This is a genomic window from Streptomyces sp. NPDC003691 (assembly GCF_053981115.1).
On the sequence record NZ_JBSFNQ010000020.1, the window covers coordinates 1 to 57,050 of the forward strand.

General features: G+C 73.7%; 47 protein-coding genes and 1 pseudogene (1 of these 48 running past the window's edge). 23 read left to right on the plus strand and 25 right to left on the minus strand.

Annotated features, from left to right (window positions below; genetic code table 11):
• Positions 1–241: 241 nt before the first annotated feature.
• Positions 242–913 carry a snapalysin gene (snpA, locus tag ACWDR0_RS12600; protein WP_456351647.1) on the minus strand — a complete coding sequence of 224 codons (672 nt, stop codon included), beginning with the start codon at positions 911–913 and terminating at the stop codon, positions 242–244.
• A 414-nt stretch (positions 914–1,327) separates the two neighbouring features.
• On the opposite strand from snpA, the gene ACWDR0_RS12605 reads away from it, so the two are divergent.
• A complete protein-coding gene (locus ACWDR0_RS12605) occupies positions 1,328–2,287 on the plus strand; it encodes a LysR family transcriptional regulator (RefSeq protein ID WP_456351648.1) in 960 nt (319 codons plus the stop codon).
• 143 nt (positions 2,288–2,430) lie between these two features.
• Here ACWDR0_RS12605 and ACWDR0_RS12610 read toward each other — a convergent pair whose 3' ends face one another.
• From ACWDR0_RS12610 to sodN, 3 genes are all read right to left on the minus strand, one after another.
• Positions 2,431–4,686, minus strand: a complete 2,256-nt coding sequence (locus tag ACWDR0_RS12610; RefSeq protein ID WP_456351649.1) for a peptidoglycan recognition protein family protein — start codon at positions 4,684–4,686, stop codon at positions 2,431–2,433.
• Positions 4,687–4,854: 168 nt separating this feature from the next.
• Positions 4,855–5,460 carry an NUDIX hydrolase gene (locus tag ACWDR0_RS12615; protein ID WP_456351650.1) on the minus strand — a complete coding sequence of 202 codons (606 nt, stop codon included), beginning with the start codon at positions 5,458–5,460 and terminating at the stop codon, positions 4,855–4,857.
• A 273-nt stretch (positions 5,461–5,733) separates the two neighbouring features.
• Positions 5,734–6,129 carry a superoxide dismutase, Ni gene (gene sodN, locus ACWDR0_RS12620; RefSeq protein ID WP_456351651.1) on the minus strand — a complete coding sequence of 132 codons (396 nt, stop codon included), beginning with the start codon at positions 6,127–6,129 and terminating at the stop codon, positions 5,734–5,736.
• A gap of 166 nt (positions 6,130–6,295) precedes the next feature.
• Here sodN and sodX point away from each other — a divergent pair.
• Positions 6,296–6,577: pseudogene (sodX, locus tag ACWDR0_RS12625) on the plus strand (nickel-type superoxide dismutase maturation protease); the annotation flags it as partial.
• Positions 6,578–6,594: 17 nt separating this feature from the next.
• On the opposite strand, the gene ACWDR0_RS12630 reads toward sodX, so the two are convergent.
• On the minus strand, positions 6,595–7,254 hold the full coding sequence (locus tag ACWDR0_RS12630; RefSeq protein WP_456351652.1) for a CGNR zinc finger domain-containing protein: 660 nt from the start codon (positions 7,252–7,254) through the stop codon (positions 6,595–6,597).
• Positions 7,255–7,622: 368 nt separating this feature from the next.
• Here ACWDR0_RS12630 and ACWDR0_RS12635 point away from each other — a divergent pair, with 368 nt between their 5' ends.
• Both ACWDR0_RS12635 and ACWDR0_RS12640 read left to right on the plus strand, forming a co-directional pair.
• Complete coding sequence (locus tag ACWDR0_RS12635) at positions 7,623–8,114, plus strand: SigE family RNA polymerase sigma factor (RefSeq protein WP_456351653.1); 492 nt, start codon at positions 7,623–7,625, stop codon at positions 8,112–8,114.
• On the plus strand, positions 8,111–8,980 hold the full coding sequence (locus ACWDR0_RS12640; protein ID WP_456351654.1) for a hypothetical protein: 870 nt from the start codon (positions 8,111–8,113) through the stop codon (positions 8,978–8,980). The genes ACWDR0_RS12635 and ACWDR0_RS12640 overlap by 4 nt, the downstream gene beginning before the upstream one ends.
• A gap of 121 nt (positions 8,981–9,101) precedes the next feature.
• Here ACWDR0_RS12640 and ACWDR0_RS12645 read toward each other — a convergent pair whose 3' ends face one another.
• From ACWDR0_RS12645 to ACWDR0_RS12655, 3 genes are all read right to left on the minus strand, one after another.
• Positions 9,102–9,854, minus strand: coding sequence for an amino acid ABC transporter ATP-binding protein (locus ACWDR0_RS12645; RefSeq protein WP_456351720.1), 753 nt, complete (start codon positions 9,852–9,854; stop codon positions 9,102–9,104).
• Positions 9,855–9,859: 5 nt separating this feature from the next.
• A complete protein-coding gene (locus ACWDR0_RS12650) occupies positions 9,860–10,870 on the minus strand; it encodes an amino acid ABC transporter permease (protein WP_456351721.1) in 1,011 nt (336 codons plus the stop codon).
• 97 nt (positions 10,871–10,967) lie between these two features.
• Positions 10,968–11,951: an ABC transporter substrate-binding protein gene (locus ACWDR0_RS12655; RefSeq protein WP_456351655.1), complete on the minus strand. Its 984-nt coding sequence runs from the start codon at positions 11,949–11,951 to the stop codon at positions 10,968–10,970.
• 632 nt (positions 11,952–12,583) lie between these two features.
• On the opposite strand from ACWDR0_RS12655, the gene ACWDR0_RS12660 reads away from it, so the two are divergent.
• The 4 genes from ACWDR0_RS12660 to ACWDR0_RS12675 all read left to right on the plus strand — a co-directional run bounded on the left by ACWDR0_RS12660 (position 12,584) and on the right by ACWDR0_RS12675 (position 16,063).
• Positions 12,584–13,828, plus strand: a complete 1,245-nt coding sequence (locus ACWDR0_RS12660) for an NAD(P)-dependent malic enzyme (protein WP_456351656.1) — start codon at positions 12,584–12,586, stop codon at positions 13,826–13,828.
• Between the two features lie 243 nt (positions 13,829–14,071).
• Positions 14,072–15,034, plus strand: a complete 963-nt coding sequence (locus ACWDR0_RS12665; protein WP_456351657.1) for a zinc-binding dehydrogenase — start codon at positions 14,072–14,074, stop codon at positions 15,032–15,034.
• Between the two features lie 178 nt (positions 15,035–15,212).
• Positions 15,213–15,422, plus strand: coding sequence for an HTH domain-containing protein (locus ACWDR0_RS12670; RefSeq protein WP_456351658.1), 210 nt, complete (start codon positions 15,213–15,215; stop codon positions 15,420–15,422).
• The gene (locus tag ACWDR0_RS12675) at positions 15,422–16,063 is read left to right on the plus strand and encodes a Clp protease N-terminal domain-containing protein (protein WP_456351722.1); all 642 of its coding nucleotides are present in this window, start codon (positions 15,422–15,424) and stop codon (positions 16,061–16,063) included. The genes ACWDR0_RS12670 and ACWDR0_RS12675 overlap by 1 nt, the downstream gene beginning before the upstream one ends.
• A gap of 262 nt (positions 16,064–16,325) precedes the next feature.
• Here ACWDR0_RS12675 and ACWDR0_RS12680 read toward each other — a convergent pair whose 3' ends face one another.
• Entirely contained in the window at positions 16,326–17,054 is a 729-nt protein-coding gene (locus tag ACWDR0_RS12680) for a helix-turn-helix transcriptional regulator (protein WP_456351659.1), read from the minus strand.
• A gap of 200 nt (positions 17,055–17,254) precedes the next feature.
• Between ACWDR0_RS12680 and ACWDR0_RS12685 the strand changes: the two genes are divergently transcribed.
• Positions 17,255–18,100: a hypothetical protein gene (locus ACWDR0_RS12685; protein WP_456351660.1), complete on the plus strand. Its 846-nt coding sequence runs from the start codon at positions 17,255–17,257 to the stop codon at positions 18,098–18,100.
• A gap of 286 nt (positions 18,101–18,386) precedes the next feature.
• On the opposite strand, the gene ACWDR0_RS12690 is transcribed toward ACWDR0_RS12685, so the two are convergent.
• Positions 18,387–18,569 (minus strand): DUF6104 family protein, encoded by a 183-nt coding sequence (locus ACWDR0_RS12690; RefSeq protein WP_031091411.1) that lies wholly within the window; start codon positions 18,567–18,569, stop codon positions 18,387–18,389.
• A 150-nt stretch (positions 18,570–18,719) separates the two neighbouring features.
• Here ACWDR0_RS12690 and ACWDR0_RS12695 point away from each other — a divergent pair, with 150 nt between their 5' ends.
• The 4 genes from ACWDR0_RS12695 (at position 18,720) to ACWDR0_RS12710 (ending at position 27,093) form a co-directional block, all read left to right on the plus strand.
• Positions 18,720–19,607, plus strand: coding sequence for a CU044_2847 family protein (locus ACWDR0_RS12695; RefSeq protein ID WP_456351661.1), 888 nt, complete (start codon positions 18,720–18,722; stop codon positions 19,605–19,607).
• Positions 19,604–21,601 (plus strand): VMAP-C domain-containing protein, encoded by a 1,998-nt coding sequence (locus ACWDR0_RS12700; protein ID WP_456351662.1) that lies wholly within the window; start codon positions 19,604–19,606, stop codon positions 21,599–21,601. Before ACWDR0_RS12695 ends, ACWDR0_RS12700 begins: the two co-directional genes overlap by 4 nt.
• A gap of 574 nt (positions 21,602–22,175) precedes the next feature.
• A complete protein-coding gene (locus ACWDR0_RS12705; protein WP_456351663.1) occupies positions 22,176–23,189 on the plus strand; it encodes an AAA family ATPase in 1,014 nt (337 codons plus the stop codon).
• 457 nt (positions 23,190–23,646) lie between these two features.
• The gene (locus ACWDR0_RS12710) at positions 23,647–27,093 is read left to right on the plus strand and encodes an SAV_2336 N-terminal domain-related protein (protein WP_456351664.1); all 3,447 of its coding nucleotides are present in this window, start codon (positions 23,647–23,649) and stop codon (positions 27,091–27,093) included.
• A 647-nt stretch (positions 27,094–27,740) separates the two neighbouring features.
• Here ACWDR0_RS12710 and ACWDR0_RS12715 read toward each other — a convergent pair.
• The 10 genes from ACWDR0_RS12715 to ACWDR0_RS12760 all read right to left on the minus strand — a co-directional run bounded on the left by ACWDR0_RS12715 (position 27,741) and on the right by ACWDR0_RS12760 (position 40,138).
• Positions 27,741–31,526 carry a multifunctional oxoglutarate decarboxylase/oxoglutarate dehydrogenase thiamine pyrophosphate-binding subunit/dihydrolipoyllysine-residue succinyltransferase subunit gene (locus ACWDR0_RS12715; protein ID WP_456351665.1) on the minus strand — a complete coding sequence of 1,262 codons (3,786 nt, stop codon included), beginning with the start codon at positions 31,524–31,526 and terminating at the stop codon, positions 27,741–27,743.
• A 333-nt stretch (positions 31,527–31,859) separates the two neighbouring features.
• On the minus strand, positions 31,860–32,936 hold the full coding sequence (locus ACWDR0_RS12720; RefSeq protein WP_456351666.1) for a HAMP domain-containing sensor histidine kinase: 1,077 nt from the start codon (positions 32,934–32,936) through the stop codon (positions 31,860–31,862).
• Between the two features lie 218 nt (positions 32,937–33,154).
• The gene (locus ACWDR0_RS12725; RefSeq protein ID WP_366255095.1) at positions 33,155–33,895 is read right to left on the minus strand and encodes a response regulator transcription factor; all 741 of its coding nucleotides are present in this window, start codon (positions 33,893–33,895) and stop codon (positions 33,155–33,157) included.
• Positions 33,896–33,986: 91 nt separating this feature from the next.
• Positions 33,987–34,691, minus strand: a complete 705-nt coding sequence (locus tag ACWDR0_RS12730) for a spermidine synthase (protein ID WP_456351667.1) — start codon at positions 34,689–34,691, stop codon at positions 33,987–33,989.
• 169 nt (positions 34,692–34,860) lie between these two features.
• Complete coding sequence (locus tag ACWDR0_RS12735) at positions 34,861–35,532, minus strand: hypothetical protein (RefSeq protein ID WP_456351668.1); 672 nt, start codon at positions 35,530–35,532, stop codon at positions 34,861–34,863.
• A complete protein-coding gene (locus tag ACWDR0_RS12740) occupies positions 35,529–36,869 on the minus strand; it encodes a hypothetical protein (protein WP_456351669.1) in 1,341 nt (446 codons plus the stop codon). Before ACWDR0_RS12740 ends, ACWDR0_RS12735 begins: the two co-directional genes overlap by 4 nt.
• 63 nt (positions 36,870–36,932) lie before the next feature.
• Positions 36,933–37,769: an ABC transporter ATP-binding protein gene (locus ACWDR0_RS12745; protein WP_456351670.1), complete on the minus strand. Its 837-nt coding sequence runs from the start codon at positions 37,767–37,769 to the stop codon at positions 36,933–36,935.
• The gene (locus ACWDR0_RS12750) at positions 37,766–38,971 is read right to left on the minus strand and encodes a zf-HC2 domain-containing protein (RefSeq protein ID WP_456351671.1); all 1,206 of its coding nucleotides are present in this window, start codon (positions 38,969–38,971) and stop codon (positions 37,766–37,768) included. Before ACWDR0_RS12750 ends, ACWDR0_RS12745 begins: the two co-directional genes overlap by 4 nt.
• The gene (locus ACWDR0_RS12755; protein WP_456351672.1) at positions 38,968–39,576 is read right to left on the minus strand and encodes an RNA polymerase sigma factor; all 609 of its coding nucleotides are present in this window, start codon (positions 39,574–39,576) and stop codon (positions 38,968–38,970) included. The genes ACWDR0_RS12750 and ACWDR0_RS12755 overlap by 4 nt, the downstream gene beginning before the upstream one ends.
• A gap of 58 nt (positions 39,577–39,634) precedes the next feature.
• Positions 39,635–40,138: a YfbM family protein gene (locus ACWDR0_RS12760; protein WP_456351673.1), complete on the minus strand. Its 504-nt coding sequence runs from the start codon at positions 40,136–40,138 to the stop codon at positions 39,635–39,637.
• 274 nt (positions 40,139–40,412) lie between these two features.
• On the opposite strand from ACWDR0_RS12760, the gene ACWDR0_RS12765 reads away from it, so the two are divergent.
• From ACWDR0_RS12765 to ACWDR0_RS12775, 3 genes are all read left to right on the plus strand, one after another.
• Positions 40,413–40,949 carry a GNAT family N-acetyltransferase gene (locus ACWDR0_RS12765; protein WP_456351674.1) on the plus strand — a complete coding sequence of 179 codons (537 nt, stop codon included), beginning with the start codon at positions 40,413–40,415 and terminating at the stop codon, positions 40,947–40,949.
• Between the two features lie 129 nt (positions 40,950–41,078).
• Positions 41,079–43,493, plus strand: a complete 2,415-nt coding sequence (gene lon / locus ACWDR0_RS12770) for an endopeptidase La (protein WP_456351675.1) — start codon at positions 41,079–41,081, stop codon at positions 43,491–43,493.
• A 223-nt stretch (positions 43,494–43,716) separates the two neighbouring features.
• The gene (locus tag ACWDR0_RS12775) at positions 43,717–44,580 is read left to right on the plus strand and encodes a pentapeptide repeat-containing protein (protein ID WP_456351676.1); all 864 of its coding nucleotides are present in this window, start codon (positions 43,717–43,719) and stop codon (positions 44,578–44,580) included.
• A gap of 116 nt (positions 44,581–44,696) precedes the next feature.
• On the opposite strand, the gene ACWDR0_RS12780 is transcribed toward ACWDR0_RS12775, so the two are convergent.
• Entirely contained in the window at positions 44,697–45,563 is an 867-nt protein-coding gene (locus tag ACWDR0_RS12780) for a lysozyme (protein WP_456351677.1), read from the minus strand.
• A gap of 234 nt (positions 45,564–45,797) precedes the next feature.
• Here ACWDR0_RS12780 and ACWDR0_RS12785 point away from each other — a divergent pair, with 234 nt between their 5' ends.
• Entirely contained in the window at positions 45,798–46,280 is a 483-nt protein-coding gene (locus ACWDR0_RS12785) for a MarR family winged helix-turn-helix transcriptional regulator (protein ID WP_456351678.1), read from the plus strand.
• A gap of 80 nt (positions 46,281–46,360) precedes the next feature.
• Here ACWDR0_RS12785 and ACWDR0_RS12790 read toward each other — a convergent pair whose 3' ends face one another.
• Positions 46,361–47,152: a hypothetical protein gene (locus ACWDR0_RS12790; protein ID WP_456351679.1), complete on the minus strand. Its 792-nt coding sequence runs from the start codon at positions 47,150–47,152 to the stop codon at positions 46,361–46,363.
• 378 nt (positions 47,153–47,530) lie between these two features.
• Between ACWDR0_RS12790 and ACWDR0_RS12795 the strand changes: the two genes are divergently transcribed.
• From ACWDR0_RS12795 to ACWDR0_RS12815, 5 genes are all read left to right on the plus strand, one after another.
• Positions 47,531–50,968 (plus strand): nitrate- and nitrite sensing domain-containing protein, encoded by a 3,438-nt coding sequence (locus ACWDR0_RS12795; protein WP_456351680.1) that lies wholly within the window; start codon positions 47,531–47,533, stop codon positions 50,966–50,968.
• Entirely contained in the window at positions 50,965–51,447 is a 483-nt protein-coding gene (locus ACWDR0_RS12800) for a roadblock/LC7 domain-containing protein (RefSeq protein ID WP_456351681.1), read from the plus strand. The genes ACWDR0_RS12795 and ACWDR0_RS12800 overlap by 4 nt, the downstream gene beginning before the upstream one ends.
• The gene (locus ACWDR0_RS12805; RefSeq protein ID WP_456351682.1) at positions 51,444–51,872 is read left to right on the plus strand and encodes a DUF742 domain-containing protein; all 429 of its coding nucleotides are present in this window, start codon (positions 51,444–51,446) and stop codon (positions 51,870–51,872) included. The genes ACWDR0_RS12800 and ACWDR0_RS12805 overlap by 4 nt, the downstream gene beginning before the upstream one ends.
• Entirely contained in the window at positions 51,853–52,566 is a 714-nt protein-coding gene (locus tag ACWDR0_RS12810; RefSeq protein WP_456351683.1) for a GTP-binding protein, read from the plus strand. Before ACWDR0_RS12805 ends, ACWDR0_RS12810 begins: the two co-directional genes overlap by 20 nt.
• Before the next feature lie 138 nt (positions 52,567–52,704).
• Positions 52,705–53,961, plus strand: coding sequence for a styrene monooxygenase/indole monooxygenase family protein (locus tag ACWDR0_RS12815; protein ID WP_456351684.1), 1,257 nt, complete (start codon positions 52,705–52,707; stop codon positions 53,959–53,961).
• Positions 53,962–54,170: 209 nt separating this feature from the next.
• On the opposite strand, the gene ACWDR0_RS12820 is transcribed toward ACWDR0_RS12815, so the two are convergent.
• The 3 genes from ACWDR0_RS12820 to ACWDR0_RS12830 form a co-directional block, all read right to left on the minus strand.
• Positions 54,171–55,415: an NlpC/P60 family protein gene (locus tag ACWDR0_RS12820; protein ID WP_456351685.1), complete on the minus strand. Its 1,245-nt coding sequence runs from the start codon at positions 55,413–55,415 to the stop codon at positions 54,171–54,173.
• Positions 55,416–55,547: 132 nt separating this feature from the next.
• On the minus strand, positions 55,548–55,832 hold the full coding sequence (locus ACWDR0_RS12825) for a hypothetical protein (protein ID WP_456351686.1): 285 nt from the start codon (positions 55,830–55,832) through the stop codon (positions 55,548–55,550).
• Positions 55,833–55,899: 67 nt separating this feature from the next.
• On the minus strand, positions 55,900–56,628 hold the full coding sequence (locus ACWDR0_RS12830; RefSeq protein ID WP_456351687.1) for a TetR/AcrR family transcriptional regulator: 729 nt from the start codon (positions 56,626–56,628) through the stop codon (positions 55,900–55,902).
• 172 nt (positions 56,629–56,800) lie between these two features.
• Between ACWDR0_RS12830 and ACWDR0_RS12835 the strand changes: the two genes are divergently transcribed.
• Positions 56,801–57,050, plus strand: the 5' end (the start) of a protein-coding gene (locus ACWDR0_RS12835) for a Uma2 family endonuclease (RefSeq protein ID WP_456351688.1). It continues 350 nt past the right edge of the window; the window shows 250 of its 600 coding nt (coding positions 1–250); it begins with the start codon at positions 56,801–56,803; its stop codon lies off the right edge, out of view.

Sequence of the window (57,050 nt, forward strand, 5' to 3'; positions counted from 1 at the left end):
AGAGTAAGAAGGTCTGGACCAATCGTCAATAGGTCCAGACCATAGTGAGGTCCCCCGGAACAGAGCGCTCCAACCGCCTTGTTCCGGCCACAGTGCCGGGCCGGGTACCGGTGAAACCCGGCCCGGGCGCGGGCCTGAGGAAAGCTCCGGACCGCGGCGGAACCGCCGCCCGTCCGGGGCCGGAGTGCCGGGCCGGCCGTGGACCCCGGCCGGCCCGTACGGGTCAGGAGATGCGGACGGGTCAGGAGGTGCGGACGAGGCCCGCCCAGATCTGGTTCACCCGGCTGCGCTCGGCGGAGTTGGGCACATCGTTCTGACAGGACGGGCCGGGGCCGCCGCCGGACATCAGCTCGCTGCACGGACCGCGGTAGTTGTCCCGCAGACCGAGCACATGGCCGGTCTCGTGGGTCGTGACGCGGTTGGAGTTGTAGATCTGGTTCTGCCGGTAGTCCAGGAAGATGAAGCCCCGGCCGCGGCCGTCGGTGGAGGCGTACGAGCCGCGCGCGTCGTTGCCCTCGCGGTAGGTGAAGCTGGGGTTGGGGCCTTCCTGGAGGCGGACGTTGGTGACGGTGCTGTTCCAGACCTGGGTGCTTCTGGCTATCTGGCTGCGGAAGGACGGCGCCCCGGAGGTGCCGTAGTTCACGGTGACGACCCGGGCGCCGGGGTTGGCGGCCCGCTTCTCGGCGACCGACTTCACCACGGACCGGAAGAACGCCTCGGTGGCCTTGGCGTCCGCGTTCGAGCCTTCGTAGGCGGCCCAGGCGGCGGCCGCCGCCTGGGTGTTGAGGGAGGTGCTCGCGGCTCCGCCGGCCGTGGGGGCACCGGCGGGGGCGGCGGAGGCCGGGGTGGCGGAGAGCGCCGCGGCGAGGCCGATGCCGATGGCCGCGGCGAGGACGGATCGGGGGTGACGCATGGGGGGACTCCTACTCGTCCGTTGAACGGGTTCGGTAGGGAGTTTCGGGGAACCACCCCAGCTTGGGATGATGCCAACCCCCGATAACACCGGAGCATCACCCTCCCGCGGCGGGCCGTGCGAGGGCCCTTCCGGGGGCCTCCCATTCTGCCGTCCACCGTGGTCCGGCCCGCTGTCCGCCCCCGGTTCACGCGCCGTTCGCACCGGGGCCCGGCGACCCGTCCGCGGGGCCGTTCACCTCGGGTTGGGCCCCTGCCCGCCCGTCGTTCACCGGGGCCGCCGGGGACGGTTACCGTCACTGTCCGCTATCCGGTCCAGGAGATTCCGTTTGTTGTTTTCTTTGCCGCTCTTTGTGGCGGTGCGCCGGGACTGTGCGTCTGGTGTGGCCGGGCGGCACGGTCCTACTCTCCAGTCATGGAGCTCGAGGTGAGACACCTCCGCGCGCTGTGCGCCATCGCGGACACGGGCAGTCTGCACAAGGCGGCCCGCCGGCTGGGCGTCAGCCAGCCTTCCCTGACCACGCAGTTGCGCCGGATCGAGAACTCCCTGGGCGCCGAGCTGTTCTTACGGGAGCGCTCGGGCTGCCGGCCGACCCCGGTGGGGCGGGCGGTGCTGAGCCGGGCCCGCCCGCTGCTGGCCGAGATGGGCGCCCTGGTGGCCGAGGCCAAGGCCGCCGCGGCCCGCGCCGACGGGCCCCGGCTGCGCATCGGGTCCACCGCGAGCCGCGCCCTGCCGGGCTGGCTCGGGAAGCTGCGGCGCAGGCTCCCCGGTACCGATATCTCCCTCCATATGGACGTCTCGCCCAACGCGCTGCTGCGCAAGGTCGCGGGCGGCGGGCTCGACGTCGCCTTCGTCCACGAGGTGGAGGGGTGCCCGCTGAGCGTTCCGGACGGGCTCGCGGTACGGGTGCTGGTCGAGCGGGAACCCCAGTTCGTGTCGATGGCCCGGGACCATCCGGCGGCCGCCTCGGCCGTCGTCGAACTGACCGATCTGGCCGCGGACCGGTGGATCGTGGACCCCACCGTCGACGGCGAGTGGGAGGGCGTACGCCGGGTGCTCTCCGCCGCCGGGATCGAGCCGCAGCTGCTGCACGGCGACTACCACACCGCCGCCGCGCTGATCGCCGTCGGCGAGGCGGTGGCCCCCTGCCAGCCGACCTCCGACCCGCGCGGCGACATGGCCATCCGGCCGCTGCGGGGCGATCCGCTGGCGGTCCGGCTGCTGCTGGTCTCACGGCCGGGGGAGCCCGAGCTGTACGCGTCGGTCTACGCCGACCTGGAGGCGGCGTACCGGGATGTGGCGGCGGGCTCCGTGGCGTACCGCCAGTGGCTGCGGCGGCACAAGAGCCCGCTGCTGGCGGTCCCGGCGGCCTGAGCGGACGGCTTGGCGGTACGCCCTGGCACCGGCACCGACCTCGCTCCCGGGACCGGCCACCGCCCGCGGGCGGCACCCGGCGGAAACGGAACCGCGCCCGGCCCCGGGGAAGCCGGGGCCGGGCGCGGTCGTCTCCGCGGGGGCTACTTCACGTACACCAGGCCGTCCGTGGTGACGGTCGGCCGCTTGGCGGTGCCGACGACCACGATCTTCACGGTGTGTTTGGCGCTGGTGGCCCAGGTCTGGGTCCAGATCGCGTCGCGGTACTTGGTGGTGGCCGACTTCAGGTCGACCGTCCGGACCAGCTTTCCGTCGACATAGACATGGGCCTGGCCCGAGGTCGCGGCCCGCGACACCACCCAGGCGGCCGAGCGCCCGGTGAAGGTCCAGGTCAGCGACGCGTTCTTGGTGCCGCTGGTGTACGACTTCCCGCCGAGGTAGCTGCTCGCGGACTTGGTGGTCCAGGTGCCCGACTTGACCGCGTTGGTCTCCTGGAGGATCACCGGGGTCGCGGCGACGGACGCCGTGGCGGCGTTGCCCGCCTGGTCGTAGGCGGTCAGCGACCAGGTGGTCGCGGCGGCCTTGGAGGCGTGCGGCGCGCTGGTCACGGTCGGGCCGTAGACCTTGGCGAGCGGCGCGGTCAGCCGGACGTCCCGCAGGGCGCGGGCGTCGCCGGCCTTCCAGCCCAGGGTGACCGGGACCGCGGTGGCGGCGACCGTACCCGGGCGCAGGGAGACCGTCGGCCTGGTGGAGAAGACCGGCGCGGTGGTCTCGGCGACGACGGTGCGGGCGGCCGAGTTCACCGTCTTGCGGGAGTTGTGCGTGGCCCGGACCAGGACCTGGTGGGTGCCCGGGGCGAGGGTGATCTTCGCGGAGGTCGCGGTGCCCGCGGCCGTCGCGGCGACCTGTCCGTTGACCAGTACCTCGAACTTGCCGATCAGCGCGGCCGGGGTGGTGGCCTTCCAGTTCACGGTGGCGGTGTTCTTGACATAGGCCGTGGTGCCGACCGTGCCGCCGCCGGTGACGGAGGTGACGGCGAGCCCGGTGACCGAGCCGCCCGCCAGTTCACGGATGCTGTCGATCAGCGGGTACATCTTGGTGCCGGGGCATTCGGTGGCGACCACGTGCCCGTGTCCGTGAATGGTGTTACGGGTGACCTTGTCGCCCTTCTGCCACTTGAGACCACCGAGGGCCTTGATGGTGCCGCCCGCCGCACCGGCCGTGAGTACGGTGGTGCCCTTCGGGTCCACTCCATACTGGCCGAGCTTCCAGGCGGCGATCCGTGCGGCCGAGTTGAGCGCGGCCTGCGTCGGGGCGACCTCCATGAAGTTGCCCATCAAGGCGATACCGCTGGTCTCGTTGTTGAAGCCGAAGGCGTGGGCGCCGACCACCGGCCGGTCCACGCCGCCCTTGCGGCCCTCGTAGATCGTGCCGCACTTGTCGACCAGGAAGTGGTAGCCGATGTCCTTCCACTTCGTGTCCGCGCCCAGGACGTGGTACGCGTACACGCCGCGGACCACGGCGGGCGCCTCGGCACAGGTGTAGTTGTTGCTCAGTGAAGTGTGGTGGATGGTCACCGCCTTCACCTTGTTGCCCGGGAGGTAGGTCGGGGCCTCCGGGCTGATCGACTCGTCGGCCTTCCACTCCGCGCGGGTGACGATCGGCGGCCGCGGGGCCGTCGACGGCGGACCCGGTGTCGGTGCCGTGGTCGGCGCGGTGGTCGGCGGCTTGGTGGACTGGGTGGGGCTCGGAGTGGACGAGGGCGCCGAGGAGGTCGGCGCGGTCGCCGGAGGCGTGACCGGCGGCTGGGCGGACGCGGTCTCGGACGGGGTCGTGACGGGCGGCTCCACGGTGGCCGCGGGGTCCGCCGCGGGCGTCTCGGTGGCCGGGGCGTTCTGCCCGGTTCCGTCGAGGTTCTCCGTATCGGTGGCCGGGAGCGCGAAGGCGGCGGGCTCCATGGCCGTGACGCCTCCGGTGCCCGGGTCGACCATGTCGACCCGGATCCCGGCGGGCAGCTTGGCGACTTCGCCGCCCGCCTTCACCCGTACCTCCACACCGTCGGACGGACCGACCCACATCGGGTCGGTAGCGCCGCGGCCGGTGCCGTCGCCGTGCCCGGTGTGGTCACCGTCGAGGCTCTGCCACCCGGTCCACTTCCCGGACCGCATCGACTTGGTACGGAGCTCGATGGTCCCGGTGATCCGGGCCGCCGGGTCGGTCCAGGTGACACCGAGGAGGCTGAACGGCTTGGTGTCCCGCTTGGGCAGCTCGGCCGAGGTGCCGTCCGCGGCGACCTTCAGCGCGCTGGCCCGGGCCTCGGTCCGGGGGGATCCGGCCTTCGCCCCGTCCTCCCCGCTGCCGCCGGTCGGCCCGCCGGCCACCGACTGGATGACGAGCACTCCGGCTATACCGGCCGCGACCGCCGCCCCGCCTCCCCACCAACGCCGAGATCTGCTACCGCCCCGCACGAAAACCCCCTCCGGGTGAACCTGGCGCGCTGAAACTGCTGAAACATCTGTCGCGCAAGTTACCTGAGGGGTTTAGGGGTTAAGTCCACCGGGGCATTATCACCGGGTGGCAGGTGCCTCCTCCTGCCCTGCCCCGCGCTCCGCCGCGCGCTTCTCCGCCGACCCGGAGGGCGGTGGCGAAAGCTCGTCCAGCAGGAGTTTCAGCAGGCCGTTGAGGGTGGCGCCGCTGACGATCTCGCGCCGGTCGATCATTCCCCGGATCTCGTCGAGCGGAATCCACTCGATCCGGTCGGTCTCGTTCTTCTCCACCGGCGGCCCGGTCCAGACGGCGCCGTCGGCGCGGAAGAGGAAGTGCTCGGAGTCGGTGATCCCGTTCGCGGGCTGGGCGTACAGCAGCGGCCTGACGGACTCCACCCGCCAGCCGGTCTCCTCCTCCACCTCCCGGACCGCGGTCTGCTCCGGGGTCTCGCCGGCTTCGATCAGCCCCATCGGCAGCTCCCACCCCCAGGTGTCGGTGACGAAGCGGTGCCGCCACATCATCAGCACCCGCTGCCGGTCGTCGACGACGGCGGCGACCGCGAGATGCCGTATCCGGACGACATGGTGCTCGAACCGGTGGCCGTCCGGCTGTTCGACGTCCGCCAGCCAGAGGTTGACCCAGGGGTTGGTGTAGATCTGCCGCTCGCCGTGCACGGTCCAGCGCATGGTCCGACTTCCCTTCCGGTGCCCGTTGACGGCCGTTCCCCCGGCCGCGCCCCGATCTTCGCATCGGCCCCGGCCGGGCCCGGGACCTTCGCCGGGGCTTCACCCGGAGGGGACGGCGGTACGTTCCCGGGGGTCCGGCCCCGGGTTCCCCGCTCGCCCCCGCCCGCCCCGCACGGTCCGCCGCGCGCCGGGGCGTCCCGGACACGACCGCGCCCGGCCGCGGTACGTCCTCGGGGACGTCACGCGGCCGGGCGCGGGAGACGGGGCCGGGCGTCAGGCCTGCTTCGTCTCCCAGAAGATCTTGTCCACCTGGGCGATGTAGTCCAGCGCCTTCTGGCCCGTCGCCGGGTCCGTGGACGCCTTGGCCGCCGAGAGCGCCTTCAGGGTGTCGTTCACCAGCTGGTGCAGCTCGGGGTACTTCTCGAAGTGCGGCGGCTTGAAGTAGTCGCTCCACAGCACCGAGATGTGGTGCTTCGCCAGCTCGGCGCGCTGCTCCTTGATGACGGTGGCCCGGGCCCGGAAGTGCGGGTCCTCGTTGGCCTGGTACTTCTCCTGGACGGCCTTGACCGACTCGGCCTCGACGCGGGCCTGGGACGGGTCGTAGACACCGCAGGGGAGGTCGCAGTGGGCGCTGACCTTCACCGTGGGTGCGAACAGGCGGGAGAGCATGTTCTGTCCTTCCTCGTGATCGTCTTCTCAAGAGGGGACATTACTCCGTGGGGGACCGGTTTTCGCGGCTGCCCCCGGGGCTTACGACAAAAGTCCGGGGTGGGTCCGGGACCCCCGGCGGACCGTACCGTAGAGGTGCCAGGCAGGACGGAAGCGGAGGTGCCGGATGAGTGAGCCGGAGCAGGCGGCGGTGCCGTTCGGACTGGCCGACGTGGTCGGTCCTTCGATGTATCCGACGCTCCGGCACGGGGACAGACTGCTGGTGCAGTACGGCGCCGCGGTACGGCCGGGATGCGTCGCCGTGCTGCGCCATCCGCTCCAGCAGGACCTGCTCATCGTCAAACGGCTGGTGGAGCGGCGGGACGGCGGCTGGTGGGTGCTCGGGGACAATCCGGGCGCGGAGGGCGACAGCCGGGTGTTCGGCGCCGTACCGCCCGAACTGCTGCTCGGGCGGGTGCGGCTGCGCTACCGGCCGCCGGAGCCCGGGCCCAGGTCGCCGTGGGCCACGCTCTCCTGGGCGCTGTCCGCGGTGCGTCCGGTGTCCGTGGTCTCCTCCGCCTCCTCGGTCTCCCGGCGTTTGCGGGCCCGGTAGGCGGCCACGTTGGCGCGGGTCGCGCAGCGGTCCGAGCAGTAGCGGCGGGAGCGGTTGGTCGAGGTGTCCAGATAGGCGTTGCGGCAGGGCGCGGCCCGGCAGATGCCGAGGCGGTCCACGCCGTACTCGGTGAGGTGGATCGCCAGGCCCATCGCGGCGATGGCCGCGTATCCGGTGGTGGCGTTCGACGGATGCTCGGCCAGATGCATATGCCAGTCGGGGCGCCCGTCCGTGTCCCGCTGTTCGTGGCCGGAGATCTGCGGGCTGACCGGGAACTCCAGCAGCAGCGAGTTGAGCAGGTCGACCGCCCGGGTCTCGTCGCCCTCGTCGGCCGCGGTGAAGACCGCCCGCAGTTTGGTCCGTACGGCACGGAACCGCGGCACATCGGCCTCGCTCGCCCGCCGCGCCGCCTGGGACGACGGGCCGAACAGCTCGCGGATGGTGTCGACCGAGGCGAGGGTGTCCTTGTTACGGGCCGGCTCCTCGGTGTTGACCAGTCGCACGGCGAATGCCGAGTAAGATGCCAGTTCCACTAGTAGTCCTTACCGTCACGGTCTGGGGGCGGGGTCGGTCAGGGTCGGGGCCACCGTCGGCCGCGCGCCGCGCGCACGGGATCCCGCATCCGGTACGGGAAGTATTACGGACCGGCCGCCGCGACGGTTCCCGGACGCCACGAGAGCGGGTGCCGATCCGGCCGCCGGTTCCGGCGAGGTCCGCGCCGTCCAGCCGTCCGGCCGTCCGCCCCGGACGCCCCGGCTGTCGGCCGTGAGCCGGCCCACGGCGAGAAAACTTCCGGAAAATCTCCGGCCCACCGCAACCCCGGCGGCGGGCCGGCGCACTGACACAACAGGGGAACGGATTTACCCATGACCGGAACGCAGGACCAAGGAGGAGCCGGGGGATGACGCGGACGGATACGGACGCCGCGCTGCGGGATTTCGTCGAGGGGCGGCGGACCGCGTTGCTGCGCAGCGCGTTCCTGCTCTGCGGCGACCGCGACGAGGCGGATGATCTCGTCCAGACGACGCTGGTGAAAGTGGTGCTCGGCGGCCGCCGACTCGGCCGCATCGACAATCTCGAAGCCTATGCGCGCAAGACGATGGTCAATTCCTTCATCGCCTCACGACGGCGCTTCTGGCGGCGCGAACACGCCTACGAGACCCTGCCCGAGCACCCGGAACCGGCGACCGACCCCGACAGCGGCCTGGTCGTCCGGGCGGCCCTCGCCCGGCTCACGGCCAAGCAGCGGGCCGTGGTGGTGCTGCGGTACTGGGAGGACCTGAGCGTCGCGGAGACCGCGCGTCTGCTCGACATGCGGGAGAACACCGTCAAGAGTCACGCGGCCCGGGGGCTGGCCGCACTCCGCGCCGAGGTGCACGAGGAGTACGTATGACAGAGGACGTCAGAGCCCTGCTGGAGCGCGCCGAGAGCACCGCGGAAGGGCGCGGCCGCTCGGCGGTGACGACGGAGTCGGTCTATGCGCAGGTCGCCGGGGTACGGCGGAGACGGCGAACACTGCTGGCCGGGGCGGTGGCCGCGGTGATCGTGGCGGGGGCGGCGGCAGTGCCCCTGTCCGACCGGTTCTCCGCCCGGCCGGACGCCCCGGAGATCCTCGCCAAGGGGCAGAGCCCCGGCGATTCCGCGGGAGCCGCCCGGGCCCAGCGGATCGGCGCACTGCTGGACAAGGACCTGGACGGGCTCCGCAGTGTGACCCGGGTCCGCGACGCGCCGTTCCCGACGAGCCACCGCAAGACGCCGGATTCCCCGCCCGACTGGGGGGACGCCAGCACCGGGCCGCTGGACGGCCACTATCTGATCACCCGGGAAGTGGACGGGAAGACGGTGACGACGGGGCTGAGCGTGGCGTACGCGCCTCCCGCGACGACCGGGAAGGCGACCATGAAGGACCGGATCACCGAGGTGAAGGACTGTGTCACAACGGACTCTGCTCTGAAGTTCGGCTGCCGCAGCGCACCCGGTCCCGGCGGCACCACCGTCTACACCTGGCAGGGCGGGTACTTCTTCGGTCTCGGCGGCGCGCTGTGGACGAAGTTCGAAGACCAGCGCCTCCGTATCTTCCCGGACGGGGGAGCGCTGCTGGTCGCCGACGGAGCGGATCTGGCGTGGGGGGAACGGCACCGGCTGGGCGGCACCATGCAGGACATGGGGTCCGACAAGCTGCTGGCCCCCCTCGGCGCGGAGGCGCTGACGGCGCTGGTGGAGAGCCCGGAGACGGTGCCCCGCAAGGCTGTCCCCTGACCGTTCCCGGCCGCCGCGCCCGGAGGGGGTGCGCGGCGGCCGGGAACGGCGGCGGGGGCGGTACGGAAAGCATCCGTACCGCCCCCGCACGCCTACCGCCCCCGGCTCACTCCGCCCGGGGTCAGAGCACCTTCGACAGGAAGGACTTGGTCCGCTCGTGCCGCGGGTTGCCCAGGACGTCCCGCGGGTGGCCGGACTCGACCACCTTGCCGTCGTCCATGAAGACCAGCGCGTCGCCGACCTCCCGGGCGAAGCCCATCTCGTGGGTGACCACGATCATGGTCATACCGTCCTCGGCGAGTCCGCGCATGACGTCCAGCACATCGCCCACCAGCTCCGGGTCGAGCGCCGACGTCGGCTCGTCGAAGAGCATCAGCTTGGGCTCCATGGCGAGCGCCCGGGCGATCGCCACCCGCTGCTGCTGGCCGCCGGAGAGCTGCGAGGGGTAGTGCTCGGCGCGGTCCGCCAGGCCGACCCGGTCCAGCAGCTTCAGCGCCCGCTCCCGGGCCACCGCCCTGGACTCGCCCCTGACCTGGACCGGGGCCTCCATGACGTTCTCCACCGCCCGCATATGCGGGAAGAGGTTGAACCGCTGGAAGACCATGCCGATGTCCCGGCGCTTCAGGGCGACCTCGCGCTCCTTCAGCTCGTAGAGCTTGTCGCCCTTCTGCCGGTAGCCGACCAGCTCCCCGTCGACCGAGAGCCGGCCCGCGCTGATCTTCTCCAGATGGTTGATGCACCGCAGGAAGGTCGACTTGCCGGAACCGGAGGGTCCGATCAGACAGAAGACCTCCCGGGGCGCGACCTCCAGGTCGATGCCCTTGAGGATATGGGCGCTGCCGAAGGACTTGTGGACGCCCTCGGCCTTCACCATGGCGTTCATCGGGTGCCTCCCGCGGTGGTCGTGCGCCGGCCGGGGCCGGAGGAGAGGTTGGCCCTGACGCGCTGCCAGGGGGTGGCCGGCAGATCGCGCTGGGAGCCGCGGGCGTACCGCCGCTCCAGGTAGTACTGGCCGACGCTGAAGACGCTGGTCATCACGATGTACCAGAGCGAGGCGACGAAGAGCATCTCCATCACCGCATAGGAGGTGGAGCCGATCTGCGAGGTCGTCCTCATCAGCTCGCCGTAGGTGACCACATAGACCAGGGACGAGGTCTTCAGCAGGTTGATGAACTCGTTGCCGGTCGGCGGGATGATCACCCGCAGTGCCTGCGGCAGCACCACCCGGCGCATCGTCTTCGCCTGGGTCATACCGAGCGCCTGGGACGCCTCGGTCTGGCCCTGGTCGACGGAGAGGATGCCCGCCCGGCAGATCTCCGCCATGTACGCGGCCTCGTTGAGGGCGAGGCCCAGCAGCGCGCACATGAACGGGGTCATCACATCGGTCATCTCGTCCTTGTAGATGCCCGGGATGTTCAGGTACTCGAAGATGAGCGCCAGATTGAACCAGAGCAGCAGCTGGACATAGACCGGGGTGCCGCGGAAGAACCAGATGTACAGCCAGGCGACCGAGCTGGTCACCGGGTTCTTCGAGAGCCGCATCACGGCGAGCAGTACACCGAGGACCACACCCAGGGCCATCGCCAGGACGCTGATCCACAGGGTCTTCCCCGCGCTCTCGATCACCTGGTCGTCGAAGGCCATATCGCCGACGGTGCCCCACTTGATGTCGCCCTGGGCGAAGGCATAGACCAGGGCGGCCAGCAGGCCGGTCACGATCACACCGCTCACCCAGCGGCCGGGATGCCGTACGGGTATCGCCTTGATCACTTCGGGCGGTATCGCGGACGCCTCGGCGGCGGGCCGCGCGGAACCGTCCTCGGCGACCGGAACCGCGTCGGCGGGTCCGGTGTCCGGTGCGCTGTCCCTCGGTGCCGTCTTGTCGAACATGCCGGGGCGCGAGCTGTCGGTACTGTCAGTCACGGTGACTGCCCTTCGGGGGAGTCTTCTTCGGGGAGATACGAAATACGGGCGCCGGCCGCGGGCGTCACTTGCCGCCGTTGATGGCGGCCTTGTCGATCGCCCCGCTCTCGGCGCCCCACTTCTTCAGCACGTTCAGGTACGAACCGTCCGCGATGATCGCGTCGACGGCCTCCTTGAGGGCGTCCCGCAGCGCCGTGTTGTCCTTGTTGACGGCGATACCGAACGGGCCCGCGTCGATCTGCTCGCCCACGACCTCGAAGGCATTGCCGCCGTCGGCCTTGCGCGACAGGTCGAGGGCGACCGGGTAGTCGTTGACCCCGGCGACCGCGCCGCCGGACTTCACCCGGGTCTGGGCCTCGGTGTCGTTCTCGAAGGGCTCGATCTTCACGGCCGCCTTTCCGGCGTCCTTGCAGGCCTTCGACTGGGTCTGGAGGGCCTTCTCGTACGTCGTGCCGCGCTGCACCGCCGCGGTCTTGCCGCAGAGGTCGGCGATGGACTTGATGCCCTCCGGGTTGCCCTTCTTGGTGTAGACGGCGGTACCGGCGAGGAAGTAGTCGACGAAGTCGACGCCCTTGCCGAGCTTCTTGCCGTTCTCGTCCAGGCCCTCCTGGCGCTGCTTGTTGTCCGTGATGGACGACATGGCTATGTCGTGGCGGCCGGTGTTCAGGGCGGTGATCAGGCCGTCGAAGGAGCCGGAGGTGAACTCGAACTTCACTCCGAGCTTCTTGCCCAGCTCGGCGGCGATATCGGGGTCGACACCCACGATCTTGCCGTTCTCGACCGACTCCATCGGTGCGTACTCGGCATTCGTGCCGACCTTGATGACACCGGACTTCTGGTACTTCTCGGGCAGCTTGTCGAAGAGCGGGGCGCTGTTGGTCTTCTTGTCGCCGCTGCCCTTCTCCTTGGAGCCGCTGTCGGTCTGGTCGCCGCAGGCGGTCAGCAGCAGGGAACCGGCGACCGCGAGGGCGCCGACCGCGGCGAACCGGGAGGAGCGGGACTTCCGGAACTTCGGGGCGGTCGAGGTGCGCATCGAGCGTGCGGTCATGTCGGGGATCCTCCGGCGTGTCAGTGGGCAGCCATTTCTGGTCGCGTCCGATCGCGTTCCGGCCGCGTCCACGGTCCCGCCCGGAGCCCCACGCCAACCGTCTCCGCAGGTCGCGGACGTGTCGCCGAGCGGGCCATCGAGCGGTTCTCCGACCGCCGCGACCTTGTGCGTTTTCGGCATCTTGCCATTCGGACCGGCTTCTTCAGGGGGCTGCGCATGTCAAAATCGGATAACGGGACACCCCCGGACCCCGCAGGCCGGTACCGAGCGACCGGACCATTCGCGGGAAACGCTCCTTCGGGCCGGAAGATCTGCGGCTGCCATCCAGTCGTGGCCGGTATTCAGCACGTGAAACCGGCGTGTCATGATTTTTCGGTGTGAGGGACGATGTGTCGTATCGATTCGGGTCGCCTGGCGCGATATGGACTCGTCGTCCACGGTCACGTTCCGGTAAGAAGGACTCTTACACCCCTCATCCGGGGCTCAGGGCGCGTGTGCGGCGCGCCCGCGCGTACGCAACGGCCCGGCCGGGCGGTCAGACCGCCGGGGCCGGGAGCGGACGCGGTGCCCGCTCACCCCTCCTCACCAGGAGCGGAAACCCTCAACCGATGAAGATTTAAGGGGTCAACCCAATGGCAGCGGAGATTGTCAATCCTCGCAGCGACAGCGAAATCCCGGCCGCGGACGGCACGGGTACGGAGGCCGGTGCGGCGGCCGCCGAGGAGCCCTTCGATCCGGTGTTCGCCCTGCACCGTGGCGGAAAGCTGGCGGTCGCGGCCACGGTGCCGCTGCGGGACAAGGACGACCTGTCCCTCGCGTACACGCCCGGAGTCGCCAAGGTCTGCACCGCCATCGCCGAGCGGCCCGAGCTGGTCGACGACTACACCTGGAAGTCCGGCGTGGTCGCCGTCGTCACCGACGGCACCGCGGTCCTCGGACTCGGTGACATCGGCCCGGAGGCCTCGCTGCCGGTGATGGAGGGCAAGGCGATCCTCTTCAAGCAGTTCGGCGGGGTCGACTCGGTGCCGATCGCGCTCGCCACCAAGGACACCGACGAGATCGTCGAGACCATCGTCCGGATGGCGCCCTCCTTCGGCGGGATCAACCTGGAGGACATCTCCGCGCCCCGCTGCTTCGAGATCGAGCGCCGGCTCCAGGAGCGCCTCGACATCCCGGTCTTCCACGACGACCAGCACGGCACGGCGATCGTGACCCTCGCCGCCCTGCGCAACGCGGCCCGGCTGACCGGGCGGGAGCTGGGCGAGCTGCGCGCGGTGATCTCCGGAGCGGGCGCGGCGGGCGTCGCCATTGCGAAGTTCCTGCTGGAGGCCGGTCTCGGGGACGTCGCCGTCGCCGACCGCAAGGGCATCGTCAGCTCCGACCGCGACGATCTGACGCCGGTGAAGCGAGAGCTGGCCGGGCTGACCAACAAGGCCGGGCTGTCCGGCTCGCTGGAGAGCGCGCTGGCCGGCGCGGACGTCTTCATCGGAGTCTCCGGCGGTACGGTCTCCGAGGCCGCCGTCGCCTCCATGGCCCCGGGCGCGTTCGTGTTCGCGATGGCCAACCCGAACCCCGAGGTCCACCCGGACGTCGCGCACAAGTACGCGGCAGTCGTCGCCACGGGCCGCAGCGACTTCCCGAACCAGATCAACAACGTGCTGGCGTTCCCCGGCATCTTCGCCGGAGCGCTCCAGGTGCGGGCCTCCCGCATCACGGAGGGCATGAAGATCGCGGCGGCCAACGCGCTGGCGGACGTCGTCGGCGACGCGCTGGCGCCCGACTGCGTGATCCCCTCCCCGTTCGACGAGCGCGTGGCGCCCGCGGTGACCGCGGCGGTGGCGGCGGCCGCCCGCGCCGAGGGCGTGGCCCGGGCGTAACCCGGGAGTGTGGCCGGGCACCGGCCCGCAACTGCGATACGAGGGCCCCGGGCCCCGGCACCCCGACCGGGGGCCGGGCCCGGGGCCCTCGTTTGTTTCCGGGGCCCTCGTTTGTTTCCGGGGCCCTCGTTTGTTTCCGGGGTGCAGGGGTGCGGGGTGCGGGGGTTCCAGGGTTCCCGGGGAGGGGGGTGTCACACTCCGGGGTGGTTTCCCGGGGTGCGGGGTGAGCCTAGGGTCGGGCGCATGTTCGCAGCCTATGCCGCACGTATCGACCGCGACCGGCCGCTCGACGGGCTCGTCCTGGGGGAGCGCCCCGCGCCCGCCGCCCGGGACGGATGGACCACCGTCACCGTCAAGGCCGCCTCCCTCAACCACCACGACCTCTGGTCCCTGCGGGGCGTCGGGCTGCCCGCGGAGAAGCTGCCGATGATCCTCGGCTGCGACGCCGCCGGGATCGACCCCGACGGCAACGAGGTCGTCCTGCACTCCGTCATCGGCCAGAGCGGCCACGGTGTCGGCCCCGACGAGCCCCGGTCCATGCTGACCGAGCACTACCAGGGCACCTTCGCGGAGCAGGTCTCCGTACCCACCTGGAACGTCCTGCCCAAGCCGAAGGAGCTGAGCTTCGAGGAGGCCACCTGTCTGCCGACCGCCTGGCTCACCGCGTACCGGATGCTCTTCACCAACGCGGGCGTACGGCCGGGTGACTCCGTCCTCGTCCAGGGGGCAGGTGGCGGTGTGGCCACCGCGGCGATCGTCCTCGGGAAGGCCGCCGGTCTGCGGATGTACGCCACCAGCCGCGACGCCGCCAAGCGCGCCCGGGCCGTCGAGCTGGGTGCCGAGGAGGCGTACGAGCCGGGGGCGCGGCTGCCGCGGCGGGTGGACGCCGTCATCGAGACGGTGGGCGCGGCCACCTGGTCCCACTCCGTCAAATGCCTGCGGCCCGGCGGCACTCTGGTGATTTCCGGGGCGACCAGCGGCGACCGGCCGTCCCATGCGGAGCTGACCCGGATCTTCTTCCTGGAGCTGAAGGTCGTGGGCTCCACGATGGGCTCCAAGGACGAACTGGAGGACCTGCTCTCCTTCTGTGCCGCCACCGGTGTCCGGCCGGTCATCGACCGGGTGCTGCCGCTCGACCGGGCCCGGGAGGGCTTCGAGCGGATGGCGGACGGCGACCTCTTCGGGAAGATCGTGCTCACTCCCTGAGGAACCGGCCGCCGCAGTACGCCTCCCGCTGGGGGAACCGGCGGCCGCGTGTTCCCCGGGGGTGACCGCCGGTGCGTCGCCTGCCCGACCGGCACCGCCGCGTTTCCCCCGGGGGCCGGCCGCCGCAGTTTGTCAACAAGGGTTGACGGGGTTGAGCTGTCAATCTAGATTGACAGTTATGACTGAGGCAACCGATCTCGCCGAACGCGCGGGCGACCGCGACCCCCGGGTCGGACTGCGGGCGGTCGCCGCGCTGCGGAGGCTGCTGGAGCAGCTCGAAGCCGTCCAGGTGCGCAGCGCCCGCAATCAGGGCTGGTCATGGCAGGAGATCGCCGAGGAACTCGGGGTCAGCCGGCAGGCCGTGCACAAGAAACACGGGAGGCGATGATGTTCGAACGGTTCACCGAGGACGCCCGCGGTGTGGTGACGAAGTCCTGCGCCCATTCCCAGCGCGCGGGGGCGGGCACGGTCACGGAGGAACACCTGCTGCTGGCGCTCCTCGACCAGCGGGGCACCCGTACCGCCTTCGCCTTCGCGGCGCTCGGGGTCACCGACCGGCGGGCGTCCGTCGAGGAGGCGCTCCGCACCGCCCGGCGCCGGGGCGGGCTCTCCCCCTCCGACGCCCGGGCCCTGGCGGGGCTCGGGATAGACGTCGACGAGGTCGTCGCACAGGCCGAAGCCGCCCATGGCAGAGGGGTGCTCGACCCTGGAGTCCGCGGCCGGTTCCGGGCCGCCCGCCGCCGGTGGACGTCCCACCAGCCGTTCTCCCCGGCCGCCAAATCGGCCCTGGTGAAGTCGCTCCGGATCGCCTCCGGCCGTGGCGACCGCCGGATCGGGGGCGAGCACGTCCTGCTGGCGCTGACGGCCGGGCCCGGGGTGGTCGCGGAGGTCCTCGCCGACCACGGTGCCACCTACACCTCGCTGGAGCGGGTCATGTTCGCCGGTGGCGGCGGTGGCGGCGGTGGCGGCGGTGGCTGCGAAGCCCGCCGGGACGGAGACGGTACGGCGGGGGCGGGCGGTACCGGCTGATCCGGGAGCGCGACGGGGAGGGTTTCGCGGTTTGCGGTTCCGGCGGCCGGGCACGCGCCGCCGTCGGACCGTCGGACCGTCGGACCGTCGGACCGTCGGACCGTACGGCTCCGGCCCCGCGGCCGCTGTGGCCGGAGCCCTGCCCGGGGTCCGGCCGGCGGGCGGGGCGTGCCCGCACCCCGGCGGTCCCGTACCGGGCTCCCGGCAGGCCGCGCCCGGTCCGGTCGGGGGCTCTGTCGGCGAGGGTGTGAGCGCCCGGGTGTTACGGCCCGGTCCGGTCCGGGGTCATGGGGTTCTCGCCCAGCAGGGCCGTGAGCCGTGCCGCCGTCGCGGTGAGCCGGTGGCGGGCCTCGCCGAGCTGGGACTCCGTGACACCGTGGTCGCGGGCAGCATGCCGTACGTCGTCGCGGAAACGGTCCAGCAGCCGGTCCAGCTCCCGGGCCTCCCGCGTCTCCTGTGACGCCTGCGCTTCCCGGTCCTCCTGTGTCGGCGGTGTCTCCCGGTTCTCGCGGGTGCTTCGAGCCTTCCGGGCCTCCCGGGCCTGCTGCGCCTCCCGGGCCCGTTCCGTACGGTCCCCCCGGTCATCGGCGTCCGGCGGCACGGGCCGGGCCCGGACGGACGCCGCGCGGATCCCGCCCCGGAGCCTGCCCGCGGCGACCCGGACGCCGTCCCGGATCTCCGCCGCCAGCTCCGCGACCGCCTCCCGGATCTCCTGCTCCAGACCGGCCAGCTCGCCGCCGCGCCCGGCCAGCTCGGCCCGGCCCGCCTCGGTGATCGAATACACCTTGCGGCCGCCCTCGGTGACCCGGGTGACCAGACCCTCCGCCGCCAGCTTCGCCAGCCGCGGGTAGACCGTGCCCGCCGAGGGCGCGTACAGGCCGTGGAACCGCTCCTCCAGCAGCCTGATCACCTCGTAGCCGTGCCGCGGCGCCTCGTCGAGCAGGGTGAGCAGATACAGGCGCAGCCTGCCGTGGGCGAAGACGGGGGGCATTGCGGAGCACCTCTTCCTGGCCGGGCCCGCCGGACGGCCGGTCGTACCGCGACGCAATGTACCGCGCCTCCCGAAGGAGGCGATATATCGCGAGTTCCGGTCGCCGGGTCCGGTGATCCGGCCGTCCGGCGGCGGCTCCGCTCGCCCAACTGCCGGTCAAAACCGGTCATAGCCGGGCGGGGTGGCCTAGCGTGAGAGATATGAACGCGACAGCCGTGGGCGCCCTTCTGCTGGTCAGGGCCGAGCCCTCCGCCGTACGCCCGCCCGCCCAGCTGCTGCGGGAGCCGCAATTACTCGTCCCGGCCGGTGCGGACTGGAGTGCCCTGGTCCCCGAGGGCGCCGCCTGGCAGGACGGAGAGCCGGTCGACCGGGTCGTCGCGGGCTGGGCCGTCGCCCTCGCGGTCGCGGTCGGCCTCGGCCGGCCGGTCCTCGCGCTCTGGTGGGACACCGACCGCGTCGGATTCACCCTGGCCTCCGGCTTCCGCCGCCCGGTGGGCTATGTCTGGCTCACCGACGGCACTCCGGCGGGCGAGGACGAGGCGATCTCCACCTTCGCCGCCCGCCTCGGTCTCGACCCGGTCATCGACGTACAGGCGCTCGCCCCGCTGACCAGGGAGAACCGCGAGATCGACGGCCCCGACCGGCTGCGCGGCCTGGTCGCCGTGCTCTCCCGCGCCGGACTGGAGCTGCCCCCGGGGCTCGCCCCGGGCCGCGCCCCGGCGCAGTTGCACGCCGTCGCCGAGGAGCGGGGCGCGCAGACCGTCGAGTGGGCGGGCTGGCGGGACGCGGTCCGTACCGAGCTGCACGCGGTGGAGGAGAGCTTCGACCACTGGCTGCGCGAACCGCGGGAGCGGCGGGGGCTGCGGGCGCTGGGTGCGGCACAGCTCGCGGTGGGGGTGCCGCTGGCCTGCTGGGGGCTGCGCCGGTGGACCGGCGACAGCGGCGGCGGGCGGGGTGGTGGTGGCTGGGCCGCCGCGGGGGCGGTGCTGGCCGCGCAGGGCGCGCTGCTGCTGGCGTACGAGCGGCGGCGGGCCGACCGGGAATGACGGCGGGGGCGGGGGAGGGGAGCGCCGCCCGGAGAGAGTGACGGCGGGGTACGCGGTGGGTAGGGGGAGAGCAGGGCGGGGGCGACGAGACGCCCCCGCGTGCCCCCGAAATGCCACGGCGGGCCGGGCCTGCCGGTGCCGTCCGGGTCGGGCCGACCCGGCCCTTGTCCGGCACTGCCGGTCCGTGCGAGCCGGTTCGGGCCCCCTCGGGCGGTGTCGGCCGGTGCCGGACGGCGTTACTCGGTGTCAGCCGGTGTCAGCCGGTGCCGGATGGTGTCAGTCGGCGTCAGTCGTCTTCGTCCTCGTCGTCGAGGCGGGCCAGCCAGGTGGCGAGCCGCTCCACCGGCACCTCGAAGTCGGGGTTGAGATCGACGAAGGTGCGCAGCTGCTCGGCGAGCCACTCGAAGGTGACCTCTTCCTCGCCACGCCGCTTCTCCAGCTCCTCGATGCCGCGATCGGTGAAGTACAAGACATGCTCCCGGGACGGATGGGGGACTACCTCTTCAGGTTACGGCCGCGCCCGCGCAACCGTGCGGGGTGCTCCGGTCGTCGCCATGCACACACCACCCAGGTAACGCGCCAACGGGACGGCGGGGTGCCGTCCAGTTCGGGGGAGTCGATGAACGGACGCGTCCAGCAGATCGAACTGCCCGGGGGAGCCGTGGTGCACGCCCGGCTCACCGTGCCGGAGGGCGGATACGGCGACGACGACGAGGACGTCGGCTTCACCGACACCGTCTCGGCCAAAGTGGAGCAGCTCCAGCAGCTGATCACCGATGTCGGCGGTTCCGTGCTGAGAGCGGCGGCCGCCGCCGGGCCCGACGAGGCCAGCGTCACCTTCGGGGTGGAGCTGACCGCGAAGTCCGGGTCGGCGCTGGCCGTACTGGCGTCGGGCGAGGCCAAGACGTCCATCCAGGTCACCCTGGTCTGGCAGCTTCGGAACCGGCCCGGACCGGCGGGGGAGGCGGCCGGGGCCGGTACGCCGGAGCCGGCCGCGGTCCCGCCGGCCCGGGTGGCGGAGCCCGGCGCGGTGCCTCCGGTTCCGGCGGGGGAGTCGACGGCGGTCCCGCCGGCCCCGGTCGTACCTCCGGTTCCGGCGGGGGAGTCGACGGCGGTCCCGCCGGCCCCGGTCGTACCTCCGGTCCCGGCGGGGGAGCCCGCCCCCGTACCCCCGGCGCCTCCGGCGTCCGTACCGCCCGCCGCCGTACCGGCGCCGCCTCCGCCCACGGCCCCGGCGCCGCCCGCGGTGACCGTGCCGCCGCCGCCCGCCCATCCGCCCGCGCCCGCCCGGCCCCCGGCCCCGCCGGCCCCGGACACCCCCGCGGCACGGGCCGCGGACCCCGATTCGGAACCCGGTCCGGCGCCCGGCGCGGACCTGGACCGGGACCCGCAGCGGGACCCGGCCCCGGACGGAGCCACCGGCCGTACCGGAGATACGGGCGGTACCGGAGATACGGGCGGTACGGGCGGTGACGGCGCGGGCGGCAGCGGAACGGCCCCGGCATGACCGCCGGCGAGTCCGACCAGGTCATCGACGCACTGCTGCGCGCCGCGACCGTACGCATCGGAGGCACCGGCAACGCCCCCATGTGGGGCACCGGTTTCTTCGTCGCCCCCGGGTGGATCCTCACCTGCGCCCATGTCCTCGCCCCCCATCTGCGGGGCGACCCCACCCGGCCGGTGCGGGTCGCCGGTTCCGAGGTCAACGGCGGCGAACCCCTCGACGCCCGGCTCCACCGCTGGCTGGTCGACGGCGGCCCGCTGCCCGAGCACAAGATCCCCGTGGAACAGGACCTCGCCCTGCTGCGGCTGCTGGACCCGGACGTCGAGCACGAGTGCGTCTGGCTCACGGACCGGACCGACCACCCCGGGGGCCGCGGGGTGGTCCAGGGCTACCGCCCCGGCGGCGAGGCCCACCCCGAACGGGCCGTGCCCTGGAAGGCCACCGCCCGGATCAACGGCTTCGACGACGCCTACGGGCTGCGGATCCGCCCCGAGGCCGAGTTCCCGCGGGGCGGCTCGGGCTCCCCCGTACTCGACGCCCACACCGGAGCCGTCGTCGGCGTCCTCAAATCCCGCCGCGCCGGGCGCGACGGCGGTATGGCCATCGCGGTGACCGCCCTGCGCCGCTTCGGCGCCGACTACCAGGAACTGGCCGCCGCCCACGACCACTGGCACGGCCAGTCCCCCAAGATCACCGGCCATAACTGGATCGACCGCCAGCACCAGCTGCCCGGTACGGGCATCCAGGCCGGGGGCGACCAGTGGAGCCCCCGCGACCGCCGCGAAGCCCTCGCCCTGCTCTCCGCGGTGCATCCGCCCGACGGCATCCGGCCCGTCGTCGAGCTGGCGAAGAAGGCCCGCGGCGGGGTCGCCGCCCCGCCGGGCCAACTGCTGCCGCACGCCTGGCGGGACGGACACGGACTGCTGTACGAGGCGGGCCGGCCCGCCGCCGCCATCGCCGCGCTCCACTACCTCCGGCTGGTGGCCGAGTACGAACGCGCCCGCGGCGGCGACCCCTCGGCGCTGCTGGACTGGATCACGCGCCGCCTCGACGACGTACCCCGCATCGTCCACACCGTCGTCACCCAGGCCACCCTGCCGCCCGGACTGCTCCAGCCGCCGGACCCGGCCGGTGCCGGTGACCGGATCGTGCTGCGCCACCCCGCGCCCGGCGACGGACGGGCCGTGGTGATCGTCGAACTGGAGCCCGTCGCCGACGCCCTGACCCCCCGGTTCTACTGGCGGGTCCGGGTCGACGACGGGCTCGATGTCAACGAACCGCTGCACGAGGTGCAGACCGGGGACGGCGTACCGCCCGAGCGGCTCGTCGGCGAGCTGCGCGCCCCGCTCGCCGAGGTGTTCGCCTCGGTCGACGCGCCGGGGGCGCCCGTACCCCTGGAAGTCGCGCTCCCGGCCGACCACTTCGATACCGCCGTACACCGCTGGCAGTTGACCGAGATGGCCCGACTGCACCATCCGGCGTATGTCGGGGTACGCCGGGCGGTGGTGCTGCGGGATATCGCCAGACGAGGTGCGGCGGACGGTGCCTGGTCGGACCGCTGGCAGCGACTGACCACCGCGGAACCGCCGTTCAGCGCCTGCCGGGTGCCGCCGCCGCGGCAGGTCCCGAGGGCCCGTCAGCTGGCCGAGATGGCACCGGCGGGTATTCCCGTCCTCTGCCGTCCGGCGGGCGGCGGCATGGGCCGCCGGGCGATGGGGATGGCGCTGGAAGCGGGCCACGGCGTCGCCCTGTGGCAGACCGACAGCCATACGGAGCAGGGCTGCGGCGACTTCTGCGACGAGGTGCACCGGGGCGCGGCGGCCCTGCTCGCGGCCACCGGAAGCGCGGACGAACTCCCGGACCGGCTGCGGGGGATCAGGGACGACATCAGCGGACGGCGGGACGGCGGCCACTGGGCGGAGGGCGTGGCCCTCCTCTACGACGATCCACGCAGGCCCCTTCCGGCCGACGGCGACGGTCCGGTTGACTCGCCCTGAGCCTTGAGCACCGGGCCTTGAGTACGGGGCCTTGAGTACCGGGCTTTGAGCACGGGGCCTTGAGCACCGCGCGCGCCGGGCGGGCCCGCCCGGCGCGGACCGGTGGGTGGCCATGAGTGGCCGCGGGTCCGCACGCTCCGGAGGACGGCGCGGTACGGCGTACGGCGACAACGCACTACGGCGGGCCGGAAGGGGCGGGAAAGGGGCGGGACAGGGGAATGGGAGGGGTGAGGCGGGGGACGCGGGGCGGCCGGAGACGTGACGGAACGGCGGGAAACCGCCCCCCGGAGGCCGGAAATGCGCTGGAGCGCCCCCGAAGGCGTACCGGAAATCCCCGGAACGATACCGGCGGCCACTTCGGGAAAACCGGCGGACTCCGGTGTCGTAGGGCGGAGGAACGGGCGTGGCAGGGCCGCTCCACCGGCGGAACCGCCGACCGCGTCACGGACGACGAGCTTCCTCATGAGGAGACATCACACCGGTCACCGACCGGCAGTCATGGGACGGCGCCGGGCAGGGAATACACCCCACGTTGCCCGCCACCGGTCACCCGGCCGTGGAAAAGGAGCGAGCGATGGACGACGACTGGCTGATCTACCGGGGCACCGGGGCCCCCGACCCCGGGCGCGTCGGGCAGCTTCCGCCGCCCCCGCCCTGGCGTACGTTCTCCGGCGAACCGCTGCCCGACCCCGCGCCGCCCATCGACAGCTCGTCCACCCGGCGGCTCGGCACCCGGATCGGCGCGCCCCCGGCCTATGACGCCGAGGCCCTCCAGCTGATCAACGCCGCCCTGTACCTGCGCCGCCCGCTGCTCGTCACGGGCGAACCCGGTTCGGGCAAGTCCACGCTCGCGCATGCCATCGCTTACGAACTCGGCCTGGGCCGGGTGCTCCAGTGGCCCGTCGTCAGCCGCACCGAACTCCGCGACGGCCTCTACACCTACGACGCCATCGGCCGCCTCCAGGACGCCCAGCTGGCGGAGCGGGAGGACCGCGCCCCCGACGACATCGGCGCCTATGTGAAGCTCGGCCCGCTCGGCACCGCCCTGCTCCCCACCGAACGCCCGCGCGTCCTGCTGATCGACGAGCTGGACAAGAGCGATATCGACCTGCCGAACGATCTGCTGATCGTCGTCGAGGAGGGCGAGTTCACCCTGCCCGAGCTGGAGCGCACCGCCGACCGGCCGGGCCACGAGGAGGTCCGGGTCCTCACCGACGACGGCCGCCGGGTGCCCGTCCGCGGCGGCCGGGTCCGCTGCCACGCCTTCCCGTTCATCGTCATGACCAGCAACGGCGAACGGGACTTCCCGGCCCCGCTGCTGCGCCGCTGCATCCGGCTCCATCTCGACCCGCCGCGCGACGAACGCCTCGCGTCGATGGTCCAGGCACACTTCGGCGCCGGTGCCGACGAGCAGCACCTGGACCTGATCTCCCGCTTCACCAGCGAGGACGGCGACGGCGAACTGCGCCCCACCGACCAGCTGCTGAACGCCATCTATCTGACGCAGCACGCGGGGCGCGCCGAGCCCACCCGGCGCGAGGAGATCGCCGGACTGCTGATGCGGCCGCTCGAAACCCGGCAGCGGTGACGCCGTGCACGGGAACGACCACCTGCCGCCGCCGCAGACCCGGCCCGCCCCGGCCCGGGGTTACGGGGCGCCTGCCGGGCCGGGACCGTACGGGCCGCCCGCGGGGCCGGAGCTGCCCGCCGCCCCGGTCGCGGTCCCGGTCCCGGTCGCGCCCCCGGCCGCGGCGCCCGACCGGTCCGCCGGCAGCGGCCCGGAAGCGCCCACGGCCGGCGGGCCCGCCGGGCGCGGTCCCGGGGCGCCGTCTCCCGGCGGCAGCGGGAATGCCTCCGGGCCCGAGGAGAGCGCGCCGGCGGTACCGGACCGTCCGGGTCCGGGCCGTGGGTTCACGGTGCGCCCGGCGGCCCGTGAAGATGATGCCGGGGTACCGGTCCCCCGGGCCGCGCCCGGGGCTGCCGACGGGTCCGCCCCGCCCGGTGCGGGCCGGGAGCCGCCCCCGCCCGGCGAGGGCACCGGCACCGTGCTCGTTGCTCTGACCGGGCTGGTCGCCCGGCTCAGGGAGGCCGAGTTGCGGCCCGGGGCCGAGGAGCTGGCCGACGCGCTCTGGCTGGCCCGGTACGTACCGGGCGCCGGGCCCCCCGCCGCCGCGGACGCCCCCGCCCCGCCCGGCACCGGCCCCGGCGGCACCTCCCGCGCCCCGTCCGGGCCCGCCGCCCGTCCGCCCGCGGCGCCCGGCCCCGGCCACGGCGACCCCGGTACGGCCCCCGGGCAGCGCATCGGGCTCTACGGCCCCGCCCAGCCCGAAGCCGGCTACGGCACCGCCGCCGACCGCCGGATGCGCACGGTTCCCGTCCCCGCTCCCGTCGCCCTGCCCGACGCCTCCGCCCTCGAACGCTCCCTCCGCCCCCTCCAGCGCTACCGGCCGCCCGTCCGCGCCGTCCGCCGCGAACTGGACGAGATCGCCACCGCCGACCGGGCCGCCGACACCGGCATCGTCGTCCCCGTACTGACCGCCGTCCGCCGCCGCGAGGCCCGGATCGCCCTGGTCATGGACCAGTCCAGCTCCAACGCCATCTGGTCCGGCGCCCTGGAGGAACTCCGCCGGATCTGCGAACGCGCCGGCGCCTTCCGCGAGGTCACCGTCCACCGCATCGCCGAGGACGCCCCCTTGCCCGCCCATCTCGGCGACCCCACCGGACAGCGGATCACCGTCGTCCTCAGCGACTGCGCGGGCCCCCTCTGGCGCAGCGGCCGGATGCAGCGCCTGCTGCACTCCTGGGCGGCCACCGCACCCGTCTCCGTCGTCCAGCCGCTGCCGCAGCGCATGTGGGGCCGGACCCATCTGCCCGCCCGCCCCGGCCTGCTGCGGCGCCGCGAAGGTCCCGCGGGACGGCTGGAGTTCGTGCCCCGGGGCGGCGCCGACGGCATGGGCGCCCCCGGCATTCCGGTACCCGTGCTCGCCCCCCGCCGCTCCTCCTTCGACGCCTGGACCAAGCTGATCGCGGGCGCCACCGGCCAGTCCCTGAACGCCGCCGCCGCGACCGTCTTCGCCCGCCACCGGCCCACCGCCGCCCGCCCGCGCGCCGACCGCCGGATCGACCCCGCCGAGCGGGTCCGCGCCTTCCGGCGCACCGCCTCGCCGGCCGCGGCCCAGCTGGCCGTCTATCTCTCCGCCGTACCGCTGGTGCTGCCCGTGATGCAGCTCGTCCAGCGCGCCATGCTGCACCGCAGCGGCCCCGACGTCCTCGCCGAAGTCCTGCTCAGCGGGCTGCTGCGCCGCGACGACCGGGCCGCGGGCGCGGACGGCGCGGCCGAGACGCAGGACGGGCCCGCGTACGCCTTTCTGGACGGCGTACGGGAGGAACTCCTCGGCCAACTGGGTGCGGGCAGCGCCTCGCTGGTCCTCAAACAGTGCTCCGAGTACGTCGAATCACGGTACGGGCGGAGCGTCCGCAACTTCCCCGCGATGGCCGCCGCCTTCCTCTCCGGGGCCGTCGACCCGCGGGAGGAGGAGCCCACCGCCGAAGCCTCCGGAGCGGAGAACCGCAAGCTCTGGGCCTTCGCCCAGGTCTCCACCCAGGTACTGCGGCGGCTCGGCGGACCGTCGCCCACCGCCACACCGCTCGCGGGCGCCGAGGCCGCCGACGGGCCCGGCGGGCTCGCCGCCCGCGCCCGCGCCTGCCTCGACCACTTCGGCGAGCACGGCACCGTACGCGATCTGGACTCCGCGATCCGGCTGCTCGGCTCCGCCACCCAGGCCGAACGGCGCGCGCCCCGGCGGGCCGCGCTCTACGGGGAGCTCGCCGAGGCCCTGCTGCGCCGCTGGTTCCTGCGGCCCGTGCCCGAGGACCTGCCCGAGGCGCTCGATGCCGCACAGAACGCGATCAGCGGGGCGCCCGCGGCCCATCTGACCCTGGCCAGACTGCTGGAGATCATGGCCGGGGAGGTATCGGCCGGACGGCTCAGCGCGAAGCTCCTGCCCGAATGGGTGGCGGTACGGGCCGCGGCGGCCGGCGACGGCCGCGCCCCCGGCGACACCGACGCCCCCGAGCCCGCCGCCGCAGTGCTGCTGGCCGCCGCCGACAGCAGCCTCGCCGAGCTGACCGAGGGCCCCCAGCGCTGGGACACCGCCCTGCGGGCCGCCGCGACCCCCGTCCGGGTCCGTGTCCTGCGGCGACTCGCCGTCACCGGGGCGCCGTACGGACCGGACACGCCCGCCGCCTGGTTCACGGCCACCCTCGGGACGGCCGTGGCCGTCGTCGACGCCTTCGTCGACGAGACCCGGGCCGGGCTCGACGGCTACGCCGGGGCCTACCCGGAGCCCGGACCCGACCCGTCCGCCGGGCCCGGCGGCCCCCGGACCGGGCGGGAGCGGGACGCCGCCCGCGAGGAGGCGCTGCTGCTGCGCGGCGGGCTCCTCCTCGAACTCGCCCGCCACCACCGGGGCGAGGGGCCCGTCCCCGCGGACAGCCCCGACCCGGCGGCGTCCCGCGGCTACGCGGAACGCGCCGAGGTCGACCTGCTCGCCGGAATCGACGCCTTCGATGCCTTCGACGCTTCCGATTCCGGCGATACGGCGGGTTCCGCGGCCGCCGCCACCGGCGCGCGGGAGACGGTCCGCGTCTGGCTGGAGTACGCCGACGCCATCGCCTTCAGCAGCGAGCACCCCGACGACGACGCCCGGCTCCGGATACTCCAGGCCCTCGACCAGGCCCGCCGCACCGTCGACCGCGACGAGGCCGCCGAGGCGGACATCCTGCTGCGCATGGGCCGGCTGCTGGAGGAGCGGTACGCCGCCAGCGGAAGCTGGTCCCACCGGGATTCGGTGATCGCCGCCTGGACCGAGGCCCTGCCGCTGCTGCCCTGGCACGACCCCGGGCGCGCCGGGCTGCTCACCTCCCTGGGCCGCCGGCTCGTTGAGCGCGGCATCGACAAGGACGCGCCCGGTGATATCCGTACCGCCGTACGGCATCTGCGCGGTGCCGTCGACCAGACCGCGGTCGGCGACCCGGCCCTGCCCGAACGGCGGGCCCTCCTGGGGCAGGCGTATCTGGAGCGGTTCCGGGCCGAGGGCACCGCGGCCGACCTCCACGAGGCGGACTGGGCGCTGGGCGAGGCCGCCCGGACCACGGCGGACCCGGCGCTCGCGGCGACGGCTTGGTGGCGGCGGGCCGTCGCCGTCGCCCTGCTCGCCCGGCGTACGGCCTCCCGGGCCCGGCTCCTCGACGCCGCCGCCCACTGCCGCCGGGCCGTACGGGGCCCGCGCGAGGTCCTGGAACAGCTGCTGGCCGCCCAGGGGGAACGGGCCGCCCGGCTGACCAGGGCGGCGGGGCCGCGGCGGGCGCAGGAGGAGCACGGGGCGCTGCTGGAGATGCTGACGGAAGCGGCGGGGACGGGGGCGGACATCGGGGCGGACGCGAGCGAGCTGCTCCGCACGGAAATCACCCGCCTGACCGCCTCCCGCTGAGGGCCCTCGCCCCTCCGGGCCCCCGTGGACCAGGCCCCCGCAGCGCACCGCCGCCGCGCCCTCCCGGCTCCGCCCGAACCGGAGGGGGCTGTCTCCCGGCCGCGGCTTGCGAGCCCAGCGCCTCGGCTGCCGGGCGTCGCCCATGACGGGTTTCGCCCGGCCCGGCGGGGGTTCTTCGCCGGCCGCGGGCCGTGGACGCTTTTCGCGCAGTTCCCCGCGCCCCTTCTTGGTCTGTCCGTCCCCGGCTGTGCGGGCGCCGCACCTGAAAGGGCCTGGGGAAGAGCAGCCCAGGGGCGCTGGGGGTCCCCCCCACGCCGCCAGGCGTAGGGGGCGGAACTGCGCGAGCAACCACATCCGGCCCGCGGCCGGGAAACAACCCCCGCCCGGCCGGGCGCTCCCCGTAGCGGGAAACCGCACCAGCTCCGGAGCGCCCCCGGCGGGAAACCGCACCAGCTCCGGAGCGCCCCCGGCGGGAAACCGCACCAGCTCCGGAGCGCCCCCGGCGGGGAACCCCACCAGCTCCGGAGCGCTCCCGCCGGGGAACCGCAGCGGTGCCGGGGCTTCCCGTACGGGAAAAGGGTGGGGCCCGGGTGGCCACGCCCCGAAGGGGTGGTCACCCGGGCCCGAGGAACCCGAGCGGGAGGCGGCTACGCGTCGAAGACGTCCGCCGCCAGCTGCGCCTGCTCCGCCTGGTGGCGCTTCGCGGAGCCCACCGCGGGTGACGAGCTGTGCGGCCGCGAGATACGGCGCAGGCGCTCGCCGTGCGGCACGTCCGCGCCGACCGCCAGGTCCAGGTGGTCGATCAGGTTCAGCGCGATGAACGGCCACGCACCCTGGTTCGCCGGCTCCTCCTGCGCCCAGAGGTACTTCTCGGCGTTCGGGAACTTGGCGATCTCGGCCTGGAGCTCCGCGCCCGGCAGCGGGTAGAGCCGCTCCAGACGGATGATCGCCGTGTCCGTGACGCCCCGCTTCTTCCGCTCCGCGTCGAGGTCGTAGTAGACCTTGCCGGAGGTGAAGACGACCTTGCGGACCGCGGCCGGGTCGACGGACTCGTCGCCGATGACCGGACGGAAGCCGCCGTTGATGAACTCCTCCGTCTTCGACTGCGCGGCCTTCAGCCGGAGCATCGACTTCGGGGTGAAGACGATCAGCGGCTTGTGGTGCGGGTTGTGCACCTGCCAGCGCAGCAGATGGAAGTAGTTCGACGGCAGCGTCGGCATGGCGACCGTCATATTGTCCTGCGCGCACATCTGGAGGAAGCGCTCCGGGCGGGCGGACGAGTGGTCCGGGCCCTGGCCCTCGTAGCCGTGCGGCAGCAGCAGGGTGACGCCGGAGGTCTGGCCCCACTTCTGCTCGGCGGAGGAGATGAACTCGTCGACGACGGTCTGCGCGCCGTTGACGAAGTCGCCGAACTGGGCCTCCCACATGACCAGCGCGTCGGGGCGGGCCAGCGAGTAGCCGTACTCGAAGCCCATCGCCGCGTACTCGCTGAGCAGCGAGTCGTAGACGTTGTAGCGGGCCTGCTCGTCGGTCAGGTAGAGCAGCGGGGTGTAGTCCTCGCCGGTCTCCTGGTCGACCAGGACCGCGTGGCGCTGGCCGAAGGTGCCGCGCCGGGTGTCCTGGCCGGAGAGCCGGACCGGGGTGCCCTCCATCAGCAGGGAGCCGATGGCGAGCGTCTCGCCCATGCCCCAGTCGATGGTGCCGTCCTCGACGGAGGCGGCCCGGCGCTGGAGCTGCGGCAGCAGCCGCGGGTGGACGGCGACATTGTCCGGGATGCTCACCTGGGACTCGGCGATCCGCTTGACGACCTCCTGGGAGACCGCGGTGGTCACCGCGACCGGGAAGTCCGCCTGCGGGTCCGGGACCAGGGTCGGCGCCGGCTGGCTGGTGGCCTCGCGGACCTCCGCGAAGACCTTCTCCAGCTGGCCCTGGAAGTCCTGGAGCGCCTGCTCGGCCTCTTCGAGGGTGATGTCCCCGCGCCCGATCAGCGATTCGGTGTAGAGCTTGCGCACCGAGCGCTTCTTGTCGATCAGGTTGTACATCTGCGGGTTGGTGAACTGAGGGTTGTCGCCCTCGTTGTGACCGCGGCGGCGGTAGCAGATGAGGTCGATCACGACGTCCTTGTTGAACGTCTGGCGGAACTCGAAGGCCAGCCGGGCGACCCGGACACAGGCCTCGGGGTCGTCGCCGTTGACATGGAAGATCGGCGCTTCGATCATCCGCGCGACGTCCGTGGCGTACATCGAGGAGCGCGAGGACTCCGGGGCGGCGGTGAAGCCGACCTGGTTGTTGATGACGAGGTGGACGGTGCCGCCGGTGCGGTAGCCGCGGAGCTGCGACATGTTCAGCGTCTCGGCGACGACGCCCTGGCCCGCGAAGGCCGCGTCGCCGTGGAGGGCGACGGGCAGCACGGTGAAGTCGGTGCCGCCCTTGTTGATCACGTCCTGCTTGGCGCGGGCGACGCCTTCGAGGACCGGGTCGACCGCCTCCAGGTGGGAGGGGTTGGCGACCAGGGAGACCTTGATCTGCTCGCCGTCGAGGCCGGTGAAGGTGCCCTCGGCGCCCAGGTGGTACTTGACGTCGCCGGAGCCGTGCATCGACTTCGGGTCGAGGTTGCCCTCGAACTCGCGGAAGATCTGGGCGTACGACTTGCCCACGATGTTCGCGAGGACATTGAGCCGGCCGCGGTGGGCCATGCCGATGACGACCTCGTCGAGGCGGGCCTCGGCGGCGGAGTCGATGACCGCGTCGAGCAGCGGGATGACGGACTCGCCGCCCTCCAGCGAGAACCGCTTCTGGCCGACGTACTTCGTCTGGAGGAAGGTCTCGAACGCCTCGGCCGCGTTCAGGCGGCGCAGGATCCGCAGCTGCTCCTCGCGCTCCGGCTTGGAGTGCGGGCGCTCCACCCGGTCCTGGATCCACTTGCGCTGCTTGGGGTCCTGGATGTGCATGAACTCGATGCCGGTGGTGCGGCAGTACGAGTCGCGCAGAACGCCCAGCACCTCGCGGAGCTTCATCAGGGTCTTGCCGGAGAAGCCGCCGACGGCGAACTCGCGCTCCAGGTCCCAGAGGGTCAGCCCGTGCTCGGTGATGTCGAGGTCGGGGTGCTTGCGCTGGCGGTACTCCAGCGGGTCGGTGTCGGCCATGACATGGCCGCGGACCCGGTAGGAGTGGATCAGCTCGAAGACCCGGGCGGCCTTGGTGACGTCGTCGTCGTGGGAGGCGTCGATGTCCTTGAGCCAGCGGACCGGCTCGTAGGGGATCCGCAGGGCCTCGAAGATCTGGTCGTAGAAGCCCTCCTCGCCGAGGAGGTAGTTGGCGACGACCCGCAGGAACTCGCCGGACGCCGCGCCCTGGATGACCCGGTGGTCGTAGGTCGAGGTCAGCGTCATGACCTTGGAGATGCCCAGCTTGTTCAGGGTGTCCTGGGAGGTGCCCTGGAACTCGGCGGGGTAGTCCATGGAGCCGACACCCATGATCACCGACTGGCCGGGCATCAGCCGGGGCACGGAGTGGACCGTGCCGAGGCCGCCGGGGTTGGTCAGCGAGACGGTGACGCCGGTGAAGTCGTCCATCGTCAGCTTGTTGCTGCGGGCGCGGCGGACGATGTCCTCGTACGCCTGCCAGAACTCGAAGAAGTTGAGGGTCTCGGCCTTCTTGATGGCCGCGACAACGAGCTGGCGGTCGCCGTTCGGCTTCACCAGGTCGATGGCGAGGCCGAAGTTGATGTGCTCCGGCTTGACCAGGGTCGGCTTGCCGTCCTTCTCCGCGAACGACCAGTTCATCGACGGCATCGCGCGCAGCGCCTGCACCATGGCGAAGCCGATGAGGTGGGTGAAGGAGACCTTCCCGCCCCGGGCGCGCTTCAGGTGGTTGTTGATGACGATGCGGTTGTCGAAGAGCAGCTTCACCGGGACGGCGCGCACGGATGTGGCCGTGGGCACCTCCAGCGAGGCGTTCATGTTCTTCGCGACGGCGGCGGCCGGACCGCGCAGGGTGACCAGCTCGGGACCGGCGGCCGGCGTGGCGGCGGGCGCCTTGGCCGCGGCGGGCTTCGCCGCGGGGGCGGGTGCCGGGGCCGGGGGCGCCGCCGGGGCGGCGGGTGCCGGGGCGGGCTGCGCGGCCGGAGCGGGCGCCGGAGCGGGCTGCTGCGGGGCGGGGACGGCGGCCGGGGCCCGGGTGGCGGTGGGAGCCGGCGCCGCCGGGGCGGCGGCAGCGCCCTCGGCCGGAGTCTCGGCGGTGTTCTTCGCACCCGGCTTGTAGTCGGCGAAGAAGTCCCACCAGGCGCGGTCTACCGAATCGCGATCCTGGAGGTACTGCTGGTAGATCTCGTCGACGAGCCACTCATTGGCACCGAAGGCGGCGGCAGGGCCCTGCCCCGGCGTGCCTCGGTCGGCCGGAATGTTGGTGTTACTGGGGGACTGAGACGACACGGCGGCAACCGCCCTCTTCCGCTTCACAAGGTGATGGACAGCGGAAATAAAGGCTACGCCTCCTGGGGCCTCAGATGCAGGCCGGACCGGTCATCGTCATGTAAGTCACATCGAAAGCCGGGTTTCATTGCAAGGAATGGCGGGAAACAAGCACAGTTTGCCCATGTCGGGGAGGTAACGCACCCGCGTCCCGGCGGGTCCGCCGCGGCGGCGGGAAGGGCCCGGCCGCCGCTCCGGCCCGGTTCCGGCCGGGGTCCGGTGGTCCGGCGGCGTTCCCGCCCGCCGGAGATCCCTTGCCGGATACACGCACCACGGCGGCCGACGGTTCGAACCCTACGTCAACTGACGTCTGACCGGGATTCCCGGAAGAGTGACCCGGATCCGGCAGCCCCGGGTGGATTCGGCCACTCCGATCCGCCCGCCGTGCAGATCGACGGCCCAGCGGGCGATCGCCAGGCCCAGCCCCGTACCGCCGTCGCTGCCCTTGCCGTGCGGGAAGGCCACCTGTCCCCGGTTGAACCGCTCGAAGACCCGGTGCCGCTCCTGCTCCGGGATGCCGGGGCCCTCGTCGAGGACCTCCAGCTCCAGCGACTCGGACTGCTGGCCGCGGCGGGCCCGGAGGGTGACCCGGCCGTGCGGCGGGGAGTGCTTCACCGCGTTGTCGACCAGATTGGCCACCACCTGGTGGAGCCGCTCGGTGTCGGCGTAGGCGGTGAGGTCCGGCGGTGACACGTCGAGGTGGAGATGGACGTCGGTACGGGTGTGGCGGCCGGAGCCGGAGGCCAGCCTGCGATGCGCGTCCGCCAGGTTCGCCTCCTTCAGCACCCCCGACAGATAGGGCCACACCTCGAAGCGGTGCGCCCGCAGCGGTACGACGCCGTTGTCGAGCCGGGAGAGGTCGAGCAGTGTCTCCACCAGCCGGCCCAGCCGCTCGGTCTGGGTGAGCGCGGTCCGCATGGTCTCCGGGTCGGCCGCGGACACCCCGTCGACGACGTTCTCCAGCACCGCCCGCAGCGCGGCGATCGGGGTGCGCAGCTCGTGCGACACATTGGCCACCAGCTCCTTGCGGTGCCGGTCCACGGCCTCCAGATCGTCCGCCATGCGGTTGATGGTGGCGGCCAGGTCGCCCAGCTCGTCGCGGCGGTCGGCGCCGAGGACCCGGCGGGTGTAGTCGCCGTGGGATATGCCCTTGGCGACCCGGTTCATCTCGTCCAGCGGAGCGGTCAGGCCATGGGCGAAGAACTGGGTGATCAGCAGGGTCGCGATGATCGAGAAGACCGTGATGAAGCGCAGCTCCGTCGAGGTCTTCAGGGCGACCAGCAGCAGGCCGGTGGTGATGAAGACCGAGACGACGACAAGGACGCCGAGCTTGGTCTTGATGCTGATGGGGAGCGTGGTGCGGCGCCGCACCCGGCACGCGTCCAGCGGCCCGTCCCGCCCGTCCGCTCCGTTCCGCGCGCCTGTGCCGGCCCGCCCGGCGGGCCGGGGGGCTGCCGGGGCCGGGAGGCCGCACCCGGCGCCCGCCCCGGCGCCCGCCCCGGTACCGGCCCGGGCATCCGCCGCCGGACCGGCCCCGGCACCGGCCCCGGTGCCGGCGCCCCGGCCGTCCCTCGCCCCGCGGACCCGCCTCATGGCGCGGGCGTCTCCAGCGCGTAGCCGACCCCGTGGACCGTACGGATCCGTTCCGCGCCGATCTTCCGGCGGAGCGCCTTGATATGGCTGTCCACCGTCCGGGTCCCCGAGGCGTCCGCCCAGTCCCAGACCTCGGCGAGCAACTGCTCCCGGGAGAGCACCGCGCGCGGTGTGTTCGCCAGACAGACCAGCAGATCGAACTCCGTCGGTGTCAGATGGACGTCGTCGCCCCGGACCCGGACCCGCCGCTGGGCGTGGTCGATCTCCAGCTCGCCGAGGCGGAGGATCCCGCTGCGCGGGGTGACCGCCGCCAGCGCGGCCCGCTCCACCCGGCGCAGCAGGACATGCACCCGGGCCGCCAGCTCCCGCATGGAGAACGGCTTGGTCATGTAGTCGTCGGCGCCGACGCCCAGCCCGACCAGCATGTCCGTCTCGTCGTCGCGGGCGGTGAGCATTAGCACCGGGACCGGCCGCTGGGCCTGGACCCGGCGGCAGACCTCCAGACCGTCGAAGCCCGGCAGCATCACGTCCAGCACCATCAGGTCGGGCTGCCAGGCGTCGGCCGCGTCCACGGCCGCCGGGCCGTCCGCGGCGGTCTGCACCAGGAAGCCCTCGGCCCTGAGCCGGGCTGCGATGGCGTCCACGATCGTCGAGTCGTCCTCGACGACCAGCACCCGCCGCTGCGCGCCGGGTGTGGCCGCGACGCCGGTCTGGGTGGTGGTTTGAGTCTGTTCCATCGCCCGCCCCTGTAAGCGCTCTCGGGAGATTCACGCTCGTTGTCGATCCGGTGTGTGGTTCAGCAGACTAAAGGCACTTCAGGCGTCGCGGCTACGCAGGGCCGACGGCGAGGTGGACCACGTCCGGTACGCCCCGGGCAACCGGGATCTCTTCGGTTCTTACCCCGCTGAATCCGGCATTCCGCAAAGCTCGTTCAAACTCCGGGGACGGCTGCGCGGACCAGATCGCGAGCACTCCGCCGGGGGCCAGGGCGGCCCGGCACAGGGCGAGTCCGGCGGGGGTGTAGAGGCCCGCGTTGTCCTCGGTGACGGTCCAGTCGGGGCCGTTGTCGATATCGAGGCAAAGGGCGTCGTACCGGTGCGCCGAGGTCCGCAGATGGGCCAGCAGATCCCTGCTGACGATCACGCTCCGGGGGTCGGCGACGGCCGCTCCCGAGATCTCCGCGAGCGGCCCCGTCAGATGCCAGTCGACGATGGCGGTCTCGCGTTCGACGACGGTGATACGCCCCCAGCGGGGGCTCGCCGCGGCATGCGCGAGGGAGAACCCGACGCCCAGCCCGCCGATCAGCAGCGAGGGCCGCCCGGGGCGCTTTTCGGTCGTTCTCACCGGTCCGGGGCGGCCGTCGGCGGTGAGCGTTTCGAACGCCGCGTCGACCAGGCGCCGTTCGGACCGCCCGTCCGAGGTGTCCATCAGGAAGCAGCCGTTGGCGATGATCTCGTGGTGATCACCCCGCCGCCGCAGGACGACTTCTCCGTACGGCCCCTCCCGGCGGTCCAGTGTGACGGGTGCGGACATGGGGCCTCCGGTGACCTGGGGTGCGGTGGACGGGGCCATGGTCGCCCGGCGGGGCGGGGCGTGCGAACGAATTCGGCCAGTGCATCCGCCGTCGGCCGTTTCGGACCACTGGGGCCCTTCGAAACGGTCCCGGCCGCGCCTGCGGGTCCCGCCGCCTTCTCCGGTTTCCTCAGGCCCGGCCGGTCCGCGCCCCCCGCCACAGCCAGGCCGCCGCCCCCGCCGTGTACAGGACCGCCGCCGTCGCCCAGGCCCCCGCCTCCGGCCCCGGCCGGACCAGCCACCCCGCGGCCCCGGCCGCCCGGGCCGCCGCCGGATCCTGGAGCAGCAGAAAGGCCAGACCCCCGTAGAGCGCGGCTGGCAGCCAGCCGGCCCCGGCCCCGGCGACCACCGCCGTGAGCAGCGTGATCCCGGTACAGCCCAGCAGGTTCCGGATCGCCGCGGGGGAGCCGTATATCTCCGGGCTGCCGGTCACCGCGAGCGCGAACGCCCCGGCGGCCGCGCCGGTGAGACCGAGGAGGTGCAGCAGCCTCGGCCGCCACCAGGCGCGCGCCGCCGCCCGGTCCAGCTCGCCGCTCGGCGTATCCAGCCCGGTTCCGATGACCGCGGCCACCACCAGCGGGGCCAGCACCACCAGCGGCAGCCGGTTCGCGGGGTCCGAGACACCGCCCGCCCGTACCAGCCGGGGCGCGGCCCAGGCGGTGAGCAGCGCCGTCGCGAGAAGGGCGGCGAGAGCGCCCGGCAGCCCGCGGGAGCGCCCGTACAGCACGACCGGGTGGAGGGCGGCGGGCCCGCGGCGGGGCGTCCGGCGGCGGGCCCGTACGGGAGGGCGGGGCGCGGTCACGGGGCGGGCACCTGCTCCGGCGCGCCGCACGGGTCCGACGCCAGCAGCCGGGCCAGGTAGGCGCGGGACGCGGCGGGCGTCATGGCCGTCAGCCGCGCCAGATGCCGCCGGGCGTCGGGGGACGCGTACTTCCACTGCCTCTCGTACGGGAAGAGCCACTGCACCGCGGCGGACGTGATGTCGGCGGACCGTTCCCACCCGGGCCGGTCGACGGCGCACCAGCCGAAGAGGCCGGTGACGGCCCAGTGCGCATAGCCCACCGGATCCTGGAGCCGGCCGCGGAACACCTGCCCGTCCAGGTACGGCAACTGGGCCTCGCCCGGCTTCAGCCTGCTGTCCGGGATCTCCGTCCAGCGGACCGGGGCGCCGGGGACGCCCCGGAGCCTGCCGTGGAGGCCGCTCAGCGCGGCGGTGACGTCCGGCCGCAGCCGCTCGTTCCGCGCCTCCAGACAGATCTGCGGATCCCCGCCCCGGCAGACCTGCCGGGACAGGGCCGGGCTGTCCCGCCACAGTCCCTCGCCGGTCTGCACCAGGACGGCCGCGCCGCCGGCCGCGACGGCCAGCGGCACCAGCGCGAAGGCCCGGCGCCGGGCCGCGTACAGCAGCAGGGCCGTCGCGCCGACGCCGCCCGTCCACAGCACCGACGCCGGGACGAACCACCACACCGGTTCATGTGCCGAGAGTTCGATCCGGTCGGCCGGGTTCAGCACGGCCGGGCTGCCTTTCTCCGCCCCCTGGTCGTACTGGAGCGAGACCAGCGCCAGCCACGCCGCCATCCCCAGCAGCGGCGGGGCCAGCCGCCAGGCCACCAGCCGCCCGGCGAGGAAACCGAGCACACCGAACACGGCCACCGCGACCGCGTCGGCCACGAGGACGGAGCCGTACGGACCCCCGGCACTCGCGTACGGCCGGGTCGCCAGGACCGTCGTGAGGCCTCCGAGCAGGATCGCCGCCACGGGCCAGACGACGACCGGCGCGACGGCGACCAGTGTCTGGCGCAGCGGCCCGCGGGCGGCCCCGGCCCGCAGCTCCAGGGTGCCCCGCCGCCGCTCCCGGCCGCCCTGCCAGGCCCCCGCGGCGAGCGCGATCGGCCCGCCGAACTGGACGGCCCCGATCCGGAGCAGGTCCGCCCCGTCCAGCCAGTACGACTGCCAGTCGCCGTCCGGATCCGCCTTCTCGTACAGCAGCAACCCGATGGCGAACGCGGTGGCCGCTCCCGCCCACGGTCCGACACCGCGCAGCAGTTCGGCCCGGAGGGGGTGACCGGACCCGGCCCGGGGTACGAGGCGGCGCGGACGGAATCCGGGGCAGGCGGAGGGGGCGGGAGGACGGGGCACGGCTGTCTCCAACGGGGTGGTGGGCGGGTCCGGGAGTCCGGCACCGGGCGGGGCGGGTGCTGCTCACGGGGCCGGGTGGCCCGCAGCCCGGGCGGCACGGTGGGCGCGCAGGGCCGCCGTATAGCCGCGTTCGATCGCGCTGCCCTCCTCGCCCGCCCCGGTCGCCCCGCCCGCTTCACCGACGCTGCCGCCGTCCCGTGCGAGCGCCGACAGTTCGGGTGTCGTGCCCCGCCAGGCGACCCGGCCCGACTCGACGACGGTCACCCGGGAGCAGGCGGCGGCCACGTCCTCCACCAGATGGGTGGAGACGATCACCGTCGCCGACCGCCCCAGCTCGCGCAGCAGCGCCCGGAACTCGACCCGCTGCTCCGGGTCCAGCCCGGCGGTCGGCTCGTCCAGCAGCAGCAGTCCGGGCTCGTTCACGATCGCCTGGGCGATTCCGGCCCGGCGGACCATGCCGCCGGACAGGGTGCGCAGCTTCGCGTCGGCGCGGTCGCCGAGACCGACGCGCTCCACCGCGTACCGGACCGCGTCCGGCACCCGGTCCGCGGGCATCTCCTTGAGCCAGGCCACGTACGCCACGAACTCGCGGACCGTGAAACCGGGGTAGTGGCCGAACTCCTGCGGGAGATAGCCGAGTCTGCGCCGTACCTCGGTACGGCCGCGGTGGGCCGACACATCACGGCCCAGCAGGGCGACCCGGCCCGCCGAAGGCGCGGCGACCGTCGCGAGGACGCGGATCAGGGAGGTCTTCCCGGCTCCGTTGGGACCCAGCAGACCGTGGACCCCGGTGCCGAAATCGAGGTCCACCGCGTCCAGGGCGACGGTGCGCCGGTGGCGGACCGTCAGTCCCGAGACGTCGACGGCGGGTTCCTGGGGTTCCCGGGGGACGGTGCTCACGCTTTCTCCGGATGGTCGAAGGACGAACGGCGCAGGACGAGCAGTCCGGCGCAGAGTGCGGCGGCGGCCGCCCAGTAGGCCTGGGCCCCGGCCCCGGAGAGCAGCGGGGCCAGATGGCTGCTGATCCGGCCGGTGCCGGGCCCGGCGGCGACGGCCGGCAGCAGGGCGAAGGCGAGCCAGCCGCCCGCCAGTACGGCGGCCGCGGTCCGCAGACCGGTCCAGGTGCCCAGCGCCAGGGATCCGGCGGTGAGCGCCAGCGCGGGCAGCAGCCAGGCCGCCGCGCCGGGCGCGCCGGAGGCGGCGGGCAGCAGTGCGCCGGTCGCCGTCAGCAGTGTCACGCTCAGCGCGAGGACCACAGCCGAGCGGGTCAGCAGCAGCCGCAGACCGCCGGACGGCGTGGCCGCGGCGATCTCGTGCAGGGGGTCGGCGTGCCGTCCGTACGAGAGCGCGACCCCGGCGGGCGGCAGGGCCGGCGCGAGGGCGAGCAGCAGTGGACGGGTGTCGGCGGAACCGGTGCCGTACGAGAGGGCGAACGCGCCCGCGACCACGGCCGCCAGCGCCCCGAGCCAGCCCCGGCCGAGGGCGGGCCCGGCTGCCCGGAACCACCCGGTCCGGAGCGGCCCGGCGGGCTCCGGGTACCTATCCCCACGCTCCCGCCGCCGCCCGTGCCCGGGTCTCGGGCGCCGGTCGCCGCCCCGGCCGGGGGCGCTGAGACGGCCGAGGCTGAGTGCCTTGTCCCGGCGCGACGCGGATACCGGTACGGCCGCGAGCACGGCGGCGCGGACATCGGCGACGACGGCACCGGCGGCCGTCTCCCGGACCGCGGCCGAGACATCGGCGGCGCACCGGGCGCACCCTTCGAGGTGCTTCTCCAGGGACCAGGCGTCGGGTTCGCGGACGGTCCCGGCGGCGTACGCGGCGGCGAGCGCCCCGCCCACATGCCAGGCCCCGGGGCCCGTCGGCCCGCCCGCCGCCCGCCCGCCCCCGGCCTCGCCCGGGCAATCCCCGCCCCTGGCCTCGCCCGGGCCATTCCCGCTCCGGGCCTCGCCCCGGCACTCCGCGCCCCGGGCCTTGCCCGCGTCCGCTCCGCTCCCGCCCGTGAGCCCGGGTTCCCGGCCCCCGCCGCCCCGGCCCGTGTCCGCCCCGGCACTCGTGCCCGGGCACTCCGCGCCCCGGGCCGGCCCGGTGGTTCCGTCGGTCATGCCGTACCTCCCAGGGGGTGCGTTTCCCGCGCGATGTGTTCCAGGGCGGCGCGGAGTTCGGCCCGGGCCCGCCGGGCCCGCGTTTTGACCGTGCCTTCCGGGATGCCGAGGAGCCCGGCCGCCTCACGGGTGGTCAGCCCGTCGACGACGGTGGCCCGCAGCACCTCGCGCAGCTCGGGCGAGATCCGGTCCAGCGCGGCGCCCACATCCCCGTACTCCAGCCCGGACAGCACCCGTTCCTCGGCCGAGGGGGCCGCGGCGGGCCCGGCCACGGCGACGGCGGCCGGCCGTTCCTCGCGGAGCCGGGCCCGGCCCGCGTCCGCCAGCCGCCGGGCCGCGATCACCCACAGCCAGCCGCCCGCCTCGCCGCCCCGGTGGGAGGCGGCGGAGCGCCAGACCGTGACAAAGGTGTCCTGGAGGACCTCGCGTACGGTCTCCGGATCCCGGCAGCGGCGGGTCAGCCGGGCGTGCAGCCAGCCGGCGTGCCGGTCGTAGAGAGCGGCGAGCGCATCGGCGTCGCCACGGCCGACCGCGCGCAGCAGTGCGGCGTCGTCGGGGCCCGGCCCGTGCTCCGCCTCGCAGCCCCTGGGGCGTATCAGTCTCACACCCGGCCTATCGCACGCCGGGCACGGTTCGGTTCTCGGCGGCCGCGGGAGCGGTGCGTCAGCCGACCCACATCAACAGGGCGTGACCGCGGAGCGCCGTGCTCCGGAAGTATCCGGCGAGGGGCCGGTAGCAGGCCGTGACCAGGCCCAGGGAGTGTTCGTCCGTCCAGTGGGAGACCGGGTAGACCTGTGCGCCGGCGAGGTCGGCCGCGGTCACCCCCTCGACCAGCTCGCCGGGGCTCAGCGTGGCCAGCGCGTCGGACGCGGCGCGGACCCGCTCGGGCGGGAGGAAACACGGCGGCCCGTAACCCCACTCCGCGGCGCCCGGTATCTCCTCCTCCCCGTGGACGATGTCGACGGGGAAGCCGCGGCGGCGCAGCAGGAAGTCGAGGCCGTGCCACGCCCGGTAGGTGTGGTGGGTGCGGTCGGCCGACCGGAGGTTCCCGCTGCCGGCCTCGGCCACCAGCAGGTCGTAGGAGAACTCCCCGGCCCATACGGGCTCCCGGAGCGCCCGGGCCAGCTCGTCGGGGGTCAGCCGGAGGTAGGTGCCGTTCATGCTCATGGCCGGAGGGTAGGGCGGTCCACCGACAGCCGGTCCGCGGACAGCCGGCCCACCGACGGCCGGTCCACCGACAGCCGGACCGCCGTGGCAGGCCCGTCTGTTGCCCGGCATACGGCGCCGGGCGGCCGGGCACACGCTGCCGGGCTTGCCGGGCGGCCGGGTTCACGGGGTGCGGTGCCGTCGCCCGGCCTTGACCCGGCCCGGCCCGGCCTTGACCCGGTCCGGCCCGGGCCGGGTCTTGAGCGCGGCCCGGCCCGCTGGTGGGATGGCCGGTATGACCGACCTCGGACCCGTCGCCTGGCCGCCCGCCCCGATCCGCACCGAGCGGCTTCTGCTCCGGGAGCCCGAGGCCCGGGACCGCGCGGCGGTCGTCGAGCTGCTGGCCTCCCCGGAGGTGGGGCTCTACCTGGGCGGCCCCCGGCCGCGCGAGGAGATCGAGCGCACCGTGCCCGGGGTGCCCGAGCGGCGCTCCGGGCTCTTCACCGTCGATCTCGGCGGGGCGATGATCGGCCGGGTCGCCCTCACCCGGGACACCGGGCATCTTCCGCAGGCCGCCGGACGGGCCGAGCTGGGCTATCTGTTCCTGCCGCTGGCCTGGGGGCACGGCTATGCCGCCGAGGCCTGTGCGGCGGTGCTCGACTGGTTCGCGGCGGCGGTTCCGGGCGAACCGGTGGTGCTGGCCACGCAGAGCGCGAATCTCCGCTCGATGCGGCTTGCGGCGAAGCTGGGGTTCGCCGAGGCGGAGCGGTTCGAGGCGTACGGCGCCGAGCAGTGGTTCGGCGTCCGGCCTCCGGCCGGGCCACCGGCCTGACCTGCGCGGGACCCGGGCGGCAGGCTCCGTAGCGGGGCGTTCGCTCAGAGTGAACAAGGCTTGGGGAACAATGCTGGACTCCGAAGCATTGAGCCCACATAGCTCAAGTTCACTGCCAAAGGGGAGATCATGGCTGCTGAGTCCGGCGCGTTCACATCGTTCACCCTGCCCCTGCTGCCGCTCGACGACGAGGTCGTGCTGCCCGGCATGGTGGTGCCGCTCGACCTCACCGACAACGAAGCACGGGCCGCGGTGGAGGCCGCCCAGGCCGCCGCCCGCTCATCAGGGGGCAGCAAGCCCGAAGTGCTGCTTGTTCCCCGGGTCGACGGGCACTATGCGGCGACCGGTGTGCTCGGGACCGTCGAGCAGGTCGGACGGCTCTCCGACGGTGACCCCGGCGCGCTCGTCAAGGGGCAGCGCCGGGTCCGGATCGGCGCCGGTACGACCGGGCCCGGGGCCGCCCTCTGGGTGGAGGGTGCCTCGGTCGACGAGTCGCTGCCCGATCCGCTGCCGGGGCAGGTGCTGGAGCTGGCCAAGGAGTACAAGGCCCTGGTCACCGACTGGCTCAAGAAGCGCGGCGCCTGGCAGGTCGTCGACCGGGTCCAGCAGATCGACGACATCGCGCAGCTCGCCGACAACGCCGGGTACTCGCCGTTCCTGAGCGTTGCCCAGAAGATCGAACTGCTCGACACCGGCGACCCGGTCGCCCGGCTGCGGCTCGCCGCCGAGCAGTTGCGCGAGCACCTCGCCGAGCAGGACGTCGCCGAGTCCATCGCCAAGGACGTCCAGGAGGGCGTCGACAAGCAGCAGCGCGAGTTCCTGCTCCGCCGCCAGCTCGACGCGGTCCGCAAGGAGCTGCGCGAGCTGAACGGCGAACAGGAGGGCGAGGAGTCCGACGACTACCGGGCCCGCGTCGAGGCCGCCGAGCTGCCGGAGAAGGTGCGCGAGGCCGCCCTCAAGGAGGTCGACAAGCTGGAGCGGGCCAGCGACCAGAGCCCCGAGGGCTCCTGGATCCGCACCTGGCTGGACACCGTCCTGGAGCTGCCGTGGAACGAGCGGACCGAGGACGCGTACGACATCCGGGGCGCCAAGTCCGTGCTGGACGCCGAGCACGCCGGTCTGGAGGACGTGAAGGAGCGGATCACCGAGTATCTGGCGGTACGGAAGCGGCGTGCCGACCGCGGTCTCGGGGTGGTCGGCGGACGGCGCGGCGGCGCGGTGCTGGCGCTGGTCGGCCCGCCCGGTGTCGGCAAGACGTCCATCGCCGAATCCGTCGCCCACGCGATGGGCCGGAAGTTCGTGCGCGTCGCCCTCGGCGGCGTACGGGACGAGGCCGAGATCCGCGGTCACCGGCGGACCTACGTCGGGGCGCTGCCCGGCCGGATCGTCCGGGCGGTCAAGGAGGCCGGTTCCATGAACCCGGTCGTCCTTCTCGACGAGATCGACAAGGTCGGCTCCGACTTCCGCGGCGACCCGGCGGCGGCCCTGCTCGAAGTGCTCGACCCGGCGCAGAACCATACTTTTCGCGACCACTATCTGGAGGTCGAACTCGACCTGAGCGACGTCGTCTTCCTGGCCACCGCCAATGTGCTGGAGGCGATTCCGGAGGCGCTGCTGGACCGGATGGAGCTGGTCCGGCTCGACGGCTACACCGAGGACGAGAAGATCGTCATCGCCCGGGACCACCTGCTGCCGCGCCAGTTGGAGCGGGCGGGCCTGGAGCCCGGCGAGGTCGTCGTCGAGGAGGCGGCGCTGCGGAAGCTGGCGGGCGAGTACACCCGTGAGGCGGGCGTCCGGAATCTGGAGCGGTCGGTCGCCCGGCTGCTGCGGAAGGTCGCCGCCGAGCACGAACTGGGCGGCCGGGAGCTGCCGTACACCATCGGCCCCGGTGAACTCCGCGGGCTGATCGGCCGGCCGCACCATGTGCCCGAGTCCGCCCAGGACCCGGCCGAGCGCCGGACCGCCGTGCCCGGGGTGGCGACGGGGCTCGCGGTCACCGGCGCGGGCGGCGACGTCCTCTATGTGGAGGCATCGCTCGCCGATCCGGAGACCGGGGCGGCCGGGCTGACGCTCACCGGACAGCTGGGTGATGTGATGAAGGAGTCCGCGCAGATCGCGCTCTCCTGGCTGCGGTCGCACGGCGCCGAGACGGAACTGCCCGTCGCGGATCTGAAGGACCGCGGAATCCATATCCACTTCCCGGCGGGCGCGGTGCCGAAGGACGGGCCGAGCGCGGGCATCACGATGACGACGGCCCTGGCGTCGCTGCTGTCGGGGCGGCCGGTGCGGACCGATGTCGCGATGACCGGCGAGGTGTCCCTGACGGGACGGGTGCTGCCGATCGGCGGCGTCAAGCAGAAGCTGCTGGCGGCGCACCGGGCGGGGGTCACCACGGTGATCGTCCCCAAGCGGAACGAGCCGGATCTGGACGATGTGCCGGCGGAGATCCTGGACGGGCTGGAAGTCCACGCGGTCACCGACGTCCGCGAAGTGCTGGCGCTGGCCCTGACCCCGGCGTCGGTGTCCGTCCAGGCGGCGGCGTGACCCCGGCGTCGCTGCCCGTCCGGGCGGCGGCGTGACCCCTCCGGGGCGGGACGGCCGATAACGGCCGTACCGCCCCGGAGCCCCGCGTCGCGCGGGCCGTGCACCGGCGGTCCGGCGGGGTTCCTCCCCTCCTGCGTCCGGCGGCAGCGGGATTCCGGCGCCCCCGGAACCCGTCCGGGCGCGGGCCGTCGGGGACCCCGGAGCCGTCGGGGACAATGAGGGGATGCGTACGCGAACGTCCCAGGAGAACCCGCCCGGTCCGCCCGGCTCCCCCGCGGGGGACCCCGCACCCGGCACGCTCCGGGCCGACTGCGCGAGCTGCTTCGGGCTCTGCTGTGTCGCCCTGCCGTTCACCGCCTCCGCGGACTTCGCGCGGGACAAGGCCGCGGGGGAGCCCTGCGGGAATCTCGACTCCGCCTTCCGCTGCGGGATCCACGCCCGGCTGCGGACCGGCGGCTACCGGGGATGCACGGTCTACGACTGCTTCGGCGCCGGGCAGCAGGTGTCGCAGGAGACCTTCGGCGGCCGTGACTGGCGGCACCATCCGGAGACCGCCCGGTCCATGTTCGGAGTGTTCCCCGTCGTACGGCATCTGCGCGAGCTGCTCCACTACCTCACCGACGCGCTCGCCCAGGAGGCGGCCCGGCCGCTCCACAAGAAGCTCCGGGCCCGGCTCGCGGAGGTCGAGGGCCTGACCCGGCTGGACCCGGACCGGCTCGCCGCGCTGGACGTGGCCGCCCACCGGGAGCAGGTGAACGCGCTGCTGCTGCGGGCCAGTGAGCTGGTGCGGGCGCCCGTGCGGGGCCGGAAGAAGGACCGGCGCGGCGCGGATCTGATGGGCGCCCGGCTGCGCGGCGCGGGTCTGCGCGGGGTGAGCCTGCGGGGCGCGTATCTCATCGCCGCCGATCTGCGGGGTGCCGATCTGAGGCAGACCGATCTCATCGGCGCCGATCTGCGGGACGCCGATCTGTCCGGCGCGGATCTGCGCGGCAGTCTCTTCCTCACCCAGATGCAGGTGAACGCGGCGCGGGGCGATACCGCGACCGGGCTCCCCCCGGCTCTCGACCGTCCCGCGCACTGGTCCTGACCCGGCGGACGGGCCGGACGCGCGGTGGCGGACGGGCTCCCGGGCCCGGACGCGGCGGGGGTACGGCGTCCCCGCCGGGGACGTATCCGGCGGCGGCGCTCTCCGCGGGGGACTCCCTAGCCGTTGGCCAGTGCCACGACCCGGTCGTACGCCCCGTTGAACTTGTTGTGGTCACCGACGATCGGACCCGACGACGTGTACTGCCACATCGTCTGGAAGTCCCAGCCGGCCGGCAGCTCCCCCGGCGCGGTGTTGTACCGGGCGATCCAGAGCGGTGTGCTCGCGCCGAAGCCGCTGTAGTTGCCCGTGCACTGCTTCCACCAGCTCGTCGCCGTGTAGATCACCGGGTCCCGGCCGGTCCGCGCCTTGTAGCGGGCGAGGAAGTCCCGGATCCACGCGACCATCTGGGACGTCGTCTTCCCGTAGCAGGCGGAGCCGTACGGGTTCCACTCGATGTCGAGGGCGCCCGGCAGGGTTCTGCCGTCGCGCGACCAGCCCCCGCCGTTGTTGACGAAGTAGTCCGCCTGGGCCGCTCCCGACGCGGTGTCGGGGGTGGCGAAGTGATAGGCGCCCCGGACCATGCCGGTGTTGTAGGAGCCGTTGTACTGCTGGGGGAAGTACGGGTTCTTGTAGTACGTGCCCTCCGTCGCCTTCACATAGGCCCAGCGCACACCGCTGCTCCAGAGCGCGGGCCAGTCGACGTTGCCCTGGTGGCTGGAGACGTCCACGCCCTCGGTCTGGGCGGCGCGGGTCGGCACCGGCAGGCCGCCCTGCCCGTCGTGCGGGACGACGCCCATGCCCAGGTACGCGGAGCCGCGCGGTGGCGGTTCGGCGCTCCCGGCCGGACCGGGGGCCGCGGACGCGGGGAGGGCGGTGGCGGGGAACAGGACGGCGAGGAGCGCGCCGGCCGCGGTGGTGCGGGGACGGCGGGTTCTCTTCGGTTCGGGGTGGGGAACGGACGTTCCGGATCTCTGCACGGACATAAGCGTGCCTCCGACGGACTCGTGGGGGAGCCTGGCGCTGGGACGGCATGGCACCGCAATGGAGCAACATGGTGTGGACATGCCACGAATAACGCTACGCACGTGGACGAGTGCCACGGAAGGGGCGGAAGGTGGTGCCGTTGGTCTACGCCTGCGAAATACTGACCGAACTGCGGAGACGGTTGTCCTCGGCAGAAACTTTCAGGATTCGGAAAGCGCAGGAGGGGTGCTGACGTGCACGGAAGCAGTACGGGGAGTGAAGCAGCCCCCAACGGTACGAGTGGTGTGGACCAGGTTTTCCTCTCCCTGGAAAGGGAGTTGGCGGTCTTCCTGCGCCGTGCGCGGGCCCAGTCGGGGGAGATGGCCCGCGAGGTCCACCCCGGACTGGAGTCCTCGGCCTACGGATTGCTGGTGCGGCTGGAGGACGCGGGGGCGCAGCGGGCGACCGATCTCGCCGCGTACTTCGGCGTCGGGAAGGCAACGATGAGCCGTCAGCTCCGGGCGCTGGAAGGCGTCGGGCTGGTGGTTCGCGAGCCGGATCCGGCGGACGGCCGGGCATCACTCGTCCGGCTCACCGAAGAAGGGCTGGAGCGGTTCCGCCGAGTGAGGGATGCCCGCCGGGAGCGGTACGTCCGGAAGCTGGCGGGCTGGGACCGCGGTGAGATCGCCGAGCTGGGCCGGCTGCTGCGCCAGCTCAACGACCGGGCCGGGGACTGACCGACCCGGCGGGTCCGTGCCGTACGCCGTGCCCTGCGCGCCGTACCCCGCGCCCCGCGCCCGCGCGCCGCGCCCCGGGCTCACGGCTCCACGAAGACCACCGTCGCGTCGTCGTGCACCTTCCAGCGCGCCGGCGGCTCCACCTCGTCCCGCGTCGCCGTCTCGATCGCCCGGACCCGGTCGATCAGACCCTGCGGGCCCGCCGAGCGCAGCAGGGCGACACAGGCGGCCCAGTCGCCCTCTTTGAAGAGGTCCGTCCAGCGCGAGGCGCCGTCGGTGAGCGCGGTCAGCGAGCGGACCTCCGCGCGCGGGACGCGGCCCGTCACCGCACGGGAGGCGACCCCGGGATCCGCCGCGGCGGTGAAGAAGCCGCCCTCCGCATTGCGCAGGGCGTCCGCCGACGCATGGGTGCGGAGTGCCTCGCGCGGCAGTCTGTCGAGACGGTCGTCGAGCACCGCCCGGACTTCTCCGGAGAGGAATTCCAGCAGCAGGGTGGAGTCCGAAAGCACCAGATACTCCACAACTCCCTCGGGGCCGCCCCACCGGGCCAGGACCACGGTCGCCTGAGGCGTTCTCACGTGAGAAAGGTCACAGGTTTGACGGTGGGCGTCGGCGGTGCGGCGAATTGCCGTGGAGAGAATTCCGGTCAGCGGGAGATCGTGTCTCGACGAGGCGAGTTCGAGCAGCGCACCGCCCAGTCGCGCGGTGAACCAGGGAACACCGTGCACACAGCCGTCGTCACCCCGCGGCGGGGTCACCCCGTCGAGTGCCACCAGCGATCCCCCCTGGCCCGACGCGGGCAGGGCCACCGAAGTCCAGTCTTCATTGGGCCGTTCGGGAAGGCCGGGCGAGGTGGCGAGTTCGATACGCATGATCCCCAGTCTGCATCAGGCTTTCACGTACCCCCCACACCTGCGGATTTCGTACGTACGGGCTGGTCAGACCGGTCGGCGGGGAATGCCGGGGGATATCGCGTGATCGCGGGCGGGCATCTTGCCAAAGCCGGACCGGAAGATCCAGTCAGCGCACCGCCGAAGGGGGTTACGGTCGCTCCGGGGAGTTGTTCGCCAACTCACTGGTGATGTTCACTCGTTCAGGTGGCGGAGCGGCCGAACTGCGTCTCCCTCCCAAAGGCACTGGAATCGTCTGAAGCCGTGCCCGTGCCGGGGTGGGATCTCCTTGTGTGACCGGTCGTCACCTCTGCTACATGGGTCAACGGCTGGACGAGTCGAGCAGGATTGCGAGCACCGGTGCAGAACAAGCGGCCTTCCGGGGCCCCGACGGCCGCCCCACAGGCCCCCGGAACGTTCTCGGCGCAGGACAACCACCTTTCCACGCCCCTGCCCCCGCCCGAAGTTCCCGTCGCGCGCGGCCGCAGCAAGAAGCTGCGCAGCAGACTGGTCATCGGGGTGGCCGTCGTCGCCCTGATCGTCACCGGCGCCGGGGCTCCCGGGCTGCTGGACAGCTCGTCGGAGCTGCACGATGCCCAGCGGCTGGTGACCCTCGCCGAACTCAACCGGCAGGCCGTCACCCTCGCCCACTCCCTCGCCGACGAGCGGGACGAGGTCACCGCGTACATCGCGGCCGGCCGGGAGGGCGACCGGCAGAAGGCCGCGGCCGCGCCCGCCGCCCGGGTCGACCGGCAGATAGAGGAGATCCGCGGCTCCATCCCGGACGAACGGGCCGCCCTCCGCCGCGAACTGGCGACCGTGCCGACCGTCCGCCGCAGCGCACTCGGCGGCAAGGGCACCGCGCTGGAGGCCCACCGGGCGTACACCACCGTCATCGACGGTCTGCACGCGCTCGCCGGCGAGCTGGCCGAGAAGACCCCGCCGCGCGCCGCCGACGGCGCCCGCGCCCATGCCGATCTCGGCCTCGCCGTCGAGCAGGCGTCCGCCACCCGGGGACTGCTGCTCGCCGCCCTCGCGGTGCCGGGCGGCGACTCCGGCTCCGCGGGCGACGGTTCGTCCGACGGCTCCGGCCGCAACGACGGCGGCAGCGACGGCCGGAACGACGGCCAGGGCGGGCAGAACGGCCAGGACGGCGGTACGGGGCAGGACGGCGGTACGGGTCAGGACGGCGCGTCGGACGGCTCCGGCGGCGAGGAGAGCGAGGAGCGGCAGGCCGCCACCCGCGCCCGCGACGCCCTCAGCGCCCTCGCCCAGCAGGCCCGGGTACGGGAGGAGGCGGCGCTCGCCGACTTCGACCAGGACGCGGCCAAGGCCGCCCGGGACTCCCTGCTCGCCACCGTCACCGGCGCCGAGGTCAAGGCCGCCGAGGCCTATCTCACCCGCCTCACCGACCAGCCCCGGCTCTCCGGCCGGGACCTGGACACCGACCCGCGGAAGCTGGCCGCCGCCCTCACCGCCCGCATCGAGCAGATGCGCGGCGTCGAGTCCGCGCTGGCCGCCCAGCGGATCACCGCCTTCGAGCAGTTGCGCGACGACGACGTCACCGAGCTGGAGCTGCGGATCGCCGTCCTGGGCGGACTGCTGCTGCTCGCCGTCGCCGTACTCGCCGCGCTGCTGCGCACCATCACCCGGCCGCTCTCCGTGCTCCGGCGCGGCGCGGCCCGGCTCGCGGCCGCGCCCGCCACCGAGGAGCCCGTCGGCTTCACCGGCCGCAACGACGAGTTCGCCCGGACCGTCCGCTCCCTCAACACCCTGCACGGTGCCGTACGCGACATGGCCGAGCGGGCCCGGAGCCTGGACGCCGCCCGGGACGCGGCCGCCGGGGAGCGGGACGCCCTCGCCGCCGAACTGGCCGCGGCCCGGGCCGAGGCCCGTGCCCGTACCGAGGAACTGACCGCCGATATCGAGCGGTTCCGCCACACCGTCGAGCACACCTTCGTCAATCTCTCCCTGCGCAACCTCGGCCTCGTCGACCGCCAGCTCTCGGTGATCGAGAAGCTGGAGGAGCGCGAGCAGGACCCGGAGCGGCTGTCGACGCTCTTCAAGCTGGACCACATGGCCACCGTGATGCGCCGTCACAGCGAGAACCTCCTGGTCCTCGCCGGGGCGGAGCACAGCCACAGCCATGCCAACGCCGTACCGCTGGTCGATGTGCTGCGCGCCGCGGTCAGCGAGATCGAGCGGTACGAGCGGGTGGTCATCCAGTCCCTCCCGCCCCAGACGCAGATCGCCGGATTCGCGGCCGACGACCTCAGCCATCTCGTCGCCGAACTGCTGGAGAACGCGACCGCGTTCTCCCCGCCGGAGGCCCGGGTCGAGCTGTCGGGCTGGCTCCTGGAGAACGGTGAGGTCATGCTCTCCGTCCAGGACACCGGGATAGGGATGACCGCGGGCCGGCTCGCCGAACTCAACGAGAAGCTGGAGAACCCGGCCTCGTTCGAGGAATCGGGACGGGACGGCGGACCCGCGGCGGACGGCGGCCCCGACGGCCCCGGCCAGGGCTTCGGCAGCAACGGCAGGAGCGGCAAGGGCGGGAAGAACGGCAAGGCCGGGAAGAACGGCAGGAACGGCAAGGCCGCCAGAAGCGGCCGGACCGCCGAACCCGAGGGCCTCGGACTGCGCGTCACCGCACTGCTCGCCGCCCGCCACGGCGTCCGGGTCCAGCTCCGCGACCAGAAGCAGGGCGGGATCACCGCGGTCGTGGTGCTGCCGGTCGCCCTGCTGCCGCAGGGCGCCTCCCCGGACCGCCGCGATCCGCTGGCCGACTCGGGCGCCATGCCCGCCGTACGGCTGCCGGGCTCGGTGGCCGAGGCCAACTCCAATGCCCTGCCCGCCGGTTCCCGCCAGGCCGTGGTCCGCGCCACCGGCTCCGCCGCTGAGCCGGGCGCGGAGACCGGCGCGGCGGCCGCCGCGGACCCGGTGCCGGGCCCGGCTCCGGACCCCGGCGCGGACGCCGGCCGGTACGAGGAGACGGCGACCGGCGCGGAGACCGGCACGGCAACCGGCCCGCATGCGGCGACCGGCCGGAACCCGGAGGCGGACACCGCCGCGCCCGCCGGTTCCGTACCCGCCCCCGCCGCACCGGCCGACGACGCGCCGCCCGCCCTGCCCGTACGGTCGGTCACCCGCCCCGCCGGTCCCGCCCACGGCGCGGCAGCGGACCGGGCCCCCGTCGCGCCCCCGTCCTTCGCCGACCCGTCGGCGTACACCGATCCGCTGGTCGAGGCCGCCGAGGCGGCCGTCCGTGCCGCGGAGCCCGAAGCACACGGCCGGACCGCCGACGGAGACCCCGTGGTGGCCGGAATCGACGAACCCACCTTCGAGATGCGGCTCCCCGACCTCGGAGCCGACCCGGCGGGCCCCACCGGACCCGCCGCACCGGCCGGAACCGCGCGGGCCGGGGAACCCGCGCACCCGGCCGTCCCCGCGCCGCCCGCGCGGAGCACCGGCCCGGTGGACCGGACGGACCCCGGGGGCCCCGCGGACCGCACCGGCCACCAGGACCCGCCGGGGGAGGAGGCCCCGACCGGGCCGGACTCGCCGGTCTGGGACCGGGTCACCGACAAGGGCCTGCCCAAGCGCACGCCCAAGGTCGTCCGGCCCGCCACGGATCCGGGGGAGCGCAGGAGTGGCGGCGTCGACCCCGCCGAACTGAGGCGTAGGCTCGGTGGGTTCCAGAAGGCCGCGGAGGACGGCCGCCGCGAGGCGCAGGCCGAGATCGCCCGTACCGCGGCACCAGAAGAAGCGGGGGACACAGTCGAGGAGGCACGCAGTTGACTGCGACCGGGACGTTCGGCCTGAGCAGTGAGGCCCGCAATCTGCACTGGCTGCTGAGCAATCTGGTGGAGGAGGTGCCCGGCCTGCGTTCGGTCGCCGTCGTATCGTCCGACGGCCTGCTGCTGCTCTCCTCCGACCCCGCTCAGAACGCCGCGGCCACCGGCCCCGCACCGTCCGACGGCCCCAGGGGATCCAGCGCCGACCTCGCCACCATCGTGTCCGGCATCGGCAGCCTGACCGTCGGCGCCGCCCGGCTGATGGACGGCGGCGGGGTCAAACAGACCGTGGTGGCGATGGCGGACGGCTGCGTCTTCATCATGTCCATCAGCGACGGCTCGCTCCTCGGGGTGCACGCCGAGGCGGACTGCGATATGACCGTCGTCGCCTACCACATGGGACTCTTCGTGGGCCGCGCCGGACATGTACTCACCCCCGAACTCCGCAGCGAGCTGCGGCAGTCCCTGGAGGGCGCCCAGTGACCGCCGCCGCCGCGGGACCGGCCGGGACCGGCCCGGCGAAGCTGCCCGTACGCGGCGACAACCGCCGCCCCGCCCGGGTCCGGCCGTACTCGCTCACCGGTGGACGCACCCGCTTCGGGCACGTCTTGCTCGTCGAGACCTTCGTCGCCGCGCTGGAGGCCCCGGCCGACCGGCGCGAGCTGCCGAAGGGCGATCTGTCGTCCCGGGTGATGCCGGAGCTCCAGGCCATCGTCGAGCTCTGCCGCCGGATGCGTACGGTCGCCGAGATCTCGGCGATCCTCAAGATGCCCCTGGGCGTCGTCAGGGTGCTGCTCAGCGACCTGGCCGACCAGGGCAAGATCCGTGTATACGGCACCGGGCAGGGCCCGGGCCGCCCCGAACGCGCACTGCTCGAAAGGGTGCTGAGTGGACTCCGCCGCCTCTGACACGCTCTCCGGTCCACTCCACGGCGGATCGGCGCCCGGCCGCACCGCTCCGCCGGACCGGGCCGCCGCCCCCGGCTTCTTCGGGCTGCCCACCGACGACGGGGAGCCCGAGGAGGGCCTCCAGTCCTGGCAGCTCGACCACACCCGGGCGCCGACCGTCGCCAAGGTCGTCGTCGCGGGCGGCTTCGGCGTGGGCAAGACCACCTTCGTCGGCGCGGTCTCGGAGATCACCCCGCTCCAGACCGAGGCGCTGATGACCGAGGCCAGCGAGGAGACCGACGACCTCTCCGCGACCCCGGGCAAGCTCACCACCACCGTCGCCATGGACTTCGGGCGGATCACGCTCTACGACGACCTGGTGATGTACGTCTTCGGCACCCCCGGCCAGCAGCGGTTCTGGTTCATGTGGGACGACCTGGTCCGCGGCGCGGTGGGGGCCGTCGTACTCGCCGACACCCGGCGGCTCTCCGACTGTTTCCCCGCCCTGGACTACTTCGAGGGCAGCGGCCTGCCGTACGTCGTGGCCGTCAACCACTTCGAGGGTTCGGAACTCTTCGAGACGGAAGACGTGCGCGAGGCCTTGACCATAGCCCCGCATGTACCCATCGTGATCATCGATGCACGGAAGCGGTACAGCGTCGTCGACGCGCTGTCGGCACTGGTCGCCCGCGCGCTGGACGAGACACCCGAGTGACTCCCGGCACCGGAGCCCGGTGCCGCCGGGGCAGCGGCCCCGGGCGCCCGGGCCGGTGCCCGCCCGCCGCCGTCCGTGCCCGGCGCCAGCCGGACCGACCGAGAACCGAGACCCAGAACTGAGAGAAGAGCCAGCCGGATGCGGAAGATACTCATAGTCGGAGCCGGCCAGTCCGGGCTCCAGCTCGCCCTCGGCCTGCAGTCCCGGGGCTACGAGGTCACCCTGATGTCCAACCGCACCGCCGACGAGATCCGGTCCGGCCGGGTCATGTCGACACAGTGCATGTTCCACACCGCGCTCCAGCACGAGCGCGATCTGGAGATCGGCTTCTGGGAGTCCCAGGCGCCCAGGATCGAGGGCCTCGGGGTCTCCGTCGCCGGTCCGCCGGCCGGGGACGCCCCCGAGGGTCCGCTGCCGCGGATCATCGACTGGGTGGGCAAGCTGGACGGGTTCGCCCAGTCGGTGGACCAGCGGGTCAAGATGGCGGGCTGGATGGAGACCTTCGCCCAGCGCGGCGGACAGCTCGTCATCCACGGCGCCGCCGTGTCCGATCTCGACTTCTTCGCCCGTACCTACGATCTGGTGATGGTGTCGGCGGGCAAGGGCGAGCTGGTGTCGATGTTCGGGCGGGACGTGTCCCGCTCGCCGTACGACAACCCCCAGCGCGCCCTGGCCGTCGCCTATGTCCACGGGCTCGGGCCGCGGCCCGAGCACCCGGACTACGACGCGGTCCGGTGCAATCTGGTGCCGGGCGTCGGCGAGCTGTTCGTGATGCCGACGCTCACCACCTCCGGCCGTGCCGACATCCTCTTCTGGGAGGGGATCCCCGGCGGCCCCCTCGACGTCTTCGCGGGCGTCAAGGACCCGGCCGAACACCTGGCGCTGACGCTGGGGCTGATGGAGCGCTTCACGCCCTGGGAGTACGCCCGGGCCGGCAAGGTCGAACTGACCGACGGCGGCGGTACGCTCGCCGGGCGGTACGCCCCCGTCGTCCGCAACCCCGTCGGCAGGCTGCCCGGCGGCGGCGTGGTCCTCGGTGTCGCGGACGTCGTCGTCGCCAACGACCCCATCACCGGACAGGGCTCCAACTCGGCGTCGAAGTGCGCCGCGTCCTATCTGGAGTCGATCACCGAGCACGGCGACCGGGAGTTCGACGAGACCTGGATGCGGGACACCTTCGAGCGCTACTGGACGACCGCGCAGCACGTCACCAAGTGGACGAACGCGATGCTGGCGCCGCCGCCGGAGCATGTGCTGAACCTGATCGGGGCCGCCGGTCAGATACAGCCGGTCGCCGACCGGATCGCGAACGGCTTCGACAACCCCGCCGACTTCGAGAACTTCTTCTTCGACCCGGAGAAGGCGGGCGCGTACCTGTCGACGTTCGCCGGATAGGGCCGAAGAAAGGCCCTCAGGCGGTACGGGACTCCCCGGGGCGGCCGGTCACCGGCCGCCCCGGCGCGTTTTCCCGTCCCGTACGGCTCCGGGGGAGGCGCGGGTCCGTCCCGCGCGGGCCCGGCGTCCGGACGGGCCCGGGCGGCCGCACGCCGGGGGACCGGCACCGGCCCGGTGCGCCGCCGCCCTACGCCGCCGGGGCACCGGTACTACTCGTCCGAGGTCTCCCCGGGCGCCTCCGCCGCGGAGTAGCCCGCGTCCGGGCCGTCCGTCGCGGAGTCGGGGAGCGGCGGCGGGGTGTACTCCGCCAGCGGGGTGCCCGAGGGGTCGGGGCGGACCGCGCCCAGGACCGGGTTGGCCGTCAGCGGGGACACCTTGACCACCGCCCCGGGGCGCGGCGCGTGCACCACCCGGCCGTCGCCGAGATAGAGGCCGATATGGGTGGCCCCGGCGAAGTAGACCACCAGATCACCGGGGCGCAGCTGCCCCACGGGCACCCGCGGCAGGGTCCGCCACTGCTCCTGGCTGGTGCGCGGGATCGTCCGCCCGGCCGAGGACCAGGCCTCCGAGGTCAGCCCCGAGCAGTCGTAGGCGTCCGGGCCCTGCGCACCCCATTCGTACGGCTTCCCGAGCTGGCCGACCGCGTACCGGACCGCCCGCTCGCCCGCCGCCGTCGGCGCCTGGGCGGCCGGAGCACCCGGAGCGGCCGGGTCCGGGGTGCCCTCCGCGGGCGCCCCCAGCGCCCCGGAGCCCGCCAGCAGCGCCTGCGACTCGGGGCTGGTGATACCGGCGAGCTGCTCGGGCGTCAGCGTGGACAGGGTCTCCTCGACGGCGGCGAGCCGCTGGTCCGCCGTCTCACGGGCCCGCTGCCGCTCGGCGGCGAGCGCGCGTTCGGCGTCCAGCGCGGCCCGCGCGGCCCCGGCGAGCCGCTCGGCCCGTTGCGTACGGACCGCGAGCCGGTCCAGCACCGCCAGCCGGTCCGCCGCGGCGCGCCGCAGCAGATGCCCTTCGTCCAGGGCGGCCTGCGGATCCCGGGCGAGCAGCAGCCGCAGCGACGACGGCAGCTCCGAACGGCCCCGGTACTGCTCCCGGGCCAGCAGGCCCGCCGCGTCCCGGCCCGCCGCGAGGGCCTCCCGGGCGGTGGTCAGCTCCCGCCCCAGCCGTGCGGTCTCGGCGCGCTGCGCGGTCAGCCTGCTCTCGGCGGCGCCGTACGCGGCCGCCGCGGACTCGGCCTCGTGGTAGAGCGTGCCGAGCCGGGTGAGCAGTTCGGGGAGGCCGCCCGCCGCCGCGGCACCGGGCTCGGGCACGGCGGGGAGCGAAGGCACGGCGGGGAGCCAGGGCGCGGCGGTCCGGAGAAATGTTCCCGCGGAGGCGGCGGGTGCCGGTACGGCCGCGACCGCCGTGGCCGCCGCGAGCGCGGTCGTGCAGACCGCGCGGAGCATCCTGCCTGACACCTGATCACCTCCGGCCCGGGGGCGGCCGGTTCCGCCCCGTGCTCCGGAGCGTGCGCGCGCCCGGGCCGGGGCGCCTCCCGGGTGGCCGCTTCGGACGCACCCCTTCACTCCTTGCGGCGGTGCGCCCCGGCGTTACGGCGTGTCGGCTCGCCCCGGCGGCTTCGACCAGGGCCACTTCAGCTCGCGCCGCTCCCGGCCCCCGGGGGCGTAGACGTACTTCCAGCCGCGGGGCAGCCCGAGCCGCTTGCCGTAGCCCGCGGGCTCCCGGCGGTAGGCGTGGACAACGGGCGCGCCGCCGTCCTCCTGGGGCACGGGCACCTCGTACCACTTCGGCGGATGCCCGGTGGGCCCGGTCAGGACCTCCAGCACTTCGCCGTCCAGCGGACCCCCGGTGAACGGCGTCTTCTCACTTCTCACACCCCCAGTCTGGCCCATGCCCCGGGGCCTGCGCGGACTGCGGGCCCCGGTGCGGGGCCGGGCTGCGCTACGGCGCTCCGGCGCCCGCCCCGGGCGGTGGGCCCGCGGGCCGGGCGATACGGGCGGCGAAACCGTCCGGCGGTTCCTGCGCCGCCAGGGCGGCGAGCAGCCGCGCGGTCTCCGGGTCCCGTACGGCGGTGGCCGCGAGCAGGGCCGACAGCTGGTCGACCAGCCAGTCCCGCAGCTCCGCGGCGGACGGCTGCTTCCCCTCGTCCAGCCACATCAGGGACGCCGCCTCCACCGCGGCGATCCACGCCCGGACCGTCATCCGCAGCCGCCGGCCGGGCCGTTCGGCGCCGAGGTCGCGCAGCACCCGGTCCGCCGCGGCCCGGCGGACCCCGTCGACGATGGCGGTCGTCCGCGAGGTCTCCACCACACTGCCGCCGCGGAGCAGCGCGCTGAACCCGGCGTCGTGAGAGTCGACGAAGGCCAGATAGCCGTCCATCACCCGCGCCTGGCGTACGGCGGGCGGGCCCGGGTGCGGCTCGGCGAAGCACGCCTCCAGCTCGTCGGCGGCGGAGCGCAGGGCCGCCTCGTACAACTGCTGCTTGCCGCCGGGGAAGTAGCGGTAGACGAGCGGCCGGGAGACCCCGGCGGCCTCGGCGACATCGTCGAGGGACACGTCCTCGGGCGGCCGGTGGGCGAAGAGGCCGAGCGCCGCGGCGAGCAACTGGGCACGGCGCTCCTCGACACCGAGCCGCCGGTAGGCACGGGTGGCCGTCGCGGAACTGGTCATACGGGCAGCCTAACCGCAGGGCGGCCGGGCCCGGCGGGGGCCGCCGGGGGGAGCGGGCGGGCTGCCCCGGATGTCAACAGGGCCCTTGCGGATCACCCGTTCGGGCGGTGAGGGCCGGATGCCGCTGGGTACGCTGACGGCGACAGGCAGACTCCGCAGCATGGGAGCACCGATGAGCGCCGCACGCGACGATGCGCAGGACGACGGGTACCCGCGGTACACCTGGCCCCGCCCGCCGGTCGGCGGCTGGTCGGCGGATGATCTCGACACGCTTCCTGACCTTCCTCCGCATACGGAGCTGATCGACGGGAGCCTTGTCCTCATGAGTCCGCAGGCCGACTTTCATATGGCCGCTCTGCGCTTACTGGAACGCGGTCTCGTCGTCTGCGCCCCGGCGGATCTTTTCGTCGTCCGCGAGATGA

What these genes read in the sequence shown, in the direction of transcription:
- ACWDR0_RS12775 (WP_456351676.1), top strand. Translation starts at nt 43,717, where the DNA reads ATGCGTACGCGAACGTCCCAGGAGAACCCGCCCGGTCCGCCCGGCTCC.
- ACWDR0_RS12655 (WP_456351655.1), bottom strand. Translation starts at nt 11,951, where the DNA reads ATGACCGCACGCTCGATGCGCACCTCGACCGCCCCGAAGTTCCGGAAG.
- snpA (WP_456351647.1), bottom strand. Translation starts at nt 913, where the DNA reads ATGCGTCACCCCCGATCCGTCCTCGCCGCGGCCATCGGCATCGGCCTC.
- ACWDR0_RS12780 (WP_456351677.1), bottom strand. Translation starts at nt 45,563, where the DNA reads ATGTCCGTGCAGAGATCCGGAACGTCCGTTCCCCACCCCGAACCGAAG.
- ACWDR0_RS12605 (WP_456351648.1), top strand. Translation starts at nt 1,328, where the DNA reads ATGGAGCTCGAGGTGAGACACCTCCGCGCGCTGTGCGCCATCGCGGAC.
- ACWDR0_RS12695 (WP_456351661.1), top strand. Translation starts at nt 18,720, where the DNA reads ATGAACGGACGCGTCCAGCAGATCGAACTGCCCGGGGGAGCCGTGGTG.
- ACWDR0_RS12670 (WP_456351658.1), top strand. Translation starts at nt 15,213, where the DNA reads ATGACTGAGGCAACCGATCTCGCCGAACGCGCGGGCGACCGCGACCCC.
- ACWDR0_RS12645 (WP_456351720.1), bottom strand. Translation starts at nt 9,854, where the DNA reads ATGGTGAAGGCCGAGGGCGTCCACAAGTCCTTCGGCAGCGCCCATATC.
- ACWDR0_RS12650 (WP_456351721.1), bottom strand. Translation starts at nt 10,870, where the DNA reads ATGTTCGACAAGACGGCACCGAGGGACAGCGCACCGGACACCGGACCC.
- ACWDR0_RS12750 (WP_456351671.1), bottom strand. Translation starts at nt 38,971, where the DNA reads ATGACCGACGGAACCACCGGGCCGGCCCGGGGCGCGGAGTGCCCGGGC.
- ACWDR0_RS12760 (WP_456351673.1), bottom strand. Translation starts at nt 40,138, where the DNA reads ATGAGCATGAACGGCACCTACCTCCGGCTGACCCCCGACGAGCTGGCC.
- ACWDR0_RS12660 (WP_456351656.1), top strand. Translation starts at nt 12,584, where the DNA reads ATGGCAGCGGAGATTGTCAATCCTCGCAGCGACAGCGAAATCCCGGCC.
- ACWDR0_RS12705 (WP_456351663.1), top strand. Translation starts at nt 22,176, where the DNA reads ATGGACGACGACTGGCTGATCTACCGGGGCACCGGGGCCCCCGACCCC.
- ACWDR0_RS12765 (WP_456351674.1), top strand. Translation starts at nt 40,413, where the DNA reads ATGACCGACCTCGGACCCGTCGCCTGGCCGCCCGCCCCGATCCGCACC.
- ACWDR0_RS12615 (WP_456351650.1), bottom strand. Translation starts at nt 5,460, where the DNA reads ATGCGCTGGACCGTGCACGGCGAGCGGCAGATCTACACCAACCCCTGG.
- lon (WP_456351675.1), top strand. Translation starts at nt 41,079, where the DNA reads ATGGCTGCTGAGTCCGGCGCGTTCACATCGTTCACCCTGCCCCTGCTG.
- ACWDR0_RS12830 (WP_456351687.1), bottom strand. Translation starts at nt 56,628, where the DNA reads ATGACCAGTTCCGCGACGGCCACCCGTGCCTACCGGCGGCTCGGTGTC.
- ACWDR0_RS12665 (WP_456351657.1), top strand. Translation starts at nt 14,072, where the DNA reads ATGTTCGCAGCCTATGCCGCACGTATCGACCGCGACCGGCCGCTCGAC.
- ACWDR0_RS12640 (WP_456351654.1), top strand. Translation starts at nt 8,111, where the DNA reads ATGACAGAGGACGTCAGAGCCCTGCTGGAGCGCGCCGAGAGCACCGCG.
- ACWDR0_RS12685 (WP_456351660.1), top strand. Translation starts at nt 17,255, where the DNA reads ATGAACGCGACAGCCGTGGGCGCCCTTCTGCTGGTCAGGGCCGAGCCC.
- ACWDR0_RS12790 (WP_456351679.1), bottom strand. Translation starts at nt 47,152, where the DNA reads ATGCGTATCGAACTCGCCACCTCGCCCGGCCTTCCCGAACGGCCCAAT.
- sodN (WP_456351651.1), bottom strand. Translation starts at nt 6,129, where the DNA reads ATGCTCTCCCGCCTGTTCGCACCCACGGTGAAGGTCAGCGCCCACTGC.
- ACWDR0_RS12635 (WP_456351653.1), top strand. Translation starts at nt 7,623, where the DNA reads ATGACGCGGACGGATACGGACGCCGCGCTGCGGGATTTCGTCGAGGGG.
- ACWDR0_RS12700 (WP_456351662.1), top strand. Translation starts at nt 19,604, where the DNA reads ATGACCGCCGGCGAGTCCGACCAGGTCATCGACGCACTGCTGCGCGCC.
- ACWDR0_RS12725 (WP_366255095.1), bottom strand. Translation starts at nt 33,895, where the DNA reads ATGGAACAGACTCAAACCACCACCCAGACCGGCGTCGCGGCCACACCC.
- ACWDR0_RS12730 (WP_456351667.1), bottom strand. Translation starts at nt 34,691, where the DNA reads ATGTCCGCACCCGTCACACTGGACCGCCGGGAGGGGCCGTACGGAGAA.
- ACWDR0_RS12680 (WP_456351659.1), bottom strand. Translation starts at nt 17,054, where the DNA reads ATGCCCCCCGTCTTCGCCCACGGCAGGCTGCGCCTGTATCTGCTCACC.
- ACWDR0_RS12675 (WP_456351722.1), top strand. Translation starts at nt 15,422, where the DNA reads ATGTTCGAACGGTTCACCGAGGACGCCCGCGGTGTGGTGACGAAGTCC.
- ACWDR0_RS12815 (WP_456351684.1), top strand. Translation starts at nt 52,705, where the DNA reads ATGCGGAAGATACTCATAGTCGGAGCCGGCCAGTCCGGGCTCCAGCTC.